A 56,541-nucleotide genomic window follows, 5' to 3' on the forward strand; every position below is an offset into this window, starting at 1 on the left:
CGCACGATTCACCCTCCGCATTCTCGCGAAATGAGTGAATCACGGAGCTACCCCAACCGCGAGCCCCTTTTTCAACAGCCTGCTAGGTGTCGCTTGCCCGAAATATCCGTAATGAGGCGCGGCCGTTTGCGCCGTGGACGAGCGTCGGGTTCGGGCCAGACCCAGACATCACACCGGCCGACCTAAACGTCTGCTTTCGCAGGGCGGTTCTTGAAAACTGCCTGTCCGCTTTCGGCCGCCCTCCTGAATCTTTGTGCCCTGGCCAATAGTGGCCTGAGGAGAAACGATATGGGACATTCGTAGTATGACCTCGCCGGACAAGGCCGTCCCGCTTGGAATGCAGGCAAGAGAGTAGGCGTCAAACGACCTCTGAAGGTTCGTCAAATCTGGGAAATCCGGTTCTTTCTCGACCGCGAAGGTCGATCACGGGACCGAGCGCTGTTCGACCTTGCGATCGATAGCAAGTTGCGTGGTTGCGACTTGGTGAAGCTCAAGATTGGCGCGCTAGTGAGTGGCGCTGAGATTCGGACCCGGGCCATGGTTGTGCAGCAGAAGACTGGGAGGCCAGTTCAATTCGAACTGATGGCAGACGCGCGAGCAAGCCTACTCGCATGGCTCGAACATAGATGTGGAACGGGCGACGATTTTGCCTTTCCCAGTCGGGTCGATCATGCTGGCCATTTGAGTACCAGGCAGTATGCGCGCTTGGTCGATGAATGGGTTTCGGCGGTTGGCCTCCGCCGTGAGGATTATGGCACCACTCGCTTCGTCGTACCAAGGCCTCCATCATCTATAAGGCCACCGGGAATCTCCGAGCAATTCAAATTCTGCTCGGCCACACCAAGATTGAGAACACCGTCCGGTATCTCGGCGTCGACGTCGAGGATGCACCGACGCTGGCCGAGGGAACTGAAATCTGAAAGTGGACGACCACGCGTGGGTCGCGCGGGGTCGTCATCGCTTCGTGTTAGGTCCAGCGGCTTTGCGCCTCAACTCGGTCGTTCGAGTGCGGCAGCATGGTTTCTGAAACCTGCCATTCGCCGAGTTCAATTCGATACGCGGCCGTCCGGGGCCTTGTATTACTCTAGGGTCGCGCTAAGGCTCGTTGGCACAGCTTGGCCCCACAATTTTGTTGAAGAATAGTGAAGTAATCACTTCCCTTGCCGGCAAAGCCGCGTAATCTCACAAAAGAATCGAGCCGAATTATGGGGAGTGGGCGGCTTTTGATGGGGGCACGTTTTCAGTCTGAAGCCGATCCGGCTTCGGCATTTTTCAACATGACGCCAATTGACGCTGTAGCGCCATGACAGCGGAAATCGCCATCCTAAATAAATCCGCAGTGGCTTTGGCCGCTGATAGCGCTGTCACGATTTCGGCGGGTGATGTCGAGGAAAAAACCTACGATTCCGCCGAAAAGCTCTTCGATTTGTCCCATCGGGACCCTATCGGGGTCATGATTTACAACGGCATGCAGTTCATGCAGGCGCCGTTACAGATTCTGATCAGCGACTATCGACGCGACTGCAAGTCCTTCCCGCGATTGCAAGATGCGGCACTGGATTTCTTGACATATCTCAACGCGTGGGGAAACGATGCCTCAGCGAAGGTCCAGACAGCCGCGGTCGAATCAATCCTCATGCCGTTGATCCGCCAGATCAACGAGCGCATCACGACAAGGCTTGAACGTCTGCTGAAGGACTTCAAGAAAAGCATGCATCTGGAGACCGAACTCAACAGAATTGTTGATCTCGTGCTGGCGACGTTCGAGCAGATCTACCGGCGCGTCAAGCCCGCCAGGTTCATCGGCGGTTCCGCTCCGAGGATTACAAAAGGTCGTGAAGCTCAAATCCGCGAGATCGTTGAACAGAACTTTATGCGTGCGGACGACCGGGGTTTTACCGATCGCGTCGTCGCTTTGGCCAAGCGCGCGGTTCTGAGCGAGACCAGGACGGGCTCGCAAACGGGCATCGTCATCGCCGGGTTCGGGTCTAGGGACCTTTTTCCTTCGCTGATCTCCTTCGAAATCGACGGCGTGGTGTTCGGAAAGTTAAAATACGCCCGGACCAACTTTGTCGACATCGATCGCGACGGCGAGCGGTCGCGTGTCCTGCCGTTTGCGCAGAGGGAAATGGTGGAACGGTTCCTGTACGGCCTTGATGAGGGTATCGAGAGACACATAACGACCTTCGTGAACAACACGATTTCAAGCATCTCGAAAGATATCATTGCTCAACTGGATATGCCCGAGGCGGAGCGGCGGCTACTGATCCGGCAAGCTGGCGAGGCCGAGACAGCCTTCAACAAAAGGTTGCGTGAGGAGGAATTTGAGGAAATCCGTTCACAATCCCGCAAGGAGATTGAGGACATGGTCGAATTCATGCCAAAGTCCGAGCTGGCCTCTATGGCGGAGGCCCTCGTTAACCTGACGTCATTGAAACGTCATGTCTCGCGTGGCATGCAGACCGTTGGTGGCCCGATCGATGTCGCGGTCATTTCGCGGGCCGACGGCTTCATATGGGTGAAGCGGAAACATTATTTCGAGCCCGAGTTGAACCTTCGATACGTGCACCGCGTTCGATCAAATCTGATGATGACAGAGAGCCGCGATGATGAAGCGTAATTCTGCATTCAAGCGTCTGATCAATCGTGAAGAGGAGAGGCAGGGCCTGGCACCTGAGCCTTTGCCGGAAAAGCTGGCCCGCAGCATCGCGGATACGCAAAAGGAGATTCGCGACGTCTTCAAAGGGTCCTCCAAGATACGGGCCACGCTTAAATCACATGGTTCTGGCAACCACAGAAGCTGAGTTCGCCCGGAAACAGGTCATCGTTTCGGAAACGGCGGCCCGAGCACTCTCAGGCGACCCGCCGAACATCGGGGGCGAAACCCCGCGTTGAGAAGCGCCGCAATTGCAATTGCCGCAGCGTTTGGGCGCCGCTTACTGCTCATCGTCCTTTATGACCGCGAACATCTGGCGCAGGCGTGCCTTGGTCTTCGGCCGCTGCGCTCTGTACTCCCTGTAGAACGCCTGATCTGCAGCATCCTCCAATTCGACATCGTCGGTCAGGAAATAATCGGTGGTGACGCCGAGCGCCGTAGCGATCTTGCTGATTTTGTCGCCGGACGGTCGTGGCGGCTCCTTGTTCTCAAGCTCCCAGATATAGCTCTTGCTGGAGTCAGCGAGCTCCGCAAGCCTGTCCAGCGTGTAGCCCTTATCTTTGCGCAGCGCGCGAATCTTGTTGCCGAGCGGCGTGGTCACGATTGCCTCTTTCTGTCGTTTTCCTCTGTTCAGAGTAGCAGCACAGAGAGTGCTTGACAATCGATATGCGAGACGGCATACCTGTTCGGAGTAGACGTACTTCCCATACCGAAACCAACGAAAGGATACAAGATATGGCGTCACACAAGACCATCGGTACGCATCATGTGGTTCCCAACCACGATGGCGGCTGGGACGTGAAGAGGGGCGGAGGCCAGCGGTCGTCCGGTCACTTCGACAGCAAGAAAGAGGCGGTAGACTTCGGCCGCGGCGTCAGCCGCAACCAATCGACCGAGCTCAAGATTCACAACCGGGACGGCAAGATCGCGCAGAGCGATAGCCACGGCCACGACCCCAATCCGCCGCGCGGCTAAGCGAAAGGACAGCACAATGGCGCAGGAAGATGATAACAAGGGCCACGACGAGACGATCACGATCGTGGTCAACGGCACGCCGCACGAGGTGCCGAAAAAAGACGAACTGACTTATGTCGAGGTCGTTACCCATGCTTATCCGGACTATCCCCAAAATCCGGGCGCGACTTATTCGGTCACCTACACCCGGGGCCACAACGACCGAGATGGAATCCTCTCCCCCGGAGGCACCGTCAAGGCAAAGGATGGGATGGCGTTCCGTGTTAATCGCACTAGCGAATCATAATCCCGACATAAAACGGCTGCTCGACCGGGGCTTCGCGCTCCGGTTTGACAGCGGATATTTGGTTGTCCGCGACATTCCCTACCTCAACGCGCAACTGGAGCTGTGCACGGGCGCTTTTGTGACTAAGCTTGTCTTCGTCGACGCTGAAAAGGTCCAGCAAGACGACCATCAGGTCTTCTTCGCCGGTGGGGTTCCCCATGAGGCCGACGGGCGGCCGATCCCGAACCTGGGCGGTGGCCCGAGAACCTTGGCCCTGACCAGAGATGACGTGTTGGTTGAGCGCTCGTTCTCGAACAAACCGCCAACCGGTTTCCCGGATTTCTTTGAGAAAATCCAGCACTACGTAGCTCTGCTGTCCGGTCCGGCCGTGAGCCGCTACCCGCAAGCGACACCCCTCACGTTCGCGGTCGACCACGATGTGGTCGCAGATAGTGTCTTCACCTATCAGGACACGTTAACTAGCCGCGCGGAGATTGGCGATTTGGCGGCGCGGTTCAAAGATGAGGTGGTCGCAATCATCGGGCTCGGTGGGACCGGTGCCTATGTGCTTGACTTCATGGTCAAGACGAATGTGCGCGAAATCCGCGGTTTCGACGCCGACGTGTTCCACGTCCACAACGCCTACCGATCTCCCGGCCGGCTTCAGGAAGACGATTTCAAGCGGGCCAAGGCCGACCTGTATCAAGATCGCTATGGCAACTTCCGGAGCGGGTTGAAACTTGAAAGGAAATTCATCGACCAATCGTCAACTGAGGAGTTGCAAGGCGTCACCTTCGCCTTCGTCTGCGTCGATAAGGGGTCGGCCCGCGCCGGAGTTTTCGACCTGCTCATCGGCCTGAAGATTCCCTTCATCGACGTCGGCTTGGGTTTGAACCGCCAGCAGTCTGCGCTGGCAGGCATGCTGCGCGCAACAGTCTATCTGCCTGACGACGCCGAAGAGATCAGGGCCAAGGCTCTATCCGAGACCGCTGATCAGCCCGGCGATGAATATCGCACCAACATACAGATATCCGAGTTGAACGCGATGAATGCCTGCATCGCGGTAATCCGATACAAACAATACCGGGGTTTTTACGTCGAGGACCATCCAGCCTACCACATCTTGATGGACACAACCATGCCACGCTTTTTCGTCGAGACGCGCCATGAATGATATCCGGCTTCAAAAGGTCCATTTCGTGCCCAAGGAGCTTGATAAAGGCGTCCTGTATGTGTCCGATGAATACCAGGTTGCGGTGCACCTGTGCGCCTGCGGCTGCGGCTGCAAAGTGGCTATACCTCTCGGACCTGCGGAATGGCGGTTTACCGAACGTGGCGGCCGGCCGTCACTACAGCCGTCAATAGGCAGCGGGCAACTTCCCTGTAATTCCCACTACATCATCCGCGACGGACGGATCTTGTGGGAGCCCAAAATGACCGCCGCCCAGACGGTTACAGGCATGCTGAGGGATGAAAGGCGTAGGCAGGCCTACTATGAGGCCCATAGGCCACTGCCTGGCTTCTTCGCAAGTATATGGCAGCTTGTCCGGCGTCTGTTCGGGTTATAGCCCACCTTCGGTGAGCCTCAGTGTGACATTTTTCTTTCGCACTGAGGCTCTCATCGTGCCGGTACTTTTCGTACGGACAGACCGTGACGAGGGCGGCTTTTTCGCAATCATGTTTCCGAAAGCTGCCTGTCCGCAGTCGGCCCCATACAAGTCATTCGCTCTCGCCCTTCGCGATGACACTTCTTGGCGCCCCAGTCTTCCAAGCCTGCAACGTTCACTGCATCGCACGGGCGCGTATATTGGGTATCTTCGATATTCTGAAACGTCACGTCATGCTGCTTCCATCTACTACCAAACAGTGGAGGCTGTGCCCGTGACACCGACGAAGCTCCTTGTCGGCCAGATCGTCATTGTGTTCGCCATCGTCATCGTTGGCGTATGGGCGGCAACGCAATGGTGCGCCCACATGCTGGACTATCAGCCGCAGCTTGGCACGCCATGGTTTGCCGCGGCGGCCCGACCGATCTACAAGCCGTGGAAACTGTTCGAATGGTGGTTTCACTTCGACGCCTATGCGCCTGAGGTCTTCGACAAGGCCGGCATGCTTGCCGGAGCCAGCGGATTCTTGGGCTGCGCGGCCGCCATCGCTGGCTCCCTCTGGCGTGCGCGGCAGCGCGGCCTAGTCACCACTTATGGCTCGTCGCGATGGGCCGTGTCTTGGGAGATCGAGAAGGCAGGGCTGTTTCGACCAGCCGGTGTTTTCCTTGGCAAGCTGAAGGACCGCTATCTTCGCCATGACGGGCCGGAGCACGTAATGGCCTTTGCTCCCACGCGCTCGGGCAAGGGTGTTGGACTGGTTGTTCCGACGCTTCTTTCCTGGACCGGCTCGGCCGTCATTCACGACATCAAAGGCGAGAACTGGCAGCTGACTTCCGGCTGGCGGTCGAAGTTCTCTTTCTGCCTCCTGTTCAATCCGACCGACTCGAGATCGGCGCGCTATAACCCGCTGCTGGAAGTGCGCAGGGGTTCAGATGAGGTTCGCGACGTTCAGAACATCGCGGACATTCTCGTCGATCCGGAAGGCGCGCTGGAGCGGCGGAATCATTGGGAGAAGACTAGTCATTCACTCTTGGTCGGGGCCATCTTGCACGTGCTCTACGCGGAAGAAGAAAAGACGCTCGCGCGCGTCGCCACTTTCCTGTCGGATCCGCAACGCTCGTTTGCCGCGACACTGCTGCGGATGATGACCACCAACCACCTCGGCACGGCGGACACACCTCGGGTCCATCCCGTCGTGGCCTCGGCGGCTCGCGAGGTGCTGAACAAGTCAGAGAACGAGCGTTCTGGCGTTCTCTCGACCGCAATGTCGTTTCTCGGGCTCTATCGTGATCCGACGGTTGCCTCGGCAACATCGGCCTGCGACTGGCGCATTGCCGACCTCATGGATGCGGAACGACCGATGTCGCTCTATCTAGTGGTGCCGCCATCGGATATCTCGCGCACCAAGCCACTGGTGCGACTGGTGCTCAATCAGATCGGCAGGCGACTGACGGAGCGGCTGGAAGGTGACCCGAAGAAAAGCCGCAAGTACCAACTGCTCATGATGCTAGACGAATTTCCGGCTCTTGGTCGCCTCGACTTCTTCGAGACCGCGCTCGCCTTCATGGCGGGTTACGGCATCCGCGCCTATCTGATCGCGCAATCCTTGAACCAGATCTCCAAAGCCTATGGCGAGAACAACGCCATTCTCGACAATTGCCATGTGCGCATTGCCTTTTCCTCCAACGACGAGCGCACGGCCAAACGCATATCGGATGCGCTCGGTACGGCGACGGAACTCAGGTCCATGCGCAACTACGCCGGCCACCGGCTGGCTCCCTGGCTTTCGCACGTCATGGTCAGTCGCCAGGAGACTGCTCGCCCGCTGCTGACGCCTGGCGAAGTGATGCAGTTGCCGCAAGCTGACGAATTAATCCTTGCTTCGGGGTTGCCGCCGATCCGCGCCCAGAAGTTGCGCTATTACCAGGATCCGAATTTCACCGAACGGGTGCTGCCGGCGCCGGTGTTGCGGGAGGGTCTGTACGCGGACTGTCCTGCGTCGCGCCCCGACGATTGGAGCGGACTAGTCCGCAGTGTTGACCGCCGTCTCGCTGCAGATGACGAAAACGCCGGCGCGGCAATCGAAGAAGACGGCGGCGTGCAACAGCAGCGTCATCCCGGCCTGCCTGAAGACCACGTCGTCGTCTCTCAGGAGCCTGATCAAGACGACCTCTTCAATCTGGCGGACGATGACGCCGAGGCACTCGCAGACAAGCGCGTCATGGACCGGGTTTCCACCGCAGCCAGCGCCTACGGTATCAACGAGGGAAGGGGCGACGACAAGGACATCATCCCCGGCTTCTAAGCGCTTTCGCAGCTCAGGCGTATCTCAGCGTAGATAACGCCCATAAGCGATTTTTCAGATATCGGCGATGTTCGTTCCCGCCGCCGGCGCATCAGCGCCGGCCAGTCGGAACGAGCCCCATGAAGCCCCATCGCATTCGCCACCAGTTTCTGCTCGAACCCGCGTTAAGCGAGAAGCTGGAAACGCTCAGCCGCAACCCGTCGACCACAAAATCGGCGATCGTTGCGAAAGCGGTCGAGGCCTTCATCGAGCGGCGTGGCGAGAACGAACTCGACAATCGTTATGGCAGGCGTCTCGACCGTCTTTCCCGCGACCTCGACCATATCCGAACCGATGTCGAGGTGATCCTGGAGAGCCTCGCACTCTTCATACGCTTTTCGATTACGCTTCATTCCCACACGCCGGTCCCGGATCGGGCGACACAGGCGATTGCCCAAGAGCGCTTTGACAAATTCGTCGAGCAGGTCGGTCGCCAGATCGCCTCCGGGAAGCGCTCGCTTGGCAACGGCAATGGCAATGGAGGCGAAGGATGAGCTCTCATCCCGCAGCCGACCACCGCCGCCGCGCCATGCTGCGCACAGCCATGGGCCACGCGATCACCGAGGCCCTTGCCGATCCGACCGTCATCGAGGTGATGGTCAACCCCGACGGCGCGCTGCGGCTCGACCGGTTGGGAGAAGGCCGGGTCGATACCGGCGTGCATATGCATCCTTCCGAGGCCGAACGCATCGTCCGCCTCGTTGCCTCTCACGTGCGCGCCGAGGCGCATGCGGACAACCCAATCGTCAGTGCCGAACTACCCTCAGGCGAGCGTTTCGAGGGCCTGTTGCCGCCAATCGTCTTGGCGCCATGCTTTGCCATCCGCAAGCCGGCAGCAAAACTCTACACGCTGGCCAACTATGTCGCCGATCGCATCATGCTCCCGCTGCAGGCTGATGCCCTGAGGAAGGCGGTACGCGAGCGGCGCAACATCCTGGTCGCCGGCGGCACATCATCGGGCAAAACGACCCTTGCCAATGCTCTTCTGGCAGAAGTCGCCGAATGCGATGAGCGGGTGATCCTCATTGAGGACACCCGCGAGCTGCAATGCGCGGCCAAGGACTGTGTTGCGCTGAGGACGAGGCGGGGCTCCGTCACACTTGCCGATCTCGTACGCTCGACCCTACGGCTGAGGCCCGACCGCATCATCGTCGGCGAAGTCAGAGGCGCGGAAGCGCTCGACATGCTGAAGGCGTGGAACACCGGTCACCCCGGCGGCATCACCACGGTCCACGCCAGTTCGGCGCGCTCGGCCCTCTACCGGATCGAGCAGCTCGCCCAGGAAGCGGTCGTCACCGTTCCCCGCCGGCTGATCGCCGATGCTGTCCACCTGATTGTCTTCATCGCCGGACGCGGATCGTCGCGCCGCATAGACGCGATTGCCGAGGTCACAGGCCTCGACGGCAGTGGCGACTACGCCGTTGGCCAGCTCACTCTTCCGCAACTCCAGCAGCTTTGAAAGGTCATCTCATGCGCAAGAAAATTTGCTTTCTTTCGTCCGCCGCCGTCGCGCTTCTTCTCACGGCCCAGGCTCACGCTGCCGGCTCCGGCATGCCCTGGGAACAGCCGCTTCAGCAGATCCTGGAATCGGTGCAGGGGCCGGTGGCCAAGATCGTTGCCGTGATCATCATCATAACCACTGGCCTTACCCTTGCGTTCGGCGACACGGCCGGCGGTTTCCGCCGGCTGATCCAGATCGTCTTTGGCCTGTCGATTGCCTTCGCGGCCTCGAGCTTCTTTCTCTCCTTCTTCTCCTTTGGTGGCGGGGCGCTCGTCTGATGGCCATGGGAGAGAAGCATATCCAAGGCTTCGAGGTGCCCGTCCACCGGGCGCTGACTGAGCCGATCCTGCTCGGTGGCGCGCCGCGGGCGGTGGCGATCCTTAACGGCACCGCGGCCGCCGCAATCGGCCTTGGCCTGCAGCAGTGGATTGGCGGTCTAGTGCTCTGGATCGCCGGCCACACGCTCGCGGTCTTTGCCGCACGGCGCGACCCGGACTTTGCCAGCGTACTTGTCCGTCATCTTCGTCAGAAGGGCTGGCTTGCATGCTGAAGCTTTCCGAATACCGCGGCAAAGCCGACCGGCTTGCCGACCATCTGCCCTGGGCAGCACTCGTCGCGCCCGGCATCGTGCTCAACAAGGATGGCAGCTTCCAACGGACATCGCGGTTTCGTGGCCCCGACCTTGAAAGCGCGACGGAGGCCGAACTTATCGGCATATGCGCGCGGGCAAACAATGCGCTGAGAAGGCTCGGCTCTGGCTGGGCGCTGTTCTTCGAGGCCGAGCGCATCGAAGCGCTGGGCTATCCGAGCTCGGCCCTTCCCGATGCTGCCTCATGGCTGATCGATGAGGAACGGCGCGCGGCCTTCGAGGGCAAGGTCGCGCATTTCGAGAGCATCTATCATCTGACCTTGGTCTTCATGCCTGGGCCCGATGGCCAAGCGCGCGCGGAAAGTGCTCTCGTCGACTCGCATCACTTGGGAGGGGAAAGAGACTGGCGCCAGGAGCTTGCCCGGTTCCGAGACGAGACTGACCGCGTTCTCGATCTTCTTTCGGGCTTCGTGCCCGAGGTGCGCGCGCTCGACGATGCCGAGACCCTGACGTACCTGCACGGCACGATCTCGACCCGCCGTCATCCCGTTGCCGTGCCTGAAACGCCAATGTATCTCGACGGCGTCCTGGTTGACGCGCCGCTGACCGGCGGCCTAGAGCCGATGCTGGGCGAACAGCATCTGCGCACGCTGACAGTTCTCGGCTTTCCGAACGTCACCCGGCCAGGAATCCTTGATGCGCTCAATAACCAGGATTTCGCCTATCGCTGGGTGACGCGCTTCATTCCACTCGATAAGGCGGAAGCCACGAAGACGCTGACTCGGCTCCGCCGGCAGTGGTTTGCCAAGCGCAAATCGATCGCGGCTATTCTGCGCGAGGTGGTGACCAACGAACCGGTGCCTCTCGTCGACAGCGACGCCGACAACAAGGCGCTCGATGCCGATGCAGCACTGCAGGCATTGGGCGGCGATCATGTCGGCTTCGGCTATCTCACCACAACGGTGACGGTGTGGGATCAGAACCGTAAAGCCGCCGCGGAAAAGCTTCGCGCCGTCGAGCGGATCGTCAACGGGCTCGGCTTCACCACCATTCGCGAAAGCATCAATGCCGTCGAAGCGTGGCTTGGCTCATTGCCGGGTCATGTCTACGCCAACGTTCGCCAGCCGCTCGTTCACACGCTTAACCTTGCCCATCTCATGCCGCTGTCGTCCGTGTGGGCAGGTCCAGCGGAGAACGAGCATCTTGCCGAGGTCACCGGCGATTACGCTCCGCCGCTTCTTTTCGCCGAAACCAGCGGCTCGACGCCGTTTCGGCTTTCGACCCATATCGGCGATGTCGGCCACATGCTGATTGTCGGGCCGACCGGTGCCGGCAAGTCGGTTCTGCTTGCCCTGATCGCTTTGCAGTTCCGGCGCTACGCTGGCGCGCAAATCTATGTCTTCGACAAAGGCAATTCGGCCCGCGCCGCCGCGCTTGCCATGGGCGGCGACCACCATGCGTTGGGTGCGAATGGTGCGCTTGCTTTCCAGCCGCTGCGCCACATCGACGACCCGGCCACACAGAGCTGGGCGGCCGAATGGATCGCCGGCCTCATTGCCCACGAGAATGTCACCGTCACCCCGGAGGTGAAGGAGGCAATCTGGTCGGCGCTCACCAGCCTCGCCACCGCGCCGGCGCAGGAACGCACGCTGACTGGCCTGTCGGTCCTGCTTCAGTCCAATGCGCTCAAATCGGCGTTGATGCCCTACACGCTCGACGGTCCATTCGGCCGGCTGCTCGATGCCGATGACGACCGGCTGGCCATCTCGGATGTGCAGTGTTTCGAGACCCAGGAGCTGATGCACAGCCAAGGCGCTGTGCTGCCTATGCTCACCTATCTGTTCCATCGTCTTGAGGACCGGTTTGACGGGCGGCCGACGCTGCTCATGCTCGACGAGGCCTGGGTCTATCTCGACAACCCGCTCTTTGCCGCCCGCATCCGCGAATGGCTTAAGGTACTGCGTAAGAAAAACGTCTCCGTCATCTTCGCGACGCAGTCGCTTGCCGACATCGCCGGCTCTTCTATCGCACCGGCAATCATCGAGAGTTGCCCGCAGCGCATTTTTCTCCCCAATGATCGTGCGGTGGAGCCGCAGGCACGGGCAGCCTATGAGCGCTTCGGTCTTAATGAGCGACAGATCGAATTGGTCGCCCGCGCCACGCCGAAGCGCCACTACTATCTGCAGTCGCGCCGCGGCAATCGCCTCTTCGAGCTCGGGCTAGGCCCGATCGCTCTTGCGCTTTGCGGCGCCTCCGACCCGGCCGCCCAGAACCTGATCGACAATATTCTTTCCGAAGAAGGGCAGGGCAGCTTTGCCGCCCGTTTCTTCAGTGCGCGCGGCCTGGATTGGGCTGCCGAGCTTCTCCAGCAATTTCCTCAACCTAACAAGGAGCAATCGTCATGATCGGACGCCGCCTTTTTACTAGCCTGGTCACCGTTTCCCTGATCGCCAAACCGATGGCTGACTACGTCCAGCCGGCCTATGCGCTCATCGTGTTTGACCCGTCCAACTATACGCAGAATGTGCTGTCGGCAGCACGCGCATTGGAGCAGATCAACAACCAAATCCAGTCGCTTCAGAACCAGGCGACCATGCTGCAGAACATGGCGCGCAACCTTCAGCGCCTGGATTTCTCTTCCGTGGGCCAGCTTACCGGCTCGCTCCAACGGATTGACGGTCTGATGACCCAGGCGAGCGGCCTGAGCTTCGATCTCGACAAGCTGCAGGACCAGTGGCGCCAGCAATATCCGGAAAGCTACGACGCCACCATCAAGGTCAGCGATGTGGCGAGCGCCGCGCGCGAGCGCTGGCAGAGCGCCATGCAGGCGTTCCGCCAGACCATGAGCGCGCAGTCGCAGATCGTCGAGAACGTGCAGGCCGATGGCGACCTGCTTACCGATCTCGTCAATCGCAGTCAGGGCGCGGCAGGTGCCCTCGAGGCAAGCCAGGCTACCAATCAGCTGATCGCGCTTTCGACCAAGCAGCAGATGCAGATCCAGACGCTGCTTGCGACCCAGTTCCGGGCCGAGGCCGAGGATGCGGCGCGCAAGGCGCAGTCTGAGGAAGCCGCTCGCGAGACGACGAAGCGTTTCCTGGGCACCGGCACGGCTTATCCCGGCAACTGAGCGGCAGTTCTTCAAGACAACGAGGAAGGCGGCGACATGAACGACCTCGGAGTCATCGATCGCTTCATGGAGACCTTTACCCGCTACATTGACAGTGGGTTCGGTCTGCTTTCGGGCGACGTCGCCTTTCTCACCACCATTCTGATCGGCATTGACATCACGCTCGCGGGCTTGGTCTGGGCGTTCGGCGGCGAGCCCAACATACTTGGCCGGCTTGTTCGCAAAGTGCTCTATGTCGGCGCCTTCGCCTTCGTCCTGAACAATTTCAAGAACCTGGCCGACATAATTTACCGCTCCTTTGCCGGTCTCGGCATCAACGCATCGGCCGGCAACCTGTCCGCCGACAGTCTCCTGCGGCCAGGCCGCATTGCCGCGGCCGGCTTCGAGGGCGCCTGGCCGCTCCTCAATCAAGCGAGCCAGCTAGTAGGCTTCCCCGAGATCTTCGGTAACGCGCTCACCATCTTCGTGCTGCTTCTGGCCTGGTTCCTGGTCCTCATCGCATTCTTCATTCTTTCCATCCAGCTCTTCATCACCATCCTCGAGTTCAAGCTCACCACGCTGGCCGGCTTCGTCCTGGTGCCCTTCGCGCTCTGGAACCGCTCGGCGTTTCTGGCCGAGCGCGTGCTCGGCAATGTGATTTCGTCGGGCATCAAGGTGATGGTGCTTGCCGTCATCGTCGGCATCGGCTCCACGCTCTTTGGCGAGTTCGCTTCCGCCCTGCAGGGCCAGGAGCCGGACCTGGCGGCGGCCATGTCTCAGGTGCTGGGTGCGCTGGCGCTGCTTGGGCTCGGCATTTTCGGCCCCGGGATTGCCTCGGGTCTCGTTTCCGGCGCGCCGCAGCTTGGCGCCGGCGCGGCACTTGGAACAACGGCGGCCGCAGCTGGATCAACGCTCGTTGCCGGAGGCGCTACGTTTGCCGGCGCGCGCATGGCAACAGGCGGCGGCCTCGCCGCAGTCCGTGCCGGCGCCGCCATGGGGTCCGCTGCCACCGTCGCTTGGCAAACGGGGCGCGCGACATCGCCCGAGTCCGGGCTGTCCGGGGTAGCTGCTGGGCTGCAGGGGGTGGCGAGTGCCGCTAGCGGCGCCGCGATGCGGGGAATGCGATCCGCAGCAGAACCATTCCGCCGTAGTGCCGACGCCGGTCGCGATGCCGGCTGGATGACCGGCGGCATGCCGACCAGCTCGATGAGCGGAAGCTCTCCAGTTGTAGCTCCCGCGGCCGCGCCTGCCTGGGCAAGGCGTCTGCGTTCCGAACAGACCGCACGCGCCCATCGCAATGCTGCCACGCAGGCGGTGCGCGATGGAGATCGGGGCGGAAGCGGCGCCAATCCCTCCCTCAATGACAAGGAAGACTAGATGCTCTTCAAGCGACCCGTTCAGCGTTATGGAAAGACGCCCGAACCCGTAACACCCTACCAGAAGGCCAGCCAACTCTGGGATGAGCGCATCGGCACGGCGCGCGTCCAGGCCAAGAACTGGCGCTTCATGGCCTTTGGCTGCCTGGCTCTGGCGACGGGGCTTTCCGGTGGGCTTCTGTGGCAGTCGATGCAGGGCCGCGTCGTGCCTTATGTCGTCGAGGTCGACCGCTTTGGCGAGGCGCACGCAGTCACGCCGGCAGTCCAAAACTACCAGCCCGACGACGCCCAGATCGCCTGGCATCTCAGCCGCTTCATCCAGAATGTTCGTTCGGTTTCCACCGATGCGGTTCTGGTGCGGCAGAATTGGCTGTCGGCCTACGACTTTGCCACCGACCGAGCGGCGCTCTTCCTCAACGAATATGCCAAGGCGAACGACCCTTTCGGCCAAATAGGCACGCGCAGCGTGTCAGTGCAGGTGACCAGCGTGGTCAGGGCTTCCGACAGCTCGTTCCAGGTCAAATGGACCGAGCAGGTGTTCGAGCGCGGCAGCCTCGCCAGCACGGCGCGCTGGATCGGGATCCTCACCATCCTCATCCGCCCGCCTAGGACAACCGAGCAGCTGCGCAAGAACCCGCTCGGCGTATTCATCAACGCCATCGACTGGTCGCGCGAGCTCGACAGCGCCGCCAACCCCCGTTTCCCCTAAGGAGCCCGCCAATGACAAATAGAGCCCCATTGCTTCGTGCTGCCTTGATCCTGTCGGCGTCTGCTGCGGTTCTTTCGGCCTGTGCCTCGAAGCCAGTGCCGCCGCCTCAGATTTCCTATGACCACGAGGACTTCAAACCAGCCGCGATCGAGAAGGCGCCGGAGAAGCCGGTCAAGGTCGTGGAAGTGCCGAAACCGTTACCGTTGCCTGGTCAGTTGATGCCCGCACCCGGCAAGCCCGCCCCAGATAAGCGCTCGCCGGAAGAACAGGTCGCCGATGCCAACAAGGCGGCGACGCAACAACCCACCAAGTTTGGCTATGTCAATGCGGTGCAGGTTTACCCCTTTGCCGACGGCGCGCTCTACCAGCTCTACGCCGCGCCGGAGCGCGTCACCGATATCTCATTGCAGCGGGGCGAGAAGCTGACCTCGGTCTCAGCCGGCGATACGGTCCGTTGGGTAATCGGTGACACCGTTAGTGGCTCAGGCGATGACCAGCGCACTCATGTGCTGGTGAAGCCATTCGCGCCGGGGCTTGCCACCAATCTGGTCATCACGACCGACAGGCGATCCTATCACCTGCAGCTTCAAAGCACTGAGAAAACTGCCATGGCGGCGCTCTCCTGGATTTACAGCGAAGACCAACTCGTGGCGCTTCGGCGGCGCAACGCTCAGGCAGAGGCTGAAATGCCCGCGGCCTCGAACGTAGCACTCGAAAACATCCGCTTCCGCTATTCGATCGCCGGCGACACGCCACCATGGAGACCGACGCGCGCCTTTGATGATGGCAGCAGGGTCTATATCGAATTCCCGCGCCGTATAGACCAAGGTGAGGCGCCGCCGCTCTTCATCGTCGGAGCCGACGGGGACAACCAGCTCGTCAACTATCGCATGCGCGGCAACTACTACATCGTCGATCGCCTCTTTGCTGCGGCCGAGCTAAGGCTGGGCACCAAACAGCAGCAGGTGGTGCGCATTACGAGAACCGACGGTCGGAAACCGCCGCGGCGGGTTTCGCTGTTTTCGCGTTTTGGCAGGTGAGGGGAGGCTCATGACCGATACTTCCCATCCGAATGCTCCGCCGAAGCTCAATCCCGAACAGCTGCAGCTGCGAGCCTCGCCCCGCCGAGCGGTGCGGTTCAGGCGCGGCATAATCGTCGCGATCGCTGCTGTTGGTTCCGGCGCTGTTTTTGGCGTCACGATGATGGCGCTGCGGGGACCCGCATTGCGCCTGAAACAGCAGGCCGAAGAGCTCTACAGCACGGACCGCAAGCCGACCGCCGAGGGACTTGAATCGCTGCCCAAGGACTATTCCGGGAGCAAGCCGAAGGCTCCGGTGCTTGGACCGCCGCTGCCCGGGGATCTCGGCCGTCCTATTCTCGAGCACCAGCGCCAGCTTGGCATCGCACCTGGGCAAGACGTTTCCGCCGAGGCGCAGCGGCTTGCACAACAAGCGATTGAGGCGCGCGAGTCGCAAGTCCTCTTCCGCATCGAAAACCGGCCCCAGCAGGCGGAAGCTTTTGGCAATGGGCAGGGCGGACGTTCCCCTTTCGAGACGGCGTCTCCGCAGCCAGATGCCGAAGGCCAGCGAGCTTCCGTCGCGCCGGCCGAGGGCGACCAGAACAATCAACAGCGCAAGCTCGATTTCATCGATCAACGGAACACCGGCGGGATCTACAACCCGCATGCACTGCAGACGCCGGCTTCGCCCTATCAGATCATGGCCGGTAGCGTGATCGCTGCAAGCCTGATCACCGGCATCAATTCCGATCTGCCCGGCCTTGTCGTCGCCCAGATCACCGAGAATGTGCACGACAGCGTCACCGGCAGCATCCTGCTCATCCCGCAGGGCTCACGGCTGATCGGCACCTACGACAGCGTTGTAGCCTTTGGGCAAAGGCGCGCTCTGTTGGTGTGGCAACGCATCGTTATGCCGAACGGCTCCTCTACCGAAATCGACAATCTGCCCGTGACCGACGCGGCCGGCTATGCCGGGCTTGAGGACAAGGTGGATTTCCATACTTGGCAGTTGATCAAGGGCGTCGCGGTGGCCACATTGCTGGGGGTTGGTACCGAGTTGAGCTTTGGGGAAAATGAAAGCGACTTGGTCAAGGCAATTCGTGAATCCACCCAGCAGAACGTCAGTCAAGCGGGCCAACGGATCACTGAAAAGAACCTGAACGTCCAACCCACGATCACCGTGCGCCCTGGTTGGCCGTTGCGCGTCATCGTGCACAAGGACCTCGTGTTGCGGCCATACACGGGGTGAACAGGAGGACTTCATGGCTAACCTGAAACTCGGAAAACTTCCGGACCGGACACCTTCGAAGATCACCATCACCGTTGGCGCCGACTTGAGCCAAGCACTCAACGACTATGCCGCACTTTACCGTGAGACCTATGGCGAGTCCGAAACGGTGGCGGAACTGATCCCCTTTATGCTGGTCGGGTTCCTGGAAGGCGACCGGGCGTTTGCCAAGGCCAGAAAGGAAGGTCTGCCGGGCGCCGGCGCGTCGGAGAAACCACGAAGGCAATCATCTTCCACACTGGACAACGGTTAGCGCTTGGTGTCGTTTTGGAGCACGCTAGGTTCTTGATGCTGACCGCGTTGCCGCCGGTCCGTACTCCACCAGTTCGAGTGCCTCCTCCTTTGTGCAGGAATTCGCCTGAGCGAGTTCGAGCGCCTCTTCAAGGAAGCGATGATTGCGCTCCTGTACATCGAGGTGCGCCGGCGTCGGAAAGCACGCGACAATCCGTTGCCACACGCGGTGTTGAAACGAGCCTGAAGGCATGTCTAATTCCCAGCGGTTACCCTGAGAAGACACTGAGTCTGAGGGAGATTCAAGTTTCAGGGGAACAACTAAGCCTGCTAGACAATAAGTGCATAAAAGCCGTGGCTTTTTCTTGCGGCCGGCCTCGTTCTCTTCGGACAAAAAATCGATCTTGTCACGATGCCGCCAGACCGGATGCTGAATGACAACTTCTCGCCAACAGTAATTGAATAGCGGACCGGACCGCTCCCGGCCCCGACAAGTTGTTGAGTTCTCGACCAGCGGTCATTCTCGATGGTACCGTGGCGAAAGGTCGATCGCACATTGTTGCGTGGAGCAATGATTTATATACGTTAGTATATGAAGGTTGTCGATATGTGAACCTATATAGCCTTAAATTGATATAGTGACGTATATTGACACCCGTCATATACGAGCCTATATCAGGCTAGCTCATACAGAAATCGTATACGCCATGAAGATCAGAACAGCTCGCGACATTGGAATCCTGATCAAGGAGGCCCGCACCCGGCGCGGCCTGTCACAGGCTGCCTTGGCCAAAATGATCACCACGACGCAGACGTGGGTGTCGTGGATCGAGAACGGCAAGCCCAGCGCCGAGATCGGCAACGTGCTGCTGGCGCTGACCACGCTTGGTGTGGAGATGGACTTTCAGATCCCGCCGGCGCCGACGTCGGCTGATCATCATCATAATGCCGATGAACGGCATGTCGACGATGACGACGACGAGATTCCCTACAAGCTCTAGATGACGATGATCATGATGAACCCGATCGACACCCTCGACGTCTATATCGCTGGCAGACCGGTTGGGGGGCTCCACCACCTGCAGGGCGGCAAGCTTTCGTTCTCCTATCACGAGGCATGGATGGAAGGCCCGGTGGCGATCCCGCTCTCCCTGTCCATGCCGACGATCACCAGGACCTACGAGGGCAAGGTCGTCGAGGCATTCCTCTGGGGCCTACTGCCGGATAATGAGCAGACCCTCGCCAGATGGGCGCAGAGGTTCCAGGTCTCCGCCCGAAACCCGTTTGCCCTGCTCAAGAATGTCGGCCGCGACTGCGCCGGCGCCGTCCAGTTCCTTTCGCGTGGCGACCAGATTTCCCGCGGCGAGAACGTGGAGTTGCTCACCGAGGCGCAGATCGGCGACCGCCTGCGCGATCTGCGCAAAGATGGTGCAGCGACCCGGCGAATCGGCGATCCTGGTCAGTTCAGTCTCGCTGGTGCGCAGGCAAAGACGGCGTTCCATTTCGATAAGGGCAGCAATCGCTGGGGGATCCCTCTAGGCGACACGCCCACGACACACATCTTCAAGCCGCCTTTGCCGCACTTGCACGGGCATACCGAGAACGAGCATTTCTGCCTGCAGCTTGCATCCAAGCTCGGCATGGACGCTGCACACAGCCAGGTTCTCGACTTCGCAGGCGAAAAGGCAATCGTTATCGAGCGCTACGACCGCCGCAACATCGACGGCAAGACCATCCGCATCCATCAGGAGGACATGTGCCAGGCCCTGTCGGTGATGCCGACGCTCAAGTACGAGAACCAGGGTGGGCCAGGTATCACGACGATCTCCAGAAAGGTGCTGTCGGCCTCCCTCGACCCCGTCCAAGACCGTCAGATCTTCATGGCCGCGAACGTCTTCAACTGGATCATCGCCGGCACGGACGCGCATGCAAAGAACTACTCGATGCTGCTCGGAGCCCAGGGCGAGGCCCGCCTAGCTCCGCTCTACGACATCTCCTCCATTCTGCCGCACCTCGGGGGAGAGATCCAATCTGAGATGCGCGACCTTAAACTGGCGATGAAGATCGACAGAGTCTATCCCATCGAGGAGATCATGCCGCGCCACTGGGGGCGCTGTGCGTCCTCAGCAAAGGTTGGCGGCGAGTACACGGTGCGGACGATCCGCCATCAGCTCGCGGTGATGCCCGATATGGCATCGGAGTGCGCCCAAGAGCTTCGCCAGGAGGGGATCATCCATGAGATCGTTGGTCGCCTCGTCGACGCGATCGCGACGCGCATCAAGGGCTTGTCCCGGATCTATGGAGAGGAAGGTTGTGGAGGTTAAAGTCGGGCGGGGATAGCGGATCCACGGACTAATGCCGGCGAAACGGACGGACCGCACACTGCCCACGGGATTCTCGCTCTAATAGCGCGCGGCCCCGGGCCGGGTAGATGGCCGGTTTCGGAACCGGCCATCGGCAGCTTGAATGACGGAAATGGGGTCGGCTGCAGAACGGCAGCTTCCTGCCGAACGCGGTCAACTTTCTCTCCGGAAAATCTGACAATGCGGGCCTACGATTTGGCGTCGAGTTGTGGCGTTTTTCGACGGTCAGTATGATTTCCGGCGGTTGGAGATTTGTATCGGCGTTTGATGAACGGCCTCTGTTGGTTTCAAAGTGGATGGTCGCGTTGGTGTGTGGACAGCAGGCTTGCGGCGTCCCTCGATTGAGATCACCCGCAGGTTTTTGCTCTTGAGTTCATCCAGATAATCGGCCCACCACTGCATCATCTCGACGCGCTCGTCCCAGTGCTCTGCCCGGGCGTAGGCGCGCCGAACGTCGTTGTTCTCAATGTGGGCCAGCTGCCGCTCTATCGCGTCCGGATGCCACTTGCCGCATTCGTTCAGCAGAGTTGATGCCGTTGCTCGAAAACCATGCGCGGTAGCTTCTTCCTTGCTGTAACCCATACGACGCAGTGCGGCGTTAAGGGTATTGTCGGAAATCGGACGCGAAGCCGATCGAACACTAGGAAACAGCAGCGATCCATCACCAGAGATTTCTCTCAGTGAAGTCAGGACGCTGATCGCTTGCTTTGATAGGGGTATGCGGTGCGGCCGTCGCATTTTCATGCGTGCTTCAGGGATCGTCCACACCGAGCTTTCAAAATCGAACTCTTCCCATTCAGCGGCGCGAAGCTCGCCTGGGCGGGGAAACAGCAGCGCTATCAGCTTCAGACCGGCTCGCGTTGTAGGCTGTCCGTCAAATGCATGGATCGCCCTCAGCAAACCGCCCAAGGCCTTCGGATCGGTAATCGCGGCGCGAGACGTTACCTTCGGACTGATGAGTGCGCCTCTGAGGGCGAAGGTCGGATCTGTCTCGGCGCGTGCGGTCGCGATCGCGTATCGAAACACGCTGCCGATGGTGGAGCGCAGTCGCCTGGCCGACTCATATCGACCGCGAACCTCCACGCGACGGAGGGCGGTAAGGATGCTGGCCGGCTCGATCTCCCGAATGCACTTGTCGCCGATTATCGGATAGGCAAAGTCGAGCAGCCATTTGACCTTGCTGATCGTCCGGTCGGCACGTCCCTCCTTCTTCAGCTTGTCAACATATTCGTCCGCGATTGAGCGAAAGGAGTCCTTTGCCGAATCGGCCTTCCGCAAGCTGCGTTCCTTTCCAGGGTCGACGCCAGCTAGCAGGAGCCTTTTAGCATCATCGCGCGCCTCCCGTGCCTCGGCGAGAGAGATAAGGGGATAGCTGCCCAGCGCGAGCAGTTTCTGCTTGCCGTCAAAGCGGTAGGCGAGCCGCCAGAGGCGAGAGCCCGTGGGCTGTACCCATAGCTGCAGCCCGCCCCCGTCAGACAATTTCGCGAGTTTGGAAGCAGGGCGGGCGTTTCGACATTTCACGTCGGATAGGGCCATTCGTCAGGTCTCCCTTGGCTGTTTCGATACCATCAGGATGTCGAATACCAACGGAAATACCATCCCCCCGCCTCGTTGGATCAAATGCGCCCGAAGCGCTCTCTGTCACGCCTAATTGCGCAATGCGACAGCAAAAGATCAATAATTCCAGTCGCTTGCAGAAGCTGCAGCGTAGACGGTTCGGCTAAACGGAGTGTCGGGAGAAGAGGGGATGGTGCCCAGAGGCGGATTCGAACCACCGACACGCGGATTTTCAGTCCGCTGCTCTACCAACTGAGCTATCTGGGCCTGTTCCGGCAAACGAAAACTCGTTGACCGGAATTCATCGAGGCGCCGTGGGCGCCCCTTGAAAGCGCGTGGGTTATAGCACGGGAATTCGGCCTGTCCAGCGCCTAGTGGGCGATTTCAGGCAGGAAAAGCGATGCCGTGCGGTGCCCCGGTTTCCATGCCGCTTGCAGGCCGGAATCGGGCACGGCATGGCACGATGCGGCCTTCGCCATCCCTGTCCGTGCCGCCATTGACGGCTGACATGCCGTGGCACTGCCTTTGGCCGGCGATCGAGGCGCACCAATGCATTTGCGGCTCAGACCCGCCACTGGTCGCCGCCTTCTATCTGACGCCGGTCACGCCGCGTCGAAAATCGGAGGGCGACATGCCGGCGAGCTTGCGGAACGACTTGTTGAAGGCGCTGAGCGAGCCGAAGCCCGAATCCATGGCGACGCGCAGCACATTGGCGTCCTGATGCATCAAAAGCGCCTGCGCATAGCTCAGCCGCAACAGGTTCACATACTCGTTGAGCGTCATGCCGGTGGATTTCTTGAACAGGCTCATGGCATATTTGGGATGGATGTCGGCGGCCGCCGCGATGTTCACGCAATCGATGTCGTAGAGGAAGTTTTCGGCGATGAAATCGCACATGCGTCCGACATTGCGCGACGATTGCTGGTCGAAGGGGCTGCCTGTTTCCTGGTCGGTCGGAGTTGCGAATACGAGTTGGTAAGGCTCGAACCGCACCCGCTCCAGCCGCAGCAGCAATTCGTTGACGGCATGTTCGGCCTTGGCCTGGTCGCCGGACCGGGCGTAGCGGTTCCAGCGCTCGAAATTATGGTTGTCGGACTGGTCGGTGGCTGATGTCACCAGTGTCGCGCCCGTCATCAGCCGGTGCCTTATATCGGTGGGCAGGTGCAGCCGGAAGAAATGCACCAGCGGCAGATGCGCCCCGGCATAGATGGCGTCGTCGGACAAATCGTCCATCTGGTGCGGCAGGCCACCCCAGAACAGGCACATCTCGCCGGCTGACAGCGAAATCTCGTAGTCGTTCATCCGGTAATGCACGCTGCCGCGCACGATGAAATTAACCTCGACCTGGGCGTGCCAATGCGGCTTGAGCATCACCAGCGGATTGGTGTGAAACATCTGCAGGAGCAGCGGCAGGCCTTCCACGCTGCTGGCCCCAGGCTGGTAGAACGGCCGTTCAGGCATCTTACTTTCCGCCAATTTCATATTCCCTTTGACGGCGACAGGCCTTGCCCACTGCATAGTCTAGCCACGCTCACAGTGAGAGAGCAAATGAAATGGGAGGATTTCAATGCGCATCACAATGACCTGCGCCGCGCTCGCGCTTGCCCTGGGCTCAGCCCCGGCCTTCGCGCAATCCGGCGAAATCACCGTCTGGAGCTGGAATGTCGCGGCTTCATCGCTGAAGGCGACCATTGCCGGCTTCAACAAGCAATTTCCCGACGTCAAGGTCACGGTCCAGGATCTCGGCAACCAGCCAACCTACGACAAGTCGATCGCCGGCTGCGCCGCCGGCGGCGTAGGCCTGCCCGACATCGTCACCGTCGAGAACGGTGAGGCCGAGAATTACTGGAGCCAGTTCCCCGACTGCTTCGTCGACCTGCATACGCTGGGCTACACAGCCGAAGACCAGAAAAAGTTCCCCGATTTCAAGCGCACCGAGCTGGAAGTGGGCGACAAGGCCTACGCAATGCCGTGGGATTCCGGCCCGGTGGCCGCCTTTTATCGCCGCGACTTCTACGAAAAGGCCGGCGTCGATCCGACTTCGATCAAGACCTGGGATGATTTCATCGCCGCCGGCAAGAAAATCCAGGCCGCCAACCCAGGCGTCTCGATGACCAATGCCGATTTCAACGGTGACTCGGAATTCTTCCGCATGATCTCCAACGAACAGGGCTGCGCCTATTTCTCCGAGGACGGACAATCGATCACGGTCAACCAGCCCAAATGCGTCGATGCCATGACCAAGGTCAAGGAGATGAAGGACGCCGGCATCATCTCGTCGGCCGACTGGGGCACCAAGATCACCAACAACACCGCCGGCACCGTCGCCACCCAGATCTATGGCGGCTGGTATGAGGGCACCATTCGCACCGAATCTGCCGGTGAAAACGGCAAATGGGGCGTCTATCTGATGCCGAGCCTCACCGCCGACGGGCCGCGCGCCGCCAATCTCGGCGGTTCCTCACTGGCTATCACCTCGGCGTCGAAGAACAAGGAGGCCGCCTACGCCTATCTGAAATACACGCTCGGAACCAATGAAGGCCAGATCACGATGCTGAAGGAGTTCGGCCTGGTGCCGTCCCTGATCTCGGCGCTTGACGATCCCTATGTCGCGCAAGGCCTGCCTTATTGGGGCGGCCAGGCGGTGTGGAAGGACATTCTCGGCACCTTGCCGAAGGTTGTTCCGAGCCGCGGCACGCAGTTCCAGAGCGACGCCGAAATCATCGTCCGCGCCGTGCAGACCAAGTATCTGGCCGGCGGCTACCCCGACGCCAAGACGGCACTCGACGATGCCGCAAGCCAGATCGCGGCGGCAACCGGACTGCCCGTCAAGTCATAACCTCCCAAGCCGGGTCCGGGACAGGCGTTTGCGCCGCCCGGACCTGGTCGCGGCCTGTGGGGTTCTCCCACGGGACCTGTATTTGCTGGCAAACCGGCTCCGCTGCTGCGAGGGCCATGGCCGAAGCGGCAACGAAATGAAGGAGGAGGAAGATGCGCAATCGCAACGCCACGGCCTATCGCTTCCTCACGCCCTATCTGCTGATCTTCGCGATCTTCTGGGTATGGCCGATCATCAGCTCCTTCATGATTTCCTTCCAGGCGACGCGTACCGTGCCGTGGCGGTTCGCGCCCGGCTTCAACTGGGGCCGGTTGATCGGCGATCCGGCCTTCTTCAACGCCCTGAAGAACACGCTGCTCATCCTTGTCATCCAGGTGCCGGTGATGATCTCGCTGGCGCTCGTCATGGCGGTGCTTTTGAACTCGCCGCTCTTGAAGGCGCGCGGCCTCTACCGCTTTGCCTTCTTCGCCCCGGTGGTGGTCGGCGAGGTTGCCTATTCGGCGGTGTTCCGGCTGATGTTCAACCTCGATTTCGGCATCATCAACAAGCTCCTGAACAGCATCGGCCTGCCCAAGATCGACTGGTTTTCCAACGTCACGCCGGCGATGGCGCTGATCATGATCGCGGTGACCTGGCGCTGGGCCGGTTACAACGCCATCATCCTGCTCGCCGGCATGCAGTCCATTCCCGAAGATGTCTACGAGGCGGCGACGCTCGACCGCGTCAGCAAGCTCAAGCAGTTCTTCTACATCACCCTGCCGCTGCTGAAGCCGGTCATCGTGTTCTGCCTCGTGCTGTCGATCATCGGCACCATGCAGCTGTTCACCGAACCGTTCCTGATCACCGAGCGCGGCGGGCCTGGCGGCGGCACGGAGACGCTTGGCCTGCTGCTTTACCGCCAGGGTTTTCGGTCGCTCAATTTCGGCTACGCGTCGGCCGTTGCCTACACCATGGCCGGCCTGGCGATCGCCATCACGCTGGCGCAGCTGTGGCTGACGAGGGAACCGAAATGAGTTCGCGCTCCGCAGCCAGACTGGGACGCAGCATCGCTCTGCATTTGTTCCTGACGCCGCTGGCGCTGATCTGGCTGTTTCCGTTGTGGATGATGGTCGTGTTCTCGACCATGCCGGACAACGGCATCTTCAGCCCCGGCATCGAGCTGTTGCCGCACGGCAATTTCATCGACAATTTCAACAATCTGCAGCGTGACACCAACTTCGTCGGCGCCATCGGCATCTCGGTATCGGTGGCGGTGACTTACACATTCCTGTCGGTGCTGCTGACGTCGATGGCCGGTTGGGCTCTGGCCCGCTACCAGTTTTTCGGCAAGGGCGCGGTTGTCGCCATCATCCTCGGCACCATAACGCTGCCCTATGCGGTCGTGCTGATCCCGCAATTCATCATGGTGGCGCGCGACTTCAAGCTCGCCAATACCTGGGTGGCGCTGATCGTCCCGCCGCTGTTCAATTCGCTCGGCGTGCTGTTCATGCGGCAGAGTTTTTCGATGATGCCGGACGATCTCTTCGATGCGGCGCGCGTCGAGGGCGTCAAGGAATGGCGCATCTTCCTCTTCGTCGCGCTGCCTTTGGCGCGGCCGATGCTGGCCGCACTCGCCATCATCCTGTTCCTCGCCTCCTGGAACAATTATCTGTGGCCGCTTTTGATCAACAGCCAGCCGGGTTCGATGACAGCACCCGTAGCGCTCGGCACGCTGATCGGCCTCACCAAGGTGTCATGGGGCGGCATCATGGCGGGTGCGGTGATGCTGACGGTGCCGATGCTCGTCGTCTTCGTGCTGCTGCAGCGCCATTTCATCGCCGGCATCGCCGCCGGCGCGGTCAAGTAAGGGGCAGCATGGCAACGGTCACGCTTAACAGTGTCGTCAAGCGCTTCGGCGTCTTCGAGGTCGTCCATGGCGCGAGCATCGACATCAAGGACGGCGAGTTCGTCGTCTTCGTCGGCCCCTCCGGCTGCGGAAAATCGACGCTGCTCAGGATGATCGCCGGGCTCGAGGACGTCAGCGGCGGCGAGATCGCCATCGGCGGCAAGGTGGTCAACGATGTCGAGCCGGCCGACCGCGGCATCGCCATGGTCTTCCAGTCCTACGCGCTCTATCCGCATATGAGCGTCGAACAGAACCTCTCTTTCGGCTTGCGCATGACCGGCAATCCAAAGGCCGACACCGAACGGCGGGTGACGCGGGCGGCCGAGATCCTGCGCATCAGCGAATTGATGGACAGGCGCCCGAAAAAACTCTCCGGCGGACAGCGCCAGCGCGTCGCCATCGGCCGCGCCATCGTGCGCGAACCGCAGGTGTTCCTGTTCGACGAGCCGCTCTCCAACCTCGACGCCGAATTGCGCGTCCAGATGCGCGTCGAGATCTCCCGGCTGCACAAGGAACTCGGCACGACAATGATCTATGTCACGCACGACCAGACCGAGGCGATGACGCTCGCCGACAGGATCGTCGTGATGCGCGCCGGCCATATCGAGCAGATCGGCCGGCCGCTCGATCTCTATGACAACCCCGACAATCAGTTCGTTGCGGGCTTTGTCGGGTCGCCGAAGATGAACTTCATCAAGGGCCGGGTTGTCGGGCACGATGCGGGTGGCGTCGTGGTCGATCTGGCGGGTCAGGAGAAGACCCGCATCACGCAACCGCTGACCGGCGCTGCACCCGAAATGGGCAGCCCAAAAATCGGCAGCAAGGTCATTGTCGGCGTGCGGCCCGAACATTTCGGCAATGCCGGAGAGGGCGACGCCGACCTTGTGGTTGCCATCGACGTGGTCGAGCACCTGGGCGGCACAAGTTTCCTCTACGCAAGAACGGCCAATGGTGACGACGTGGTGATCCAGCGCGACGCGACAAAGGTCCCCGACACATCAGAGATCACCGTTTCAATCCGCAAATCCTACCTGTTCGACGAAAAAGGACTGCGGCTGCGCTGACCGGCCGCCGTTTCCAGCCTTCAAGGAGAATGACAATGACCGCAACCACGCCCATTCGCTGGGGCATCCTCGGACCGGGCAGCATCGCCCAGTCCTTTGCCGGTGGCGTGGCCGATTCGCGCACCGGAAAGCTGGTCGCCATCGGTGCCCGCAATCCCGCCAAGCCTGGCCTCGCCGAGAGTTTCCCCCGCGCCCGCATCCTCGATGGCTACGATGCGCTGCTTGCTGATCCCGAAATCGATGCCGTCTACATTTCGATACCGCATCCCGGCCATGCGCAATGGGCGATCAAGGCGGCCGAGGCAGGAAAGCATGTGCTGTGCGAAAAGCCGCTGGCGCTGACCGCCTTCGAGGCCGACGCCATGATGCATGCCGCGCGCAAGGCCGGCACGTTTCTCGGCGAAGCCTTCATGTACCGGCTGCATCCGCAGACGCTGAAGCTGGTGGAACTGATCAGATCGGGCGTCATCGGCGAGATCAGAATGATCAAGTCGAGCTTTGGTTTTGCGATGCCGCGCTTCATGCCGGAGCACCGGCTCTACGCCAACGATCTCGCCGGCGGCGGCATTCTTGACGTCGGCGGCTATCCCGTCTCGATGGTGCGGTTGATTGCCGGCGCCGCGGCCGGAAAACCCTTCGCCGAGCCTGACAAGGTGGTCGGTACTGCCCATCTTGGCCAGTCCGGCGTCGACGAATGGGCCTCGGCGCTGCTGCAGTTCCCGGGTGGCATTGTCGCCGAAGCCTCCTGCAGCATCTCGCTCAACCAGGACAATGTTCTGCGCATCCTCGGCACCAAAGGCCGCATCGAAGTGCCGGACTTCTGGTTCGCCGGCGGCAACCGCGACGTTGGTCTCGGCCAGATCGACGTCATTGCATCCGATGGCACGCGCGAGACCATCAGCGTCAACGAGAAGCGCCATGTCTATTCCTTCGAGGTCGACGCAGCCGGTGAGGCCATCCGCGCCGGCGGCCAAGAATTCGCCTGGCCGGGCATGGCATGGGCGGAAAGCCTCGGCACGTTGCGCGTGCTGGACAAATGGCGGGCGGCCGCCGGCCTCGAATACGGGATCGAGAAGGCCCAGCAGCGTACCAACACCATCTCCGGCCGGCCTTTGCGATCGGGCGGCACGGCGATCGCCAAGCGCACGATCCCTGGCCTGTCGAAGCCGGCGTCGGTGCTGGCGCTCGGCTTTGAGGATTTCCGCACGTTTTCCTCAGGCTCGATCCTGCTCGATGCCTTTTTCGAGGCCGGCGGCAATCTCTTCGACACCGGTTACGTCTACGGTGGTGGTTATACCGAGAAGCTGCTTGGCGAGTGGTTGAAAAACCGTGGCGTGCGCGCGCAATCGGTGGTCATCGCCAAGGGCGCGCATTCACCGCTCTGCTATCCCGATGTGATCGGCAAGCAGCTCGACCAGTCGCTCGAACGCCTGCAGACCGACCATGTCGATGTCTACTTCATGCACCGCGACAATCCGGATGTGCCGGTCGGCGAATTCGTCGATGCGATGGATCGTGAGGTCAAGGCCGGCCGCATCCGCGGCCCGTTCGGCGGCTCGAACTGGACGATGGAACGCATGGATGAGGCGATCGCCTATGCCGAACGCACCGGCAAGCAAAAGCCCGGCGCGCTGTCCAACAATTTCTCGCTGGCTGAAATGCTGGAGCCGATCTGGGCAGGCTGCGTCACGTCCTCCACGGATGCATGGAAGGCCTGGCTGACATCCAGGCAGATGCCGAATTTCGCCTGGTCGAGCCAGGGGCGCGGCTTCTTCACCGATCGCGCAGGTCGGGACAAGCAAGACAATGAGGAACTGGTGCGGGTCTGGTACTCCGAGCGGAATTTCGGTCGCCGCGACCGGGCGATCGAACTTGCCGCGAGACTGGGCAAGAGCCCGATCCAAATTGCGCTGGCCTATGTGCTCGCTCAGCCCTTCCCATCCATCCCGCTGATCGGGCCACGCACGCTGGATGAGTTGGACGACAGCCTGCGCGCTCTCGACATCACGCTTTCGCAAGCCGATCTCGAATGGCTGGATGGCGGCAGTCTGCGCGCTGCCTAGCTGGCTGCCGGCTTAACGGTCGCGGCGTCAGGTCTCGTCATCAGGCGCCCTGACGCCACGCCTGGCCGGAGTCCGCAAATTGGCGTACATGCCTGTGGTGCGGAATTGGCTCGGCGTGATGCCGTAGCAGCGGCGGAAGACCTTTGAAAAGTAGTTCGCGTCCTCGAAGCCGCACAGGATAGCGACCTCCTTCACCGGCAGAAAATCCGCCTTGGTCAGCAGCTTCGCCGCGCGTTGCAGACGCTGCTGCAGCACGAACTCGGCAGGCGGCAAGCCTTCGCTTTCAGCAAAACAGCGTGAGAAATGGGCCCGGCTGAGGCCGCTGATCTGCACCAGATCCGCCACCGGCAGCGGCTTGTCGAGATTTGCGTTGATGTGATCGATGACCGGCTGCATAACGCTCTGTTTTTCGGCAAAGGCATGGGAGCCGAAGACATCGTCATAGAGCGCCATCGCAGCCTCGTAGGCTATCGCCGAAGCAGCGCCCGGCGAAGCGGCGCCTTTGATCAGGCGCAGGCTGCAATCGGCAAGATGATCGATCGTCGCCGGCTGCAGCCGAAATACAGGACCCGAGACGCTGAGGATCGACTTGTGAATGCGCAACGCCTCCTCGCCGTTCATCGAAATCCAGAAATACTCCCAGCGCTCGTCCTCAGCCAGCCAGTAGCGGTGGTTGTGCGGCACCAGCACCAGCAATGTGTCGTTCTTCTGCAGGCGGTAATTGCGGTTCTCGTAGCGCAGCCGGCCAGTCCCGCTGATCGTGTGCTGGAGCACGGTGAACGGCGTCTGGCCGCGCTTTCGCCCATCCCAGTCGTAGATCTCGTCCTCGCGCACTTCATAGCCCGTGCTCGTCGGCATGGCATGCAGGCGCTGGCGGCCGCGCGGCAGCGAGATCGTGCGCATGGACTGTCCGTTTTGTATCAAATCCTGCAGCACAAAATTACCCCCGAAAGCATAATCCTTCTCTGGTCGCGCTCGCGAATAAGCGCATAATCCCCGTCGAAAAGCGAGAGAGATCCGCAGTCGAGGAGCGGACGGGGAGGTTGGCGAGCCCGATTCCGGCTTGTCCTGCATACATGTCGGCATGTGGCTACAGCTTCCCATTGTCATTCCTTGCCTGCAATTCGAAGTGGAATGAGGTGCGGCTGATGAGTTTCAAAATCGCTATCATCGGCGCGGGCAGCGTCGGCTTCACCAAGAAATTGTTCACCGACATCCTGTGCGTGCCCGAATTCGAGGACATCGAATTCGCGCTGACCGATGTCAGCGAGCACAACCTTCAGATGATCAAGGCGATCCTCGACAAGATCGTCGAGGCAAACAGATTGCCGACCAGGGTGACGGCGACGACCGACCGCCGCCAGGCTCTCGAAGGCGCTCGCTACGTCATCAGCTGCGTGCGGGTCGGCGGTCTCGAAGCCTATGCCGACGATATCCGCATTCCCCTGAAATATGGCATCGACCAATGCGTCGGCGACACGATCTGTGCCGGCGGCATTCTCTATGGCCAGCGCAACATCCCGGTGATCCTGGATTTCTGCAAGGACATGCGCGAGGTCGCCGAGACGAACGTCAAGTTCCTGAACTACGCCAACCCGATGGCGATGAACACCTGGGCGGCGATCGAATACGGCAAGGTCGACACTGTTGGGCTCTGCCACGGCGTCCAGCACGGCGCCGAGCAGATCGCCGAGGTGCTTGGCGCCAAGTCCACGCAGGAGCTCGACTATGTCTGTTCCGGCATCAACCACCAGACCTGGTTCATCGGCCTGCGCCTGAACGGCCGCTCCATCGGCAAGGACGAACTGGTGGCTGCCTTCGAGGCGCATCCCGTCTATTCCAGGCAGGAGAAACTGCGCATCGATGTCCTGAAGCGCTTCGGCGTCTATTCGACCGAAAGCAACGGCCATCTTTCCGAATATCTGCCCTGGTACCGCAAACGTCCCGACGAGATCACGCGCTGGATCGATATGTCCGACTGGATCCATGGCGAGACTGGCGGCTATCTCCGTTACTCCACCGAAACCCGCAACTGGTTCGAGACGGAATATCCGCAGTTCCTCGAAGCGGCGTCCAAGCCGATCGACCGGGAGAAGCGCTCCAACGAGCATGCCAGCCACATATTGGAGGCGCTGGAGACCAACCGGGTCTATCGCGGCCACTTCAACGTCAAGAACAATGGCGTGATTACCAACCTGCCGCAGGACGCCATCATCGAGTCGCCGGGCTTCGTCGACCGTTTTGGCATCAACATGGCCGCCGGCATCACGTTGCCGGAAGCCTGCGCCGCCACCTGCATCGCTTCGATCAACGTCCAGCGCATGTCGGTGCATGCCGCGATATCAGGCGACATCGATCTTCTGAAGCTCGCCGTGCTGCATGACCCATTGGTCGGCGCGGTTTCGACGCCGGAGGAGGTCTGGCAGATGGTCGACGAAATGGTCGTCGCCCAGGCGGCTTGGCTGCCGCAATATGCCCATGCGGTTCCGGCCGCAAGGGAGCGGCTGTCGACATCTCAGGTGAAGACCCGCGAGTGGGCGGGCGCCGCACGGCGCAGCGTTCGCTCGATCGAGGAATTGCGCGCCGAAAAAGCCGCGCTGAAGCAAGCCGGCTGAGACGGGCCGGCTGAAAATTCATGCGGTGATGGTGGATCCATGGGAGGCGGATCCACTGCCACGAAGCCGTTTGAATTCGAGAAGAGGCGGAGCGGGTGCAAACGCTCCGGACAAACAAGAGGGAGAGAGACCGTGAGGAATTTACGCAATATCGGCCTTGCTGCCGGACTGACGCTGAGCGTCTCGGCACTCAGTGCTTACGCTTCCGAGCCGACGGTTCCGCCGGCGCCGACACCGTTTCCCGCCGAAGGCAAGATCAACTATGTCGCGCGAGACTCGATCCTGGAGTTCAAGCCGCTCCCCGAATATCACGAGCCCGACTGGGTCACCGAGAAATACGTCAAGACCGGCAAGCTGCCGCCGGTGAAAGACAGGCTGCCGAAAGATCCGCTGGTCTTCAAGACAGGCAACATGCAGGACGGCATCGGCGTCTATGGCGATACGATGCGCCACGTCATCGGCGGGCGGCCGGAAGGCTGGAACTACGGCGCCGGTCAGACGCAAGGCTGGGGCGGCATCGACATCGGCCTCTCCGAATGCCTGACGCGCACCGCCCCGCTGTTCCAGGTCGAGGCCAAGGACACCGAGCCGCTGCCGAACCTGGCCAGGAGCTGGGATTGGTCGAGCGATGGCCACAGGCTGACCATGCACCTCATCGAAGGAGCGAAGTGGTCGGACGGCGTGCCCTTCAATGCCGACGACGTCATGTTCTACTGGGACGACGAGGTGGTCGATCCTAACGTCTCGCCGCTGAACGGTGCGACGCCGGAAACCTTCGGCGTCGGCACGACGCTGAAGAAGATCGACGACTACACCGTCGAATGGACCTTCAAGGATGCCTTCCCGAAGCAGTACCTGTACGCCATGGCCTACGGCACCTTCTGTCCGGGCCCCGCGCACATCCTGAAGCCGCAGCATCCGAAATACTCGAAGAATACCTATGATCAGTTCAAAAATGCCTTCCCGCCGGAATTCATGAACATGCCGGTGATGGGTGGCTGGGTGCCGGTCGAATACCGGCCGGACGACATCATCGTCATGCGCCGCAATCCCTATTACTGGAAGGTCGACGAAAAGGGCAATCAACTGCCCTATCTCAACGAACTGCACTACAAGCTGTCGACCTGGGCCGACCGCGATGTCCAGGCGGTGGCCGGCGCGGCCGATTTTTCCAATTTGGAGCAGCCGGAAAACTTCGTCGCCTCGCTGAAGCGTGCGGCAGAGGCGAACGCGCCGGCCCGTCTTGCTTTCGGCCCGCGGCTCATCGGCTACAATCTGCGCTTTAATTTTTCCGCCAATGGCTGGGGCAATCCGGACGAACGCGGCCAGGCGATCCGCGAGTTGAACCGCAACGAGGATTTCCGCAAGGCCGTCACCATGGCGCTCGACCGCAAGGCGCTCGGCGACTCGCTGGTCAAGGGACCGTTCACCGCCATCTATCCCGGCGGCCTGTCGTCAGGAACCAGCTTCTACGACCGCGCTTCGACGGTCTACTACCCCTTCGACCTCGAGGGCGCCAAGGCCGAACTCGCCAAGGCCGGCCTCACGGATACGGACGGCGACGGCTTCGTGAATTTCCCTTCCGGCACCGCCGGCGGCAAGAATGTCGAGATCGTGATGCTGGTCAACAACGACTACACGACCGACAAGAGCCTTGCCGAAGGCGTCGTCGCCCAGATGGAAAAGCTCGGGCTTCGGGTCGTGCTCAACGGCCTCAACGGGACCCAACGCGACGCTTCGCAATATTCCGGCCGCTTCGATTGGCTGGTCCGTCGCAACGAACAGGAACTGACGTCGGTGGTGCAGAACACCGTGCAGCTTGCCCCGGTCGGTCCGCGCACCAGCTGGGACCATCGTGCGCCGGAGAACGGCGAGGTCGATGTGATGCCGTTCGAAAAGGACCTCGTCGACATCGTCAACAAGTTCGTCTCCACCCAGGACAATGACCAGCGCGCCAGCCTGATGAAACAATTCCAGAAGATCTCGACGGAGCACGTCTACAATGTCGGCCTGACGGAGTATCCCGGCGCGCTGATCGTCAACAAGCGTTTCTCGAACATCCCACAGGGCACGCCGATCTTCATGTTCAACTGGGCCGAGGATTCGATCATCCGCGAACGGGTCTTTGTCGCGGCCGACAAGCAGGCGAAATACGAATTGTTCCCGCAAGAACTGCCCGGCAAACCCGGAGAGAAGGGGCCGATGAATTAGGTTTACCTCCCTGACTGAGAGACCTCCGGCCGCGCCGCTGGCGCGGCCGGACAAACCAACCTCCGGACGCAACCAAGGGCGCGATCGGCGAGACGAGGAAACGAACCGTCCATGCTGCGATTCCTGCTCACGCGAATAGCGTCGGCAATCCCGGTCCTCGCCATTTTGAGCCTGGCCACATTTGCCATCATCCAGGCGCCGCCGGGCGATTATGCCGACTACATCCGCTCGCAGGCGATCAACCAGGGTGGAGCCTCCTTCGCCGAGGCCGACGCGCAGGCAAAGGCCTACCGCATCGAGCATGGTCTCGATAAGCCGCTTCCCCTCCAGTATCTCAACTGGATCGGCGGCATCGTCACCCGAGGCGATTTCGGCTACAGCCTCTATTACAACAAACCGGTCGCCGACGTGGTCGGCGAGCGCCTGCCGCGCACGCTTCTCCTGGCGCTGGTCTGCCATCTGCTGGCTTCGGTGCTGGGCATAACATTCGGCATATGGGCGGCGACCCGGCAATACACCTGGATCGACTCGGCGCTGTCGGCCATCTCCTTCCTCGGCATGACGGTGCCGCGCTTCCTGATGGCGTTGATCATCGTCTATCTCCTGGTCTTCCAATTCAACGTGTCGGAGATCGGCTCATTCTTCTCGCCGCAATATGGGGGCGCGCCGTGGTCGTGGGCCAAATTCGTCGATCTGGTCAAGCATGTCTGGCCGGTGGTGGCGATCGCGACTTTCGGCGGGCTCGCCTACAATATGCGCGTCATGCGCGGCAATCTGCTCGATACGCTGAACGCGCAATATGTCGAGACGGCAAGGGCCAAGGGGCTGACCGGCGCCGCCGTCGTCATGCGCCACGCCGTGCCTAACGCACTGCACCCGCTCATCATGTATCAGGGTGTGGTGCTGCCTTACATGTTGACCGGCGAAATCGAGACGGCGATCATCTTCGCGCTGCCGACTGTCGGCCCGGCGATCGTCGGCTCCATGGCTGTCGGCGATGTCTATGTCACCGCCACCTTCATGATGGTGCTGTCGGCGACGCTGATCGTCGGCAACATCATCGCCGACATGCTGCTCGTGCTGCTCGATCCGCGCGTGCGCCAGTTCGGGGAGCGCTGAGATGCTGGCGCGCGATCCATCCCCTCCACCGCTGCCGGCCGAAGGTCGCATCGTAGCCAAACCGGCGCGCGGTAACGAAAGCTACCTCGCCCTTGTCTGGCGCCGGCTGAAGCGCTCCTGGACCGGCATGGCCGGGCTCTGGCTCGTCGTGCTGCTGCTGGTGATGGCCGTGTTCGCCGAGTTCATCGCGCCAATGGACCCGAAGGTGACGGATGTCGGCTTCGCGCCTCCGCAGGTGCCTGTTTTCCATGACAGAGATGGCGGTTTCGTCGCGCGGCCGAGGGTCTATGCGCTGGCCGATTCGGCGGACCTCGATCCGGTCACTTTCCAGCCCGTCGTCGGTCCCGACTACGATCATCCAAGGCTGCTTGGTTTCTTCGTGCATGGCGCGCCTTACAAGCTCTTCGGGCTGTTGCCGGCGGACCGGCATCTGTTCGGCTCGCTGGACGGCCAGCCGGTGCATTTCCTGGGCACCGACAAGTTCGGCCGCGACGTGCTGTCGCGTGCCATCCATGGCTCGCGCGTCTCGCTAATGATCGCGCTGACGGTCGTCTTCATCATCACCGTCATCGGCACCACCGTCGGCATGGTCTCCGGCTATTTTGGCGGCAGGTTCGATGTCTGGATGCAGCGCTTCGTCGAACTGGTGCTCGCCTTCCCGCAGCTGCCGCTCTATCTGGCGCTGACGACGCTGATCCCGGTCACCGCTCCCACCAACGTCTTCCTCGCTTTCGTCATCATCGTCATGTCGGCCTTGGGTTGGGCGCAGATGTCTCGCGAGGTGCGCGGCAAGACTTTGGCGCTGGCGCGGATCGAGTATGTGCGCGCCGCCATGGCGGTCGGCGCCACCGACCGTCGCATCATCATGCAGCACATCTTTCCCAATGTGATGAGCCATGTGATTGTCGCCGTGACGCTGGCGATCCCGACGGTGGTGCTGCTCGAATCCTTCCTCGGTTTCCTCGGCTTCGCCGTCAAGCCGCCGCTGATCTCGTGGGGTCTGATGCTGCAGGACACCGCGACCTATTCCGTCATCGGCACCTATCCCTGGATCCTGTCGCCGGTCGGTTTCGTGCTCGTCACCGTCTTTGCCTTCAACGCGCTGGGCGATGGCCTGCGCGACGCTGTCGACCCTTATTGAGGTGCCTGAGATGTCCGTCGCGCTCGCCGAATCCTTCGCACCAACCGTCCGTCACGACCATGACGGACGCCGGGGCCAGCCGATCATCGACGCCCGCAACGTCGCCGTGGCCTTCAAGGTCGAGCATGGCGTCGTCGACGCGGTCAAGGACATCTCGTTTCAGCTCTATCGCGGCGAGACGATCGCCATCGTTGGCGAATCCGGTTCGGGCAAGTCGGTGACGGCGCGCACCGTCATGGGCCTTCTGTCGCGGCGCGCCACCGTGTCCCCCGGATCGAGCGTCTGCTATGACGGGCAAAACATCCTGAAATTTCCCGAGAGCGCCCGGCGCAAGCTGCGCGGCAACCGCATCTCGATGATCTTCCAGGAGCCGATGAGCTCGCTCAACCCGATCTATACGGTCGGCAGCCAGATCGTCGAGGCGATCCGGGTGCATCGCAAAGTCAGCCGCAAGCAGGCCTGGGCGCGCGCACTGGAACTTCTGCAGCATGTGCAGATTCCCGATCCCGCCGCGCGGCTCAAGCAATACCCGCACCAGCTATCGGGCGGGCAACGCCAGCGGGTGATGATCGCCATGGCGCTGGCCAACAATCCCGATGTGCTGATCGCCGATGAGCCGACCACAGCGCTCGATGTCACCGTCCAGGCGCAGATCCTGAACCTGATCCGCAGCCTGCAAAAAGAGCTGCGCATGGCGGTGATCCTGATCACCCACGACCTGACCGTGGTGCGCCAGTTCTCCGACTACGTTTATGTCATGCAGCATGGCGAAATGTGCGAGCACAACGTCACCGAACGGCTGTTCGCCAATCCACAGCACCCCTATACGAGACGGCTGCTGGCTTCCGAGCCGCATGGGCAGCCGAAGCCGCTGCCGGAGGGCTGCGGCATCATTCTCGAAGCCAGCGGCGTGCGCGTCTCATTCATGCTGCGCCACGGCACCTTCCTGAAACCGGACTGGCGAGAGCTGGTCGCCGTCGACGATCTCGGCCTGAAACTCTGTCGCCATGAGACGCTGGGGCTGGTCGGCGAATCCGGCTCCGGCAAGACCACCTTCGGCCAGGCCTTGCTCCGGTTGATCGACGCCAAGCGCGGCGAGATCCATTTCGACGGCAAGCCGATCCATGGCCTATCGCGTGCCGAGATGCAGCCGCTGCGCTCGCGCATGCAGATCGTCTTCCAGGATCCGTTCTCCTCGCTCAACCCGCGCATGACGATCGGCCAGATCATCGAGGAAGGGCTGATCGTCAACAGCATAGGGGCGACGCGGCGCGAGCGGGTCGAACGGGTGCGCGACGCGCTGGTCAGCGCCGGCATGCCGGGCGATATACTGTCGCGGTTTCCGCATGAATTCTCCGGCGGCCAGCGGCAGCGCATCGCCATCGCTCGCGCCATAGCGCTCGAACCCGAATTCATCCTGCTCGACGAGCCGACATCGGCGCTCGACCTCTCCGTCCAGGCGCAGATTGTCGACCTCCTGCGCAAGCTGCAGGACGAGCGCGGCCTCAGCTACCTCTTCATCTCGCACGACCTCAAGGTGGTGCGCGCACTGTGCCACCGCGTCATCGTCATGCAGAACGGCAAGATCGTCGAGCAGGGCCCCGTCGACGACGTCCTGTCCAATCCCAAGACCGCCTACACCGAACGGCTCGTCAGGGCCGCTTTCGACGTGGCCTGAACATATGCCGGAGGTTAGCATGGCAAGAAGTCCCAAGATCACGTTCATCGGCGCCGGCTCGACGGTGTTCATGAAGAACATTGTCGGCGACGTGCTGCAGCGCCCGTCGCTTTCCGGCGCGACGATCGCGCTGATGGACATCAATCCGCAACGGCTGGAAGAGAGCGCCATTGTCGTCAACAAGCTGATCGCGACGTTGGGCGTCAAGGCGAAGACCGAGACCCATTCGGACCAGCGCAAGGCGCTGGCCGACGCCGATTTCGTCGTCGTCGCCTTCCAGATCGGCGGCTATGAGCCCTGCACGGTCACCGACTTCGAGGTGCCGAAGAAATACGGCCTGCGCCAGACGATCGCCGACACGCTGGGCGTCGGCGGCATCATGCGCGGTTTGAGAACCGTGCCACATCTTTGGAAGGTCTGCGAAGATATGCTCGCCGTCTGCCCGCAGGCGATCATGCTGCAATATGTCAACCCGATGGCGATCAACACCTGGGCGATAGCGGAGAAATACCCTGACATCAGGCAGGTCGGTCTCTGCCATTCGGTGCAGGGTACGGCAATGGAGCTGGCGCACGATCTCGACCTTCCGTACGAAGAGATCCGCTATCGCTCGGCCGGCATCAACCACATGGCGTTCTATCTGAAGTTCGAGCATCGCCAGCCGGACGGTTCCTACCGCGACCTTTATCCCGATCTCGTGCGCGCCTATCGCGAAGGCCGCGCGCCCAAGCCCGGCTGGAATCCGCGCTGTCCCAACAAGGTGCGCTACGAGATGCTGACCCGGCTCGGCTATTTCGTCACCGAGAGCTCGGAACATTTCGCCGAATACACGCCCTATTTCATCAAGGAAGGCCGCCCGGACCTGATCGAGAAGTACGGCATCCCGCTGGACGAATATCCCAAGCGCTGCATCGAGCAGATCGAGCGCTGGAAGGGGCAGGCGGAAGCCTATCGCTCGGCCGACCGCATCGAGGTCGAGCAGTCCCGGGAATATGCCTCCTCGATCATGAATTCTGTCTGGACCGGCGAACCTTCGGTGATCTACGGCAACGTCCGCAACAATGGCTGCATCACCTCGCTGCCCAGGGACTGTGCCGCCGAAGTGCCGTGCCTAGTCGATGCCTCCGGCATCCAGCCGACCTATATCGGCGAGCTGCCGCCGCAATTGACCGCGCTGATCCGCACCAACATCAACGTGCAGGAACTGACGGTGCGGGCGCTGATGACGGAGAACCGCGAGCACATCTACCATGCGGCGATGATGGATCCGCATACTGCGGCCGAACTCGATCTCGATCAGATCTGGTCACTGGTCGACGATCTCCTCGCCGCCCACGGCGACTGGCTGCCAGCCTGGGCGCGTGTGAGGCGCAAGATCGAAGCCGCCTGACGACCTATTTCGGATCGTCGGGGTCCGTTTCTTCCTCGTCGTCGCGGGCCTTGATGACATAGGCGCCCTTCAGCCAGCGGTTGAGGTCGATGTCCTTGCAGCGCGTCGAGCAGAACGGAAAGGTGTCGCGCGCCGAGGGCTTGCCGCATTCGGGGCAGGGGCGCTTCGGGCGCAAGGGTGTGACCTTGGAGTCGGAATTCACAGCCGGGGTCCCGCCAGCCAGCCGCCATGCACCTTGAAGCCCTCGCCGCTCAACAGCGCCACGGTCTCATAGAGCGGCAGCCCGACGATATTGGTGTAGGAACCGACCAGCTTGACGACGAAGGCACCAGCGAGGCCCTGGACGGCGTAACCACCCGCTTTGCCGCGCCATTCGCCCGACGCGACATAGGCGTCGATCTCCTCGCGCGGCAGCCGCTTGAAGCGCACCCGCGTCTCGACCAGCCGCTGACGCAGCTTGCCGCCCGGGGTGATCAGGCAGATGCCGGAATAGACCCGGTGCGAACGGCCCGACAACAGCCCGAGGCAGTTGGCGGCGTCGTCGAGGGTTTCTGCCTTGGGCAGGATGCGCCGCCCGACGGCGACGACCGTATCCGCGGCCAGCACGAAGCCCGGCGCGTAGTCGGCTTCGGTTTTCAGCGACGCGAACGCCTTCTCGGCCTTTTCCTTCGACAGCCGCTTGGCCAGCGAGCGCGGATGCTCTGCACGCAGCGGCGTTTCGTCGACATCGGCCGGCAGCACGCGGTCCGGCTCGATGCCGGCCTGCTGCAAGAGCTCGATTCGGCGCGGCGAACCCGAGGCAAGCACCAGCTTCTGCAAAATGCTCATCGCGGACCAGTCGGGCTTTGCTTACTTGAAACGATAGGTGATGCGGCCCTTGGTCAGGTCGTATGGCGTCATCTCGACCAGAACCTTGTCGCCGGTCAGCACGCGGATGCGGTTCTTGCGCATGCGGCCGGCCGTATGGGCGATGATTTCGTGTTCGTTTTCGAGCTTTACCCGGAACATCGCGTTCGGCAACAATTCCGTCACGACACCCGGAAACTCGAGGACTTCTTCCTTCGGCATTCGATACCTTTGCTTGGATGGTAGTTCCAGCGCCCTGGCCGGAATTTCGGCGGAACCTATATGATAATCGTCCGCTTGTGAACACGCTTAATCGGCGGCCTCCGGAGGTGTGAATCGACGCCCGATCCGCGCTTTCAGGCGCTCGCGCACGTCCCGGTAGGCCGCCATGATCTGTTCGCGCGTGCCGGCGGCGTCGGTCGGGTCCGGCGTCGGCCAGTATTCGACCTCGACAGCGAGCGAGCGGGTGAGTTCAAGTGCGGCGTGGTGCGCTTCCGGCGCCAGCGTGACGATGAGGTCGAAATAATCGTCCTCGAGATCGTCCATGGTCCGTGGGTGACGCTCGCCCAACGACAGGCCTTCCTCGGCAAGCACCGCATCGACGAACGGATCGCGCTCGCCGGCGCGAACGCCGGCCGAAGCGACAAAGATGGCGGCGGGCAGCATGCGGCGCGCCAGCTGCTCTGCCATTGGCGAGCGCACGGCATTCATGCCGCACAGGAACAGGATCGAACGGGGCAGGGCGCCGGGTGCCAGGGCTAGCCCCGCCAGTGCAGTACGCAGACCAGCGTGAACAGCCGGCGCGCCGTATCGAAGTCTATGTCGATCTTGCCGGATAGCCGGTCCATCAGCGTCTGCGAACCTTCATTGTGCAGGCCGCGGCGGCCCATGTCGATCGCCTCGATGTGGCTCGGCGTCGAGGAACGGATGGCGTCGTAGTAGCTTTCGCAGATCATATAGTAATCCTTGACGATGCGCCTGAGCGGCGTCAGCGACAGGATATGAGTGACGACGGCGGTGCCATCCTCGCGCGCCACGGCAAACACCAGGCGCTGCTCGGCCAGCGACAGTTTCAGCCGGTAAGGGCCGTCGCCGCTGTCATTGACGGGCTGAAAACTGTTCTCCTCGATCAGGTCGAAGATCGCCACCGCGCGTTCATGCTCGACATCGGGTGTCGACCGGCCGATCGATTCATCGAGTTCGACATCGATCAGCCTGGCGCGGGTTTGATCGGGGCCAGACATCGCCGCCTACATGTTCAACCGTATGGCGACGGAGCGTCCATGCGCCTCAAGGCCTTCCGCCTTGGCGAGCGCAATCGCCGCCGGCGCCAAGATACGCAACTGCTCCGGTCCAAGCTTGAGGATCGACGTGCGCTTGACGAAATCGAGCACGGAAAGGCCCGACGAGAAACGCGCCGATCTGGCCGTCGGCAGCACATGATTGGAACCACCGACATAGTCGCCGATGGCTTCCGGCGTGTGGCGGCCGAGAAAGACGGCACCGGCATTGCGCATCCGCGCCAGGAAACCCTCGGTATCGTCGATGGCCAGTTCGACATGTTCGGCGGCGATGCGGTCGACCAGCGGCAGCGCGGATTCAATGGTTGGAACCAGGATCACGGCGCCAAAATCGCGCCAGCTCGCCGCAGCCGTTTCGGCCCGCGGCAGGCTCTGCAACTGGCGCTCGACCGCTTGTTCGACAGCGATGCCGAAGGCCGGATCGTCGGTGACCAGGATCGACTGCGCCGATGTGTCGTGCTCGGCCTGGGCGAGCAGGTCGGCAGCGATCCAGTCCGGATCATTGCTGCCGTCGGCCACGACGAGCACTTCCGAGGGACCGGCGATCATGTCGATGCCGACGGTGCCGAATACCTGGCGCTTGGCCGCCGCGACATAGGCATTGCCCGGGCCGACGATCTTGGCGACCGGCTTTATAGTCCGGGTGCCGTAGGCAAGGGCGGCGATCGCCTGCGCGCCGCCGACTCGGTAGATTTCCGACACGCCTGATATGTCGGCCGCCACCAGCACCAGCGGATTGATGATGCCGCCCGGCGCCGGTACGACCATGACGATGCGCTCGACGCCGGCCACCTTGGCCGGCACGGCGTTCATCAGCACCGAGCTTGGATAGCTCGCCGTGCCGCCCGGCACATAGAGCCCGACCGCCTCGACCGCCGTCCAGCGCCAGCCGAGCTCGACGCCGGCGGCATCCGTATAGCGGTCATCCTTTGGTCGCTGCCGCTCATGATGCGAGCGGATGCGGTCGCGCGCGAATTCCAGCGCCTCGATCGTCTTTGGATCGGCGGCCGTGTAGGCCTGGGCGATGTCGTCCTTCGAGACGGCGATGCCCAATCCAGTCAGATCGGCGCGATCGAATTTCTGTGAATAGTCGATCAGCGCCGCGTCGCCTTCGGCGCGCACGCGCGCGATGATGTCGCGCACCGCGGCATCAACGTCGGCGGACACTTCCCGCTTGGTCAACAGGAAGGCGGCGAAACGCTGCTCGAAATCGGCGTCGGACTGACGAAGCTTGATGGCCATCGGACGCTCAGGCCTTGTGGATGGGGCGCGAGGTGGCTTCCCACGCCCCGCCAATATCGGCAAGGCGCGCCTCGATGCATTCGACGTCGAGCATGATCGTGCCGCCGCCGGCAAAGATCAGCTCGACGATGCCCGCCGGCTTGCTGATCTCGATGAAGCTGATCGCCAGCAGCGACAGGACCTCATTGGGCTTGTCGCGGGCGATGCCGTTGGTCTTGGCGCCGAGCACCCGGTCGAAATGCAGCACCGCCTGCCGCCGCTCATTGTGCTGGCGAAACAGGCCGGATTTGGCCTCCCAGACGAAACGGTTCATGGTCAGCAGGAAACGCTTGGCCGCAGGCAGGAATTCGAGGTCGCTGACCTTCATCACGGCATCCTGGACATGGGCCGAAACGATGCTCAGATCCTGATCGTCGAGCGCGATAAGCTTAAGGGCAGTCATGCGGATTTCGCACCTGAAGGTTGATAACTGAACCTTCTGTTAGGCGGTCTTTCCCGTCCGCGCAACCGCACCGCGAGGCCTTGCGATTGGCCTATGCGGAAATCCGCTCGATCACCGCGCCGCAGTTGGATAGCTTTTCTTCCAGCCGCTCGAAGCCACGGTCGAGATGATAGACCCGGTTGACCGTGGTCTCGCCTTCCGCCGCCAGGCCGGCGATGACCAGCGAGACAGAGGCGCGAAGATCGGTCGCCATGACCGGCGCGCCCTTCAGTTTCGGCACGCCGTCGACGATCGCCGTCTGGCCCGAAAGGGTGATGTGAGCGCCGAGCCGCGCCAGTTCCTGCACATGCATGAAGCGGTTCTCGAAGATCGTCTCGGTGATCCGCGACTTGCCCTTGGCCATCGTCATCAGGCCCATGAACTGCGCCTGCAAATCGGTCGGGAAGGCCGGAAACGGCGCCGTCGTCACGTCGACCGGCGCAATGCCGGCGCCGTTGCGCCTCACACGAATGCCGGAATTGGTCGGCGTGATCTCCGCACCCGTCTGGGCGATCACGTCCAGTGCGGTCTGCAGCAGATCCGGACGCGCACCTTCGAGCACGACGTCGCCGCCGGTCATGGCGACGGCCATGGCATAGGTGCCGGTCTCGATGCGGTCGGGAATGACGCGTACGCGCGCACCGGAGAGCGATTCGACGCCGTCGATGGTGATTGTCGGCGTGCCGGCGCCGGAAATCTTCGCACCCATGGCATTGAGGCACTCGGCGAGGTTGACGATCTCGGGCTCGCAAGCCGCGTTTTCCAGCACCGTCTCGCCCTTGGCGAGCGCCGCGGCCATCATCAGCACATGGGTGGCGCCGACCGAGACCTTCGGGAAGATATAGCGGTTGCCGACAAGGCGGCCATTCCTTGTCTTGGCGATGACATAGCCGGTGTCGACGTCGATGTCGGCACCCAGCGCCTGCAGGCCCTCGAGGAACAGATCGACCGGCCGCGTGCCGATGGCGCAACCGCCCGGCAGCGACACTTTTGCTTCGCCCATGCGGGCCAGCAGCGGGCCGATCACCCAGAACGAGGCGCGCATCTTCGACACCAGCTCGTAGGGCGCTGTGGTGTCGACGATGTTGCGGGCGGAGAAGTTGATGGTGCGCGAATAGCCCTCATTCTGCTTCTCGCGGCGGCCATTGACCGAATAATCGACGCCGTGGTTGCCCAGGATGCGGATCAGTTGCTCGACATCGGCCAGATGCGGCACGTTTTCCAGCGTCAGCGTGTCGTCGGTCAAAAGCGAGGCGATCATCAAAGGCAACGCCGCGTTTTTCGCGCCCGAGATCGGAATGCTTCCGGAGAGCTGGTTGCCCCCGACAATTCTGATGCGATCCATGGAAGAAAGTCCCTCTCGGCCAAACAGGGCCGGTTCAATCGTTTGAGTAGCGGCCCGTCTAGACCATTGGCCGATCTGGTTCAAGAATTACGCTGGTTCAAGAAATGGGATTTCGCCCACCCCGGGCCAAGAGTGGCCGATTTGAGTTAATCTTTTTGTATTTCCTTCGATGCAGCGAGCCCGTCCGGCCGTTGATCTGCATCTCCGGTGCGCCGCGAGCGTGACTGCGCCTTGCGCTTCTGCAGATTGGCGCGCAATTGCTCTGCCAGCCGATCCTTGCGGATTGTTGCGCTGTTATTCGGTGGACCATCCTTTTTCACTGGAATTGCCTTGTCATCCATTGTCCCGCTCTGGCCCGTGAGCAGCCAGCCCGCCATTCAGGGATAGCCAACATTGTGGCGCCCCCATGTCATTAAAAGCTATCCGGCAAAGGCTTTCACAGAAGCGTTGCGCTTGGCCTTGCGCTTGCCGGTTCGATATGGCAGAAGCCCCGCCATCAGCGGCTGCGGTAGCTCAGTGGTAGAGCACTCCCTTGGTAAGGGAGAGGTCGAGAGTTCAATCCTCTCTCGCAGCACCAGTTTCCAACATCCTTGTTGCCGCACATTCGTCCTCTGCATTTGCAAGGGCGAGGCGGCTACACGGGAACGGCGCGGCCGTCGTGCTGGCGGACCTCATCAGCGGTGCATTGCTCCAGAAAATGGCTGCCACAGGCAACTCCAGCCGAAGCGCATTCCCGGCAAGACACGATTCGTTAACCAAGATGCTGTTCATCGACATGACGTATTGTGGCATGGATGCCCGTCTGCGTCGGTCAAGTCCATGCTTGTCAGGAAGAGGGCCGAAAGGCTCCTGATCTGGGCGGAACCTAAAACCGCCCGAAACAAAAGAACGTGCAAGGCATGAACGTGAGCGAAAACGTGCAAAACGCCCCCGGTGCTTCCCGTCTTTGGACACTGCCGGCCATCATGGCAGCGTTCTTATGTCTGTTCGTTACCGGCGCGTTCGCGGAGACGCGTGCTTTGAAGATTCAACATCTCCATACGGGCGAGAAGGCTGAAATCGTGTTCAAGCGCAATGGGCGCTATGATCCGGCGGGATTGAAGAAGATCAATTTGATGCTGCGCGACTGGCGTCGCAACGAACCGACGAAGATGGATCCGCGCCTGCTCGATCTTGTCTGGCAGGCCTATCGCGCCAGCGGCTCGACAGCCTATATTCACGTGGTCAGCGCCTATCGGTCGCCAGCGACGAACGCCATGCTGCGCAGCCGCTCGAAGGGCGTGGCTCGGGAAAGCCAACACATGGTTGGCCGCGCGATGGACTTCTTCCTGCCGGATGTGCCGCTGAAGAAGCTGCGCGACATCGGCCTCAAGATGCAGGGCGGCGGCGTAGGCTATTACCCGACCTCCGGCTCGCCTTTCATACATATGGATGTCGGCAATGTGCGGCATTGGCCTGGCATCAGCCGCCAGGAACTCGCAAGGGTATTCCCGAACGGCAATACGCTGCATGTGCCGAGCGACGGCAAACCGCTGCCCGGTTATGGGCAGGCGTTTGCCGCCTACAAGTCGCGCAAGGGCACCGGCGCGCCCAACATCGACCTGGCAAGTGCCGACGGCGGCCAACGCAGGCCGCGCGGCCTGCTGGCGACGCTTTTGGGCGGGCGCGGCGCGGACGAGACCGATGATGTCGCCGAAGCGGTGCCGGCGCCACGCAAGCCGGCCAAGTCCGTTGAACCCAGGCCCGCCGGCATCGCGATCGTGCCGCCGCAGGATGCCCAGCGCGCTGACATCCAGATGGCTTCCGTCGATCGGGTCGAAGAATCGTCGATTGGGCCGGAAGGAAAGACGCCTGAAGCGATCGTCATGGCGATGGCGCCGGGCTCAGTGCCGCTGCCAGCCTTCGCCCCGCGCACCGGGCCAACGACCAGCATTCCGACCCCGCAAATCGCGCAACTTGCAACAGCCAACGCTTCCACGGCGCGGGCCGAACTGGCCAATCCAGCGGCAACCGATGCTGAAATTCCCTCGGGCAAGTCGGATGCCGGCCCCGCGAGCGGCGCGCCGGACCTTGTGGCGCTCAACATCCCGTTGCCGACATGGCGACCGGAAAGCTTGACAAGCCCGATGCGCCAGCCTGAAGCAGACAAAGCCGGCGATGCGGTCGCTGCCTTGCTGGCCTTGAACCACGCCGATGACGGCCACAATGGGTTGGCCGGCCAGCGGGTCTCGGTTGCCCAATCGAAGCCCGAAGATCGCGTCAGGACCAGCCCGAAGGCCGACCGTGTCCAGCCAAATCTCGATCCCGAAGCCACCGCGGTCATCGTGCCGGCAGCGTTGTCCGGCCGGCTGATTGAGACGGGTCGTGGCATCGCCGGCGGAGCTAGCCCTGCGGCGGCGTCCGTCATTGCCGCCAATCTCATCCGCACAGCGCCGGAGCACATCTATCTCGATGGATTCCAGCCGCGAGGACAGACCTCCGATCACCGACGCTTCACCGGTTCAGCGGTCAAGTTCCTGCCCATCGCCAGCTTCAGATAGACGCAAGCCCTCGTTCGAGCCGACGTGGATGTGTTGCACGACTGGCTTGGCTGTCATGGGATTGCAAGTCATGCCGAACTCTCGATGGTTCTGTAAGAAAAGTTCCAAATTTGACAAACATGTGCGAAATTGTAAGATAATTGTCTTTCCGTCGACGATAGGCGATGACAATGTCGATCCGCGAAGAACTGGCCAATACGACCGTGGCGTTCACCTCCGCGGAAGAGAAGATCGTCCAGGTCCTGCTCGCCGATTATCCGATGTCGGGGCTGGGCACCGCGACCCGGCTGGCACGGCGCGCCGGCGTCAGCGACCCGAGCGTGACGCGGCTGATGACCAAGCTTGGCTATGTCGGCTTTGCCGACTTCCAGGCACGCCTGCTCACCGAAGTCGAATCCAGGCTGCATTCGCCGCTTTTGATGATGGAGGCCAAGCGTCCGGGCGGCTCCAGCGAAGGCACCGCACTTACCTATTTCCATTCGGTTTCAGACAGCCTGGAGCGCACCCGCACGGCAGTGCCGGTGCAGGCCTACACGCGCGCCGTCAACATGCTGCTGGAGAGCAAGGGCCAGGTCGTGCTGCTGGGCGGCCGGTTCAGCCGGCATATCGCCTCCATGCTGGCCGGCTACCTCCTGCAGTTCCGCTCCGGCGTGCGCGACATCGGTTCGTTGAGCCCCGCCGATTTCGACCTGTTGATCGACCTTGGCAAGCGCGACCTCCTCGTCGTGTTCGACTACCGGCGTTACCAGTCGGACGTGGTGAGCTTTGCCCAGCAGGCCAAGGAGCGCGGCGTCTCCATCCTGCTGTTCACCGATGTCTGGCTGTCGCCGATATCTGACATAGCGGACCTGACCATGGTCGCCGCGATCGACGCCAACTCGCCGTTCGACACGCTGGCGACGGCCGTTGCCCAGATGGAAACCGTGTTTGCCCACGCGCTGGAGAGCCACGGCGCCGGGGTGCGCAAGCGCATCGAGGACATCGAAAGGATCCGCAGCGCCAATGCGGTCACGCTCGATACCGCCCTGTCGTCATCGGCCGACGACGCCGCCAAATCCAAAACCACAAGGAAATAGTGTCGTTGCGCCCAGTGCAGCGATTGCAAAGCGCCGCGACGCAGAGAAGGAAGCGACAATGCCCGACAACCAGACCATCATCGATGCCGTGCAGGCTGAGATCGAGACCGATCGCGACTGGTTGATCGGCCTGACCCGCGACATGGTTCGCATCCCTTCGGTCAACCCCAAATTCGAGCCCAACCCGGCGATCAACCGCGAGGCGGATGTCCAGGCGCTGCTCGAACCGATCCTCAGGCAGGACGGGTTCAAGACCGAGCAATGGGATGCCTTGCCCGGCCGGCCCAATCTGGTCGGCGAATGGGCGGGAGACGAGGACCGCAGCCTGATCCTGTGCGGCCACATCGACGTCGTGCCGGTCGGCGCGATGAAGGACTGGTCGGTGGATCCGTTCGGCGGCGAGATCACCAATGGCCGCCTTTATGGCCGCGGCGCCGTCGACATGAAGGGCGGCGTCGCCGCTTGCGTCGCCGCAGCACATGCGATCCGCAAGGCGGGCATCACGCTGCAGGGCCGGCTGGCCATCCATTCCGTCGTCGACGAGGAAGCCGGCGGCTTCGGCGCCATGGACGCGGTGAAGAAGGGCAAGCTCGCCAAGGCGGTGCTGGTCGCCGAACCGACCTGGGGCGATGTCCTGCCCGTCGAAGGCGGGCTCGAATGGGCGCGGGTGACGATCCGCGGCCGCAACGCCCATTCGGCGCTGCGCTACAACGAGATTTATCCGCAGCGCCACGACAAGGACCGGCTCGAGCCGGGCGTCAACGCCATCGAGATCGCCGCTCGCTTCATCGCCGCCGTGCGCCAGTATGAACTGGACCGGACGCGGGCGAAATCGCATCCATTGCTGCCGCTCGGTATGAACACGATCAACATCGGCGTCATGCATGGCGGCACCGGCCTTGGCGAACACGGCCTGCCGACCGTCATGACCAACCCGGCCATCATTCCCGACGTCGCGGTGCTCGATCTCGACATGAAATTCCTGCCCGATGAGAACTCGGCCGACTACCGCCGCGATTTCGAGACGTTCGTCCACCATTTCGCCCAGACCGATGCGTGGCTGCGCGACAACCCGCCTGCGATCCAATGGGAGCTCGGCGGGCTGTATTTCCCGCCGATGAACACCCCGGTCGATCATCCGCTGGTGACCTCGCTGATGAAGCGCAAGGCCATGGTCGGCAAGGCGCCGCAGGCGCGCGGCTTCGTCGCTGTGTGCGATGCCGCGCACTATGCCGGCGCCGGCGTCGACGGTGTCATCTTCGGCCCGTCGGGCGACGGTTTTCACGGTTCCGACGAATATGTCGAGGTCGAATCGGTGGTCGAGACCGCCAAGGTGATCGCTGCTTCGGTCATCGACTGGTGCGGCATCCGCTGAGGCGGAGCCGCTATTCCGAAACGGTCAGGCCGGGCGTTTCAGGCGTCCGGCGACGGCGCCCCATGAAGCCTTGATCATGCCGACCAGGCCGCTCGGGTAGGCCAGCATCACGCCGATGATCAGCACCGCCGTGATCATCGGCCGCCACGCACCGAAATCGGCCATCCATTCGGCGAAGATCGTCAGCACGAAGGAGGCGATGATGGCGCCGTAAATGGTGCTGGTGCCGCCGAGCAGCACCATCGACAGGATGATGGTCGCCAGGCTCATGCCGAAGACGTCGATCGAGGCATTGCGCTGGTAGGCGGCGTAGAAGGCGCCGGCGATGCCGGTGAAGAAGGCGCTCGCGGCAAGCGTCAGCATGCGCTGGCGGACGATCGAGACGCCGCGGCTGACGGCGTATTCCTCATTGTCGCGCAAGGCGACGATACTGGCCCCGGCGCGTGAGCGCACGAACACGCGCAGGAACAGCGTGCTCGCCACCAGCAGCGCCAGCGCGATGTAGAAATAGGCTGACTTGCCGTCACGGACCATATTGTGGTCGAACACGTAAAGTCCGGGAATGCGCACCAGCCCTTGCGTGCCACCGGTGATGGCGGACTGGCTGATGATCACCTGCATGACCAACTGCGCGAAGCCGAAAGTGACCAGGATGATGTAGATGCCCTTCAGCCGCAGGATCGGGATGGTCACCAGGATCGCCGCCAGGGTTGCGATGACACCGCTGGCAAACAGCGCGATCCACGGGTCGAATTCGGCCAGCTTGGTCAGCAGGCTGTAGGCATAGACGCCGATGCCGAACAGCGCCAGATGGCCGAAATTGAAGACGCCGCCATAGCCGAGGCTGAGGTCCCAATTCGAGGCGACGATCGCATAGATGAAGGCCATGATCAGGATGTGGCGGGCATAGGTGTCGCCGAAGATCAGCGGCAGCAGCGCCAGCAGCGCGAAGCCGAGCACGAAGCCGATGGCCTCCTGCTTCCACGGCGTGCGGCCTGGAGCGATCGGGGTTGCCGCCTCGGCGTGGCCAGGCGCGATCAGCGATGTCGTGTCGGTCATGCTAGGCCTCGGGAGCGGCTGGCAAAGATGCCCTCGGGGCGCACCATCAGGGTCAGGATCAGCACGCCGAACAGCAGCGCCGGCGTCCAGTACAGGCCGAAATAATAGCTGCAGGCGGCCTCGAAGAAGCCGATCAGATAGGCGGCGAAGATCGGGCCCGATATGCTCGATATGCCGCCGAAAACGACGACGATCAGCGCCTTGAGCAGCGGGTCGCTGCCCATCACCGGCGACATGAAGCGGTAGCCGCCCATGAAGATGCCGGCGAGCCCGGCCAGCGACGCGGCAATGGCAAAGGCCAGCCCATAGAGCGCGGTGACGTTCAGCCCGACAAGGTGGCTGGCATCTTCGTTCTGCGCCACGGCGCGCAGTGCCAGCCCCAGCCGCGTGCGGTTGAGGAACATCCAAAGTGCGGCCAGGATCAGCGGCGTGATGACGATGATGGCGATCTGGTGCAGGGAGACGCCGACGCCGCCGATGGTGGTGTTGCCGGCGATCAGCGCCGGGATCTGCTTCGAGCGCGGTCCCCAGATGGTCAAGGCGCCGTTCTCGATCAGCGACCCGGCCGCCAGCGTGGTGATGACGACGACCAGCACGATGTTGGGCCGGCCGATCAGCGGCCGCACGACGCTCGCCTGCAGGATCCAGCCGACGCCGGCCATGACGACGACGGCGATGGGAAAGGCGACCGCCGCCGGCAGGCCGAGTTCGACCAGCTGCCAGGCGATGTAGGCGCCCAGCATCATGAACACGCCATGGCTGAAATTGAACACGCCGATCGTCGTCCAGACCAGAGCGAGCCCGACCGCCATCATGGCGTAGAGCGAGCCCTGGAACAGGCCGCCGAACAGGATTTCCGCCAATGCGCTCATCTTCGGATTTTCCTAATGGCCAAAATACATCGACATGATCTCGCCGTGGTCGAGGCTTTCGCCCGGCTTGATCTCGGTCGCCACGGCGCCATGGTTGACGAGGTAGAGTTGCTGCGTCAGCTCCAGCAGGAATTCGATATCCTGCTCGACGACGATCAGCGGCACGCCGCCGCGCGAAATGTCCATGACGGAGGCGCAGAGCTCGTCCTTGATCTTGGGCGCCAGTCCAAGCGTCGGCTCGTCGAGGATCAGCAGGCGCGGATGGCTCATCAGCGCGGTGCCGATCGACACCATCTGGCGCTCGCCGCCCGACAGCGTGCGCACGCGCTGGCGCCAGCGTTCCGCCAGTTTCGGAAACAGCTTGATCACCTTCTCGCGGTTCTCCGCCTCATGCGGCCGGGCCCGCGGCGAATAGGCGCCGAGCGCCATGCAGTCGGCGATCGAGAGATCGGGAAACAGCCGGTTGCCTTGCGGCACATGGATCAGGCCGGCGCCGACGATGGCGCGTGCGCTGTGGCCGACAATGTCTTGTCCGTCGAACAGGATGCGGCCGCTCTTCGGCTGCAGCAGCCCGGAGATCGCACGCAGCAGCGTCGTCTTGCCATGGCCGTTGGGGCCGAACAGGCCGACATTGCCGAAGCGGCCGGCCTCCAGCGAGATGTCGTGCAGCACGGTGACGCGGCCATAGCCGGCGGTGACGCCTTCGACGCTGAGAATGGGGTTCACGCCGCCGATCTCCTCGTGCCGAGATAGGCTTCGATGACGCGCGGGTCCGCGATCACGCCAGCCGGGTCGCCAGCGGCCAGGACGCGGCCATTGTTGAGCACCAGCAGATGCTGCGAAAGGCTCATCAGGAAGGTCAGCACGTGCTCGATCAGAAGGATGGTGATGCCGCGCTCGGCGGTGCGGCGGATCAGGCCGATAGACGTCTCGATCTCGGGTTTGGTCAGGCTCGACGCCGGTTCGTCGAGCAAGAGCATGCGCGGCTGCATGGCAATCGCGGTGGCAAGCATCAGGCATTTGCGCTCGAACACAGACAATTCGCCGGCAAGCCGGCCGAACGACTGAGATCCCAGGCCGACGAACTCCAGCGCCTCGGCGGCGGCATTGCGGGCCGTGGCCGCTGTCTTTTCCTGCTTGCCGTAACTGGCGCCGATCAGCGCGTTCTCGAACACGGTCAGCCCGTCGAAGCTGGTCTCGCGCTGAAACGTGCGGGCGAGGCCGAGGCGCGCGATGGCGTGTCCCGATTTGCCGTTTATGGCAATGCCGTCAAAGCGGATCTGGCCCCGGTCGGGGCCGAACGGGATGCCGGTGATGATGTTGAACAGTGTGCTCTTGCCGCTGCCGTTCGGGCCGGCGATGCCGAAGATCTCGCCGGCCTCGACCTTGAACGACACGCCGTCGACGGCCTTCAGCGAACCGAAGGCCTTCGACACGTCGTCCAGTTCAAGCAGGGCCATTCCCTACTTCATCCAGGGCTGTAGCTTGAAGGCGCCGGTGGCGTATTTCTCCGGCGAGATCAGCGTGCGCTGGCCATCCCAGATCTGGAAGAAGGTGATCGGGATATAGTCGTCGCCCTGCGTGGCAAGGTGGGTGGCCGGATCGAACTTAAGCCGCCCTTCGGCGACCTGCTTGTCGGTTTCCGACAGCGCCTTCATGATCGCCGGATGGTCGGACGCGCCGCCGACTTTCTTGACGGCGTCGAAATAGACATTGGTCATTTCGTAGAGGCCGACGCCATAGGTGCCGCTCTCGACGCCGTATTTTGCCTTGAACTTGGCTGCCACCTCGTCGGCGCGCGGGTTCTTCGGCGTCGTCAACGCGCCGCCGAGCAGATTGTAGATGACACCATCCGACTTTTTGCCGGTCAGCTCGACGAATTCCGGAACGCTCGGCGCATATTGCAAAAAGACGAGGCTCTTGGTCGGCTGCTCGAGGAACTGGTTCAGGAACGACGCCGAATTGCCGGGCAGATAGTCGGTGTTGATGACGACATCGGGAACGTTCTCGCGCACCTTGGCGAGGATCGAGCGCCAGTCGGTCACTTCGCCGAAGGGCACGATCTCGTCGACGGTGATGGTCCAGCCCTTCTCCTTGAAGGTCTTCTTCATGCCTTCGGAGATGGTCTTCGAATAGGCGTTGTCGGACGAGATGATGGCGACCTTCTTGGTCGGCAGGGTGATCTTGCCATCGGCCGCGAGCTTCTCGACGAACAGGGTTACGTCGGTGTTGTAGGCGTCGAAGGAAGGCGTCAGCGACCAGCAGCACATATATTTGTCGGGGCTTGGCGCGATGATGTCCCTGGTCTGCTGCGAGGTGGCCGCCAGCATGTAGGGCATTTCCGCTTCGGCCATGTTGTCGATCTCGAAATTGGTCAGGCTGGCATAGCCGGTCAGCATGAAGTGCACGCCCGGATCGCCAAGCAGGCGCTCGACCGCGCTGGTGACGTTGCCGGCGGACTGATCCTTGACGTCGCCGACCACCAGTTCGAATGTATCCCCGGCAACGCCGCCGGCTGCGTTGGCCTCGTCGATGGCCATCTGCACGCCGCGCTGGAATTCCTGGCCGTCCGCCGCGGCAGGGCCGGTCAGCGGCGCAAGCAGGCCGATCTTGACGATTTCGGCAAAGGCGGGGGCGCCTGACACGGCAAACATGCCGATCAGCGTCGTGCTCATCAGCATATGGCGGATTCGACTTGCGGCGGATTTGGGCTTCATCGTGCTGTTCCCTGTTTTCCTCCCGTTCATCGGGAGTTGGATAATTGACAATCTACGCATAATTGTTCTTATTTGAAAAGGATTTTTCAACGCAACCTTGCCGGGAAGATGGTTCCCGCAAAGGTTTGGAAGCCGTGGCGCTTTGCCGCGCAACTGCATTAAAACAGGGCAATTCCCGACGGAGCGGACAATGACGATCTCGCAGAAGACCCTTGAAACCAGCCACGGCAAGATCGCTGTTCGCCAGACCAGTGGCCAGGGAACCGCTGTTATGCTGATCCACGGCAATTCATCTTCCAGTGCCGTTTTCCGCAACCAGTTGGACGGCCCGTTGGGCGAGCGCTACCACCTCATCGCTCCGGACCTGCCCGGCCACGGAGCGTCCGGCGATGCGATCGATCCGGAGCGTTCCTACAGCATGGAAGGCTATGCCGATGCCATGGCCGAAGTGCTCGGGCTGCTCGGCATCGACAAGGCCATCGTCTTCGGCTGGTCGCTCGGCGGCCATATCGGGCTTGAGATGATCGACCGCTTTCCCGGCCTGCTTGGCCTGATGATCACCGGCACGCCGCCCGTCTCGCCCGAGGAGGTCGGCAACGGCTTCAAGCCGAGCCCGCATATGCACCTTGCCGGGCAGGAAACCTTCACTGACGCGGATGTCGAGGCCTATGCGCGCAGCACCTGCGGCGAGCCGTTCGAGCCGTTTCTCATCGACACGGTGGCGCGCACCGATGGAAGGGCGCGGCGCCTGATGTTCGAAAAGTTCGCGGCCGGCACCGGGCGGAACCAGCGCGAGATCGTGGCCGGCAAGACGCCGCCGATCGCCGTTCTGAACGGCATCGACGAGCCATTCGTCAACATCGATTTCGTCTCCGCTGTGAAATTCTCCAATCTATGGGAAGGCAAGGCCCATCTGCTCGACAAATCCGGCCACGCGCCGTTCTGGGATTCGCCGGATCGCTTCAATCCGGTCTTCGCCCGCTTCCTGGCAAGCTTCGACAGAGCGTAGGTCCGTCGGAAAACCGGCGCCACAGACCCCGCCTTCGAGACAGGTGGGTGACAATCACGCGCACCTACCGTATATTGACATAAAGATATCCTTATGTGACATGAAAAGGCCTGTCGCCAAAGGGATAAAAAATGTCGCAGAATTCTGCATCGCTGGACGATTTGTTCGGCCCCGTCGCGGCAAAACCGGACGGCTCGGAAGTGCTTGCCGCGCTGACGGCAGCAGCACGCGAACGCATCCTCATCCTCGATGGCGCCATGGGCACGCAGATCCAGGGCCTCGGCTTTGACGAGGACCAGTTTCGCGGCGAGGCCTTCGCCGGCTGCGCCTGCCACCAGCAAGGCAACAACGATCTTCTGATCCTGACGCAGCCGAAGGCGATCGAGGAGATTCACTATCAATACGCCATCGCAGGCGCCGATATCCTCGAAACCAACACCTTCTCCTCGACCTCGATCGCCCAGGCCGATTACGGCATGGAGGATGCCGTCTACGCGCTGAACCGCGATGGCGCGCGGCTGGTGCGGCGCGCCGCTGTTCGGGCCGAGCAGCAGGACGGCAAGCGCCGCTTTGTCGCCGGTGCACTCGGGCCGACCAACCGCACCGCCTCGATGTCGCCCGACGTCAACAATCCCGGCTATCGCGCCGTGACCTTCGACGATCTGCGCCTCGCCTATGGCGAGCAGCTGCGCGGCCTGATCGACGGTGGCGCCGACATCATCCTGATAGAGACCATCTTCGACACGCTGAACGCCAAGGCGGCGATCTTTGCAGCGGAAGAGATCTTCATCGAGAAGGGCGTGCGCCTGCCGGTGATGATTTCGGGCACCATCACGGACCTCTCCGGCCGCACGCTGTCGGGCCAGACGCCGACGGCCTTCTGGCATTCGGTGCGCCACGCCAGCCCGTTCACCATCGGCCTCAACTGCGCGCTCGGCGCCAACGCCATGCGCGCGCATCTGGCCGAGATTTCAGGCGTCGCCAACACCTTCACCTGCGCCTATCCGAATGCCGGCCTGCCCAATGAATTCGGTCGGTATGACGAGAGCCCGGACTTCATGGCCGCGCAGATCGAGGAGTTTGCCCG

53 protein-coding genes, 2 tRNA genes and 2 pseudogenes (1 of these 57 only partly in view) are annotated in these 56,541 nt (G+C 61.9%); 38 read left to right on the plus strand and 19 right to left on the minus strand.

Annotated elements, in window-relative coordinates:
• Nucleotides 1–369 precede the first annotated feature (369 nt).
• From NKJ00_RS26965 to NKJ00_RS26975, 3 genes and pseudogenes are all read left to right on the plus strand, one after another.
• A pseudogene (locus NKJ00_RS26965) lies at nt 370–920 on the plus strand (tyrosine-type recombinase/integrase).
• A 383-nt stretch (nt 921–1,303) separates the two neighbouring features.
• On the plus strand, nt 1,304–2,620 hold the full coding sequence (locus NKJ00_RS26970) for a hypothetical protein (RefSeq protein ID WP_023809287.1): 1,317 nt from the start codon (nt 1,304–1,306) through the stop codon (nt 2,618–2,620).
• The gene (locus NKJ00_RS26975) at nt 2,607–2,804 is read left to right on the plus strand and encodes a hypothetical protein (protein WP_023809286.1); all 198 of its coding nucleotides are present in this window, start codon (nt 2,607–2,609) and stop codon (nt 2,802–2,804) included. The genes NKJ00_RS26970 and NKJ00_RS26975 overlap by 14 nt, the downstream gene beginning before the upstream one ends.
• A 132-nt stretch (nt 2,805–2,936) precedes the next feature.
• Here the strand turns inward: NKJ00_RS26975 and NKJ00_RS26980 are convergent, their stop codons facing one another.
• Complete coding sequence (locus NKJ00_RS26980; RefSeq protein WP_023708023.1) at nt 2,937–3,257, minus strand: helix-turn-helix domain-containing protein; 321 nt, start codon at nt 3,255–3,257, stop codon at nt 2,937–2,939.
• A gap of 134 nt (nt 3,258–3,391) precedes the next feature.
• Between NKJ00_RS26980 and NKJ00_RS26985 the strand changes: the two genes are divergently transcribed.
• From NKJ00_RS26985 to NKJ00_RS27070, 18 genes and pseudogenes are all read left to right on the plus strand, one after another.
• The gene (locus tag NKJ00_RS26985) at nt 3,392–3,631 is read left to right on the plus strand and encodes a DUF2188 domain-containing protein (RefSeq protein WP_023809285.1); all 240 of its coding nucleotides are present in this window, start codon (nt 3,392–3,394) and stop codon (nt 3,629–3,631) included.
• A gap of 16 nt (nt 3,632–3,647) precedes the next feature.
• Nucleotides 3,648–3,917 (plus strand): multiubiquitin domain-containing protein, encoded by a 270-nt coding sequence (locus NKJ00_RS26990; protein WP_031212482.1) that lies wholly within the window; start codon nt 3,648–3,650, stop codon nt 3,915–3,917.
• On the plus strand, nt 3,892–5,070 hold the full coding sequence (locus tag NKJ00_RS26995) for a ThiF family adenylyltransferase (RefSeq protein ID WP_023708020.1): 1,179 nt from the start codon (nt 3,892–3,894) through the stop codon (nt 5,068–5,070). Before NKJ00_RS26990 ends, NKJ00_RS26995 begins: the two co-directional genes overlap by 26 nt.
• Nucleotides 5,063–5,464: a ubiquitination-like system serine protease family protein gene (locus tag NKJ00_RS27000; RefSeq protein WP_023708019.1), complete on the plus strand. Its 402-nt coding sequence runs from the start codon at nt 5,063–5,065 to the stop codon at nt 5,462–5,464. The genes NKJ00_RS26995 and NKJ00_RS27000 overlap by 8 nt, the downstream gene beginning before the upstream one ends.
• Before the next feature lie 313 nt (nt 5,465–5,777).
• Nucleotides 5,778–7,808: a conjugal transfer protein TraG gene (locus NKJ00_RS27005; RefSeq protein ID WP_023809284.1), complete on the plus strand. Its 2,031-nt coding sequence runs from the start codon at nt 5,778–5,780 to the stop codon at nt 7,806–7,808.
• A gap of 119 nt (nt 7,809–7,927) precedes the next feature.
• The gene (locus tag NKJ00_RS27010) at nt 7,928–8,341 is read left to right on the plus strand and encodes a hypothetical protein (RefSeq protein WP_023711820.1); all 414 of its coding nucleotides are present in this window, start codon (nt 7,928–7,930) and stop codon (nt 8,339–8,341) included.
• Nucleotides 8,338–9,306 carry a P-type conjugative transfer ATPase TrbB gene (gene trbB / locus NKJ00_RS27015; RefSeq protein WP_023809283.1) on the plus strand — a complete coding sequence of 323 codons (969 nt, stop codon included), beginning with the start codon at nt 8,338–8,340 and terminating at the stop codon, nt 9,304–9,306. Before NKJ00_RS27010 ends, trbB begins: the two co-directional genes overlap by 4 nt.
• A gap of 11 nt (nt 9,307–9,317) precedes the next feature.
• Nucleotides 9,318–9,626, plus strand: coding sequence for a TrbC/VirB2 family type IV secretion system protein (locus NKJ00_RS27020; protein ID WP_023735762.1), 309 nt, complete (start codon nt 9,318–9,320; stop codon nt 9,624–9,626).
• A complete protein-coding gene (locus NKJ00_RS27025; RefSeq protein WP_023735761.1) occupies nt 9,626–9,898 on the plus strand; it encodes a VirB3 family type IV secretion system protein in 273 nt (90 codons plus the stop codon). Before NKJ00_RS27020 ends, NKJ00_RS27025 begins: the two co-directional genes overlap by 1 nt.
• Complete coding sequence (gene trbE / locus NKJ00_RS27030; protein ID WP_023809282.1) at nt 9,892–12,342, plus strand: conjugal transfer protein TrbE; 2,451 nt, start codon at nt 9,892–9,894, stop codon at nt 12,340–12,342. The genes NKJ00_RS27025 and trbE overlap by 7 nt, the downstream gene beginning before the upstream one ends.
• Nucleotides 12,339–13,064: a P-type conjugative transfer protein TrbJ gene (gene trbJ, locus NKJ00_RS27035; protein ID WP_023669263.1), complete on the plus strand. Its 726-nt coding sequence runs from the start codon at nt 12,339–12,341 to the stop codon at nt 13,062–13,064. Before trbE ends, trbJ begins: the two co-directional genes overlap by 4 nt.
• 36 nt (nt 13,065–13,100) lie before the next feature.
• Complete coding sequence (gene trbL, locus NKJ00_RS27040; RefSeq protein ID WP_023809281.1) at nt 13,101–14,420, plus strand: P-type conjugative transfer protein TrbL; 1,320 nt, start codon at nt 13,101–13,103, stop codon at nt 14,418–14,420.
• Nucleotides 14,421–15,150: pseudogene (trbF, locus tag NKJ00_RS27045) on the plus strand (conjugal transfer protein TrbF).
• Entirely contained in the window at nt 15,140–16,168 is a 1,029-nt protein-coding gene (gene trbG, locus NKJ00_RS27050) for a P-type conjugative transfer protein TrbG (protein WP_023776469.1), read from the plus strand. The pseudogene trbF and the gene trbG overlap by 11 nt, the downstream one beginning before the upstream one ends.
• A gap of 10 nt (nt 16,169–16,178) precedes the next feature.
• Complete coding sequence (locus tag NKJ00_RS27055) at nt 16,179–17,396, plus strand: TraB/TrbI/VirB10 family type IV secretion system protein (protein WP_023776470.1); 1,218 nt, start codon at nt 16,179–16,181, stop codon at nt 17,394–17,396.
• A 13-nt stretch (nt 17,397–17,409) separates the two neighbouring features.
• Complete coding sequence (locus NKJ00_RS27060; RefSeq protein WP_023689356.1) at nt 17,410–17,688, plus strand: DUF2274 domain-containing protein; 279 nt, start codon at nt 17,410–17,412, stop codon at nt 17,686–17,688.
• Nucleotides 17,689–18,373: 685 nt separating this feature from the next.
• Nucleotides 18,374–18,667, plus strand: a complete 294-nt coding sequence (locus tag NKJ00_RS27065; RefSeq protein ID WP_023689355.1) for a helix-turn-helix domain-containing protein — start codon at nt 18,374–18,376, stop codon at nt 18,665–18,667.
• Nucleotides 18,668–19,990: a type II toxin-antitoxin system HipA family toxin gene (locus NKJ00_RS27070; protein ID WP_352631977.1), complete on the plus strand. Its 1,323-nt coding sequence runs from the start codon at nt 18,668–18,670 to the stop codon at nt 19,988–19,990.
• Nucleotides 19,991–20,254: 264 nt separating this feature from the next.
• Here the strand turns inward: NKJ00_RS27070 and NKJ00_RS27075 are convergent, their stop codons facing one another.
• From NKJ00_RS27075 to NKJ00_RS27085, 3 genes are all read right to left on the minus strand, one after another.
• Nucleotides 20,255–21,565, minus strand: coding sequence for a tyrosine-type recombinase/integrase (locus NKJ00_RS27075; protein ID WP_023729047.1), 1,311 nt, complete (start codon nt 21,563–21,565; stop codon nt 20,255–20,257).
• A gap of 212 nt (nt 21,566–21,777) precedes the next feature.
• A tRNA-Phe gene (locus NKJ00_RS27080) sits at nt 21,778–21,853 on the minus strand.
• A gap of 321 nt (nt 21,854–22,174) precedes the next feature.
• A complete protein-coding gene (locus tag NKJ00_RS27085; RefSeq protein ID WP_352611464.1) occupies nt 22,175–23,068 on the minus strand; it encodes a helix-turn-helix domain-containing protein in 894 nt (297 codons plus the stop codon).
• An 85-nt stretch (nt 23,069–23,153) separates the two neighbouring features.
• Here NKJ00_RS27085 and NKJ00_RS27090 point away from each other — a divergent pair, with 85 nt between their 5' ends.
• From NKJ00_RS27090 to NKJ00_RS27110, 5 genes are all read left to right on the plus strand, one after another.
• A complete protein-coding gene (locus NKJ00_RS27090) occupies nt 23,154–24,425 on the plus strand; it encodes an extracellular solute-binding protein (RefSeq protein WP_352611465.1) in 1,272 nt (423 codons plus the stop codon).
• Between the two features lie 152 nt (nt 24,426–24,577).
• Nucleotides 24,578–25,438, plus strand: a complete 861-nt coding sequence (locus NKJ00_RS27095; RefSeq protein WP_023809272.1) for a carbohydrate ABC transporter permease — start codon at nt 24,578–24,580, stop codon at nt 25,436–25,438.
• Nucleotides 25,435–26,271, plus strand: coding sequence for a carbohydrate ABC transporter permease (locus tag NKJ00_RS27100; protein WP_023809271.1), 837 nt, complete (start codon nt 25,435–25,437; stop codon nt 26,269–26,271). The genes NKJ00_RS27095 and NKJ00_RS27100 overlap by 4 nt, the downstream gene beginning before the upstream one ends.
• A gap of 8 nt (nt 26,272–26,279) precedes the next feature.
• A complete protein-coding gene (locus NKJ00_RS27105) occupies nt 26,280–27,374 on the plus strand; it encodes an ABC transporter ATP-binding protein (protein WP_352611466.1) in 1,095 nt (364 codons plus the stop codon).
• A gap of 35 nt (nt 27,375–27,409) precedes the next feature.
• Nucleotides 27,410–29,437, plus strand: coding sequence for an aldo/keto reductase (locus NKJ00_RS27110; protein ID WP_352611467.1), 2,028 nt, complete (start codon nt 27,410–27,412; stop codon nt 29,435–29,437).
• 27 nt (nt 29,438–29,464) lie between these two features.
• Here NKJ00_RS27110 and NKJ00_RS27115 read toward each other — a convergent pair whose 3' ends face one another.
• Nucleotides 29,465–30,373 carry an AraC family transcriptional regulator gene (locus tag NKJ00_RS27115; RefSeq protein ID WP_352441087.1) on the minus strand — a complete coding sequence of 303 codons (909 nt, stop codon included), beginning with the start codon at nt 30,371–30,373 and terminating at the stop codon, nt 29,465–29,467.
• A 212-nt stretch (nt 30,374–30,585) separates the two neighbouring features.
• Between NKJ00_RS27115 and NKJ00_RS27120 the strand changes: the two genes are divergently transcribed.
• The 6 genes from NKJ00_RS27120 to NKJ00_RS27145 all read left to right on the plus strand — a co-directional run bounded on the left by NKJ00_RS27120 (nt 30,586) and on the right by NKJ00_RS27145 (nt 39,591).
• The gene (locus tag NKJ00_RS27120) at nt 30,586–32,052 is read left to right on the plus strand and encodes an alpha-glucosidase/alpha-galactosidase (protein WP_352441086.1); all 1,467 of its coding nucleotides are present in this window, start codon (nt 30,586–30,588) and stop codon (nt 32,050–32,052) included.
• A 132-nt stretch (nt 32,053–32,184) separates the two neighbouring features.
• Nucleotides 32,185–34,263, plus strand: coding sequence for an ABC transporter substrate-binding protein (locus tag NKJ00_RS27125; protein ID WP_128302684.1), 2,079 nt, complete (start codon nt 32,185–32,187; stop codon nt 34,261–34,263).
• Nucleotides 34,264–34,374: 111 nt separating this feature from the next.
• The gene (locus NKJ00_RS27130; RefSeq protein ID WP_127296635.1) at nt 34,375–35,382 is read left to right on the plus strand and encodes an ABC transporter permease; all 1,008 of its coding nucleotides are present in this window, start codon (nt 34,375–34,377) and stop codon (nt 35,380–35,382) included.
• Between the two features lies 1 nt (nt 35,383).
• Nucleotides 35,384–36,523: an ABC transporter permease gene (locus tag NKJ00_RS27135; protein ID WP_128302683.1), complete on the plus strand. Its 1,140-nt coding sequence runs from the start codon at nt 35,384–35,386 to the stop codon at nt 36,521–36,523.
• A gap of 10 nt (nt 36,524–36,533) precedes the next feature.
• A complete protein-coding gene (locus tag NKJ00_RS27140; RefSeq protein ID WP_352631979.1) occupies nt 36,534–38,201 on the plus strand; it encodes an ABC transporter ATP-binding protein in 1,668 nt (555 codons plus the stop codon).
• A gap of 19 nt (nt 38,202–38,220) precedes the next feature.
• Nucleotides 38,221–39,591 carry an alpha-glucosidase/alpha-galactosidase gene (locus NKJ00_RS27145; protein ID WP_128302681.1) on the plus strand — a complete coding sequence of 457 codons (1,371 nt, stop codon included), beginning with the start codon at nt 38,221–38,223 and terminating at the stop codon, nt 39,589–39,591.
• A gap of 4 nt (nt 39,592–39,595) precedes the next feature.
• Here NKJ00_RS27145 and yacG read toward each other — a convergent pair whose 3' ends face one another.
• From yacG to NKJ00_RS27190, 9 genes are all read right to left on the minus strand, one after another.
• Nucleotides 39,596–39,793, minus strand: a complete 198-nt coding sequence (yacG, locus tag NKJ00_RS27150; protein WP_128302680.1) for a DNA gyrase inhibitor YacG — start codon at nt 39,791–39,793, stop codon at nt 39,596–39,598.
• Complete coding sequence (locus tag NKJ00_RS27155; protein ID WP_128302679.1) at nt 39,790–40,419, minus strand: Maf-like protein; 630 nt, start codon at nt 40,417–40,419, stop codon at nt 39,790–39,792. Before NKJ00_RS27155 ends, yacG begins: the two co-directional genes overlap by 4 nt.
• A gap of 21 nt (nt 40,420–40,440) precedes the next feature.
• A complete protein-coding gene (gene infA / locus NKJ00_RS27160) occupies nt 40,441–40,659 on the minus strand; it encodes a translation initiation factor IF-1 (RefSeq protein WP_006200926.1) in 219 nt (72 codons plus the stop codon).
• 87 nt (nt 40,660–40,746) lie between these two features.
• Entirely contained in the window at nt 40,747–41,208 is a 462-nt protein-coding gene (locus NKJ00_RS27165; RefSeq protein ID WP_081734750.1) for an arsenate-mycothiol transferase ArsC, read from the minus strand.
• Nucleotides 41,196–41,681 carry a UPF0262 family protein gene (locus NKJ00_RS27170; protein WP_013530198.1) on the minus strand — a complete coding sequence of 162 codons (486 nt, stop codon included), beginning with the start codon at nt 41,679–41,681 and terminating at the stop codon, nt 41,196–41,198. The genes NKJ00_RS27165 and NKJ00_RS27170 overlap by 13 nt, the downstream gene beginning before the upstream one ends.
• 6 nt (nt 41,682–41,687) lie before the next feature.
• A complete protein-coding gene (gene hisD / locus NKJ00_RS27175) occupies nt 41,688–42,980 on the minus strand; it encodes a histidinol dehydrogenase (protein WP_352611468.1) in 1,293 nt (430 codons plus the stop codon).
• Between the two features lie 7 nt (nt 42,981–42,987).
• Nucleotides 42,988–43,422, minus strand: a complete 435-nt coding sequence (locus NKJ00_RS27180; protein ID WP_023809258.1) for a DUF2948 family protein — start codon at nt 43,420–43,422, stop codon at nt 42,988–42,990.
• 91 nt (nt 43,423–43,513) lie between these two features.
• Nucleotides 43,514–44,806 carry a UDP-N-acetylglucosamine 1-carboxyvinyltransferase gene (gene murA, locus NKJ00_RS27185; protein ID WP_023809257.1) on the minus strand — a complete coding sequence of 431 codons (1,293 nt, stop codon included), beginning with the start codon at nt 44,804–44,806 and terminating at the stop codon, nt 43,514–43,516.
• Nucleotides 44,807–44,952: 146 nt separating this feature from the next.
• Nucleotides 44,953–45,147: a hypothetical protein gene (locus tag NKJ00_RS27190; protein ID WP_023809256.1), complete on the minus strand. Its 195-nt coding sequence runs from the start codon at nt 45,145–45,147 to the stop codon at nt 44,953–44,955.
• A 161-nt stretch (nt 45,148–45,308) separates the two neighbouring features.
• On the opposite strand from NKJ00_RS27190, the gene NKJ00_RS27195 reads away from it, so the two are divergent.
• From NKJ00_RS27195 to NKJ00_RS27210, 4 genes are all read left to right on the plus strand, one after another.
• Nucleotides 45,309–45,383, plus strand: a tRNA-Thr gene (locus NKJ00_RS27195).
• Nucleotides 45,384–45,705: 322 nt separating this feature from the next.
• Nucleotides 45,706–47,346 carry a peptidoglycan L,D-endopeptidase MepK gene (locus tag NKJ00_RS27200; protein WP_502895929.1) on the plus strand — a complete coding sequence of 547 codons (1,641 nt, stop codon included), beginning with the start codon at nt 45,706–45,708 and terminating at the stop codon, nt 47,344–47,346.
• A gap of 170 nt (nt 47,347–47,516) precedes the next feature.
• Nucleotides 47,517–48,422 carry a MurR/RpiR family transcriptional regulator gene (locus NKJ00_RS27205; RefSeq protein WP_128302676.1) on the plus strand — a complete coding sequence of 302 codons (906 nt, stop codon included), beginning with the start codon at nt 47,517–47,519 and terminating at the stop codon, nt 48,420–48,422.
• A gap of 58 nt (nt 48,423–48,480) precedes the next feature.
• Nucleotides 48,481–49,797, plus strand: coding sequence for a M20 family metallopeptidase (locus tag NKJ00_RS27210; RefSeq protein WP_352441067.1), 1,317 nt, complete (start codon nt 48,481–48,483; stop codon nt 49,795–49,797).
• Between the two features lie 24 nt (nt 49,798–49,821).
• On the opposite strand, the gene NKJ00_RS27215 is transcribed toward NKJ00_RS27210, so the two are convergent.
• From NKJ00_RS27215 to NKJ00_RS27235, 5 genes are read right to left on the minus strand one after another with little or no spacing between them, the layout of a single operon-like run.
• Complete coding sequence (locus tag NKJ00_RS27215) at nt 49,822–50,856, minus strand: branched-chain amino acid ABC transporter permease (RefSeq protein ID WP_352441065.1); 1,035 nt, start codon at nt 50,854–50,856, stop codon at nt 49,822–49,824.
• Complete coding sequence (locus tag NKJ00_RS27220) at nt 50,853–51,728, minus strand: branched-chain amino acid ABC transporter permease (RefSeq protein WP_126067682.1); 876 nt, start codon at nt 51,726–51,728, stop codon at nt 50,853–50,855. Before NKJ00_RS27220 ends, NKJ00_RS27215 begins: the two co-directional genes overlap by 4 nt.
• Nucleotides 51,729–51,740: 12 nt before the next feature.
• The gene (locus NKJ00_RS27225) at nt 51,741–52,454 is read right to left on the minus strand and encodes an ABC transporter ATP-binding protein (RefSeq protein WP_136617183.1); all 714 of its coding nucleotides are present in this window, start codon (nt 52,452–52,454) and stop codon (nt 51,741–51,743) included.
• Entirely contained in the window at nt 52,451–53,188 is a 738-nt protein-coding gene (locus NKJ00_RS27230) for an ABC transporter ATP-binding protein (RefSeq protein ID WP_352611469.1), read from the minus strand. Before NKJ00_RS27230 ends, NKJ00_RS27225 begins: the two co-directional genes overlap by 4 nt.
• A gap of 3 nt (nt 53,189–53,191) precedes the next feature.
• A complete protein-coding gene (locus NKJ00_RS27235) occupies nt 53,192–54,445 on the minus strand; it encodes an ABC transporter substrate-binding protein (RefSeq protein WP_352611470.1) in 1,254 nt (417 codons plus the stop codon).
• Nucleotides 54,446–54,635: 190 nt separating this feature from the next.
• Here NKJ00_RS27235 and NKJ00_RS27240 point away from each other — a divergent pair, with 190 nt between their 5' ends.
• Together NKJ00_RS27240 and metH are read left to right on the plus strand one after the other, a co-directional pair.
• Nucleotides 54,636–55,454, plus strand: coding sequence for an alpha/beta fold hydrolase (locus NKJ00_RS27240; RefSeq protein WP_352553706.1), 819 nt, complete (start codon nt 54,636–54,638; stop codon nt 55,452–55,454).
• 131 nt (nt 55,455–55,585) lie between these two features.
• On the plus strand, nt 55,586–56,541 hold the 5' end (the start) of the coding sequence (gene metH / locus NKJ00_RS27245; protein WP_352631981.1) for a methionine synthase. 2,854 nt of this gene lie beyond the right edge of the window; the window shows 956 of its 3,810 coding nt (coding positions 1–956); the start codon lies at nt 55,586–55,588; its stop codon lies beyond the right edge, outside the window.

This window comes from Mesorhizobium sp. M0227 (assembly GCF_040321855.1).
GTDB lineage: Bacteria > Pseudomonadota > Alphaproteobacteria > Rhizobiales > Rhizobiaceae > Mesorhizobium.

What these genes read in the sequence shown, in the direction of transcription:
- NKJ00_RS26970 (WP_023809287.1), top strand. Translation starts at nt 1,304, where the DNA reads ATGACAGCGGAAATCGCCATCCTAAATAAATCCGCAGTGGCTTTGGCC.
- NKJ00_RS26975 (WP_023809286.1), top strand. Translation starts at nt 2,607, where the DNA reads ATGATGAAGCGTAATTCTGCATTCAAGCGTCTGATCAATCGTGAAGAG.
- NKJ00_RS26985 (WP_023809285.1), top strand. Translation starts at nt 3,392, where the DNA reads ATGGCGTCACACAAGACCATCGGTACGCATCATGTGGTTCCCAACCAC.
- NKJ00_RS26990 (WP_031212482.1), top strand. Translation starts at nt 3,648, where the DNA reads ATGGCGCAGGAAGATGATAACAAGGGCCACGACGAGACGATCACGATC.
- NKJ00_RS27000 (WP_023708019.1), top strand. Translation starts at nt 5,063, where the DNA reads ATGAATGATATCCGGCTTCAAAAGGTCCATTTCGTGCCCAAGGAGCTT.
- NKJ00_RS27010 (WP_023711820.1), top strand. Translation starts at nt 7,928, where the DNA reads ATGAAGCCCCATCGCATTCGCCACCAGTTTCTGCTCGAACCCGCGTTA.
- trbB (WP_023809283.1), top strand. Translation starts at nt 8,338, where the DNA reads ATGAGCTCTCATCCCGCAGCCGACCACCGCCGCCGCGCCATGCTGCGC.
- NKJ00_RS27020 (WP_023735762.1), top strand. Translation starts at nt 9,318, where the DNA reads ATGCGCAAGAAAATTTGCTTTCTTTCGTCCGCCGCCGTCGCGCTTCTT.
- NKJ00_RS27025 (WP_023735761.1), top strand. Translation starts at nt 9,626, where the DNA reads ATGGCCATGGGAGAGAAGCATATCCAAGGCTTCGAGGTGCCCGTCCAC.
- trbE (WP_023809282.1), top strand. Translation starts at nt 9,892, where the DNA reads ATGCTGAAGCTTTCCGAATACCGCGGCAAAGCCGACCGGCTTGCCGAC.
- trbJ (WP_023669263.1), top strand. Translation starts at nt 12,339, where the DNA reads ATGATCGGACGCCGCCTTTTTACTAGCCTGGTCACCGTTTCCCTGATC.
- trbL (WP_023809281.1), top strand. Translation starts at nt 13,101, where the DNA reads ATGAACGACCTCGGAGTCATCGATCGCTTCATGGAGACCTTTACCCGC.
- trbG (WP_023776469.1), top strand. Translation starts at nt 15,140, where the DNA reads ATGACAAATAGAGCCCCATTGCTTCGTGCTGCCTTGATCCTGTCGGCG.
- NKJ00_RS27055 (WP_023776470.1), top strand. Translation starts at nt 16,179, where the DNA reads ATGACCGATACTTCCCATCCGAATGCTCCGCCGAAGCTCAATCCCGAA.
- NKJ00_RS27060 (WP_023689356.1), top strand. Translation starts at nt 17,410, where the DNA reads ATGGCTAACCTGAAACTCGGAAAACTTCCGGACCGGACACCTTCGAAG.
- NKJ00_RS27065 (WP_023689355.1), top strand. Translation starts at nt 18,374, where the DNA reads ATGAAGATCAGAACAGCTCGCGACATTGGAATCCTGATCAAGGAGGCC.
- NKJ00_RS27070 (WP_352631977.1), top strand. Translation starts at nt 18,668, where the DNA reads ATGACGATGATCATGATGAACCCGATCGACACCCTCGACGTCTATATC.
- NKJ00_RS27075 (WP_023729047.1), bottom strand. Translation starts at nt 21,565, where the DNA reads ATGGCCCTATCCGACGTGAAATGTCGAAACGCCCGCCCTGCTTCCAAA.
- NKJ00_RS27085 (WP_352611464.1), bottom strand. Translation starts at nt 23,068, where the DNA reads ATGAAATTGGCGGAAAGTAAGATGCCTGAACGGCCGTTCTACCAGCCT.
- NKJ00_RS27090 (WP_352611465.1), top strand. Translation starts at nt 23,154, where the DNA reads ATGCGCATCACAATGACCTGCGCCGCGCTCGCGCTTGCCCTGGGCTCA.
- NKJ00_RS27095 (WP_023809272.1), top strand. Translation starts at nt 24,578, where the DNA reads ATGCGCAATCGCAACGCCACGGCCTATCGCTTCCTCACGCCCTATCTG.
- NKJ00_RS27100 (WP_023809271.1), top strand. Translation starts at nt 25,435, where the DNA reads ATGAGTTCGCGCTCCGCAGCCAGACTGGGACGCAGCATCGCTCTGCAT.
- NKJ00_RS27105 (WP_352611466.1), top strand. Translation starts at nt 26,280, where the DNA reads ATGGCAACGGTCACGCTTAACAGTGTCGTCAAGCGCTTCGGCGTCTTC.
- NKJ00_RS27110 (WP_352611467.1), top strand. Translation starts at nt 27,410, where the DNA reads ATGACCGCAACCACGCCCATTCGCTGGGGCATCCTCGGACCGGGCAGC.
- NKJ00_RS27120 (WP_352441086.1), top strand. Translation starts at nt 30,586, where the DNA reads ATGAGTTTCAAAATCGCTATCATCGGCGCGGGCAGCGTCGGCTTCACC.
- NKJ00_RS27130 (WP_127296635.1), top strand. Translation starts at nt 34,375, where the DNA reads ATGCTGCGATTCCTGCTCACGCGAATAGCGTCGGCAATCCCGGTCCTC.
- NKJ00_RS27135 (WP_128302683.1), top strand. Translation starts at nt 35,384, where the DNA reads ATGCTGGCGCGCGATCCATCCCCTCCACCGCTGCCGGCCGAAGGTCGC.
- NKJ00_RS27140 (WP_352631979.1), top strand. Translation starts at nt 36,534, where the DNA reads ATGTCCGTCGCGCTCGCCGAATCCTTCGCACCAACCGTCCGTCACGAC.
- NKJ00_RS27145 (WP_128302681.1), top strand. Translation starts at nt 38,221, where the DNA reads ATGGCAAGAAGTCCCAAGATCACGTTCATCGGCGCCGGCTCGACGGTG.
- NKJ00_RS27155 (WP_128302679.1), bottom strand. Translation starts at nt 40,419, where the DNA reads ATGAGCATTTTGCAGAAGCTGGTGCTTGCCTCGGGTTCGCCGCGCCGA.
- infA (WP_006200926.1), bottom strand. Translation starts at nt 40,659, where the DNA reads ATGCCGAAGGAAGAAGTCCTCGAGTTTCCGGGTGTCGTGACGGAATTG.
- NKJ00_RS27170 (WP_013530198.1), bottom strand. Translation starts at nt 41,681, where the DNA reads ATGTCTGGCCCCGATCAAACCCGCGCCAGGCTGATCGATGTCGAACTC.
- hisD (WP_352611468.1), bottom strand. Translation starts at nt 42,980, where the DNA reads ATGGCCATCAAGCTTCGTCAGTCCGACGCCGATTTCGAGCAGCGTTTC.
- NKJ00_RS27180 (WP_023809258.1), bottom strand. Translation starts at nt 43,422, where the DNA reads ATGACTGCCCTTAAGCTTATCGCGCTCGACGATCAGGATCTGAGCATC.
- murA (WP_023809257.1), bottom strand. Translation starts at nt 44,806, where the DNA reads ATGGATCGCATCAGAATTGTCGGGGGCAACCAGCTCTCCGGAAGCATT.
- NKJ00_RS27190 (WP_023809256.1), bottom strand. Translation starts at nt 45,147, where the DNA reads ATGGATGACAAGGCAATTCCAGTGAAAAAGGATGGTCCACCGAATAAC.
- NKJ00_RS27200 (WP_502895929.1), top strand. Translation starts at nt 45,706, where the DNA reads ATGAACGTGAGCGAAAACGTGCAAAACGCCCCCGGTGCTTCCCGTCTT.
- NKJ00_RS27205 (WP_128302676.1), top strand. Translation starts at nt 47,517, where the DNA reads ATGTCGATCCGCGAAGAACTGGCCAATACGACCGTGGCGTTCACCTCC.
- NKJ00_RS27210 (WP_352441067.1), top strand. Translation starts at nt 48,481, where the DNA reads ATGCCCGACAACCAGACCATCATCGATGCCGTGCAGGCTGAGATCGAG.
- NKJ00_RS27215 (WP_352441065.1), bottom strand. Translation starts at nt 50,856, where the DNA reads ATGACCGACACGACATCGCTGATCGCGCCTGGCCACGCCGAGGCGGCA.
- NKJ00_RS27220 (WP_126067682.1), bottom strand. Translation starts at nt 51,728, where the DNA reads ATGAGCGCATTGGCGGAAATCCTGTTCGGCGGCCTGTTCCAGGGCTCG.
- NKJ00_RS27230 (WP_352611469.1), bottom strand. Translation starts at nt 53,188, where the DNA reads ATGGCCCTGCTTGAACTGGACGACGTGTCGAAGGCCTTCGGTTCGCTG.
- NKJ00_RS27235 (WP_352611470.1), bottom strand. Translation starts at nt 54,445, where the DNA reads ATGAAGCCCAAATCCGCCGCAAGTCGAATCCGCCATATGCTGATGAGC.
- NKJ00_RS27240 (WP_352553706.1), top strand. Translation starts at nt 54,636, where the DNA reads ATGACGATCTCGCAGAAGACCCTTGAAACCAGCCACGGCAAGATCGCT.